This window comes from Pelomonas aquatica (genome assembly GCF_026712205.1).
In the GTDB taxonomy this organism is placed as follows: Bacteria; Pseudomonadota; Gammaproteobacteria; order Burkholderiales; family Burkholderiaceae_C; genus Pelomonas; species Pelomonas aquatica.
This window is the reverse complement of sequence record NZ_JAPPUW010000004.1, coordinates 166,466-221,205: the sequence shown is the minus strand read 5'-3', so window position 1 is coordinate 221,205 and position 54,740 is coordinate 166,466. Positions and strand designations below refer to the sequence as shown.

At 70.8% G+C, this 54,740-nt stretch carries 53 protein-coding genes (2 of these 53 running past the window's edge); 24 read left to right on the top strand and 29 right to left on the bottom strand.

The window, feature by feature from the left end; genetic code table 11:
- From NYP07_RS06070 to NYP07_RS06060, 3 genes are all read left to right on the top strand, one after another.
- Positions 1-97, top strand: the final stretch of a protein-coding gene (locus tag NYP07_RS06070; RefSeq protein WP_268148470.1) for a hypothetical protein. The gene continues 1,223 nt to the left of window position 1, outside the view; only the last 97 of its 1,320 coding nucleotides appear in the window; its start codon lies off the left edge, out of view; its stop codon occupies positions 95-97.
- A 178-nt stretch (positions 98-275) separates the two neighbouring features.
- Positions 276-920, top strand: coding sequence for a DUF1326 domain-containing protein (locus NYP07_RS06065; protein WP_268148468.1), 645 nt, complete (start codon positions 276-278; stop codon positions 918-920).
- Positions 917-1,696 (top strand): DUF2182 domain-containing protein, encoded by a 780-nt coding sequence (locus tag NYP07_RS06060; protein WP_268148554.1) that lies wholly within the window; start codon positions 917-919, stop codon positions 1,694-1,696. The genes NYP07_RS06065 and NYP07_RS06060 overlap by 4 nt, the downstream gene beginning before the upstream one ends.
- Here the strand turns inward: NYP07_RS06060 and NYP07_RS06055 are convergent.
- The 5 genes from NYP07_RS06055 to NYP07_RS06035 all read right to left on the bottom strand — a co-directional run bounded on the left by NYP07_RS06055 (position 1,693) and on the right by NYP07_RS06035 (position 8,370).
- Entirely contained in the window at positions 1,693-2,850 is a 1,158-nt protein-coding gene (locus tag NYP07_RS06055) for an alpha-hydroxy acid oxidase (protein WP_268148466.1), read from the bottom strand. The genes NYP07_RS06060 and NYP07_RS06055 overlap by 4 nt on opposite strands.
- A 67-nt stretch (positions 2,851-2,917) precedes the next feature.
- Positions 2,918-3,835 (bottom strand): LysR substrate-binding domain-containing protein, encoded by a 918-nt coding sequence (locus tag NYP07_RS06050; RefSeq protein WP_268148464.1) that lies wholly within the window; start codon positions 3,833-3,835, stop codon positions 2,918-2,920.
- 28 nt (positions 3,836-3,863) lie between these two features.
- Entirely contained in the window at positions 3,864-4,658 is a 795-nt protein-coding gene (locus NYP07_RS06045) for a tetratricopeptide repeat protein (protein ID WP_268148462.1), read from the bottom strand.
- Positions 4,659-4,852: 194 nt separating this feature from the next.
- Positions 4,853-7,162, bottom strand: a complete 2,310-nt coding sequence (locus tag NYP07_RS06040) for an ATP-dependent DNA helicase (protein WP_268148460.1) — start codon at positions 7,160-7,162, stop codon at positions 4,853-4,855.
- Positions 7,162-8,370, bottom strand: a complete 1,209-nt coding sequence (locus tag NYP07_RS06035) for a DNA polymerase Y family protein (protein ID WP_268148458.1) — start codon at positions 8,368-8,370, stop codon at positions 7,162-7,164. The genes NYP07_RS06040 and NYP07_RS06035 overlap by 1 nt, the downstream gene beginning before the upstream one ends.
- A gap of 85 nt (positions 8,371-8,455) precedes the next feature.
- On the opposite strand from NYP07_RS06035, the gene NYP07_RS06030 reads away from it, so the two are divergent.
- A complete protein-coding gene (locus NYP07_RS06030; RefSeq protein WP_268148456.1) occupies positions 8,456-9,841 on the top strand; it encodes a patatin-like phospholipase family protein in 1,386 nt (461 codons plus the stop codon).
- A 53-nt stretch (positions 9,842-9,894) separates the two neighbouring features.
- Complete coding sequence (locus tag NYP07_RS06025; RefSeq protein WP_268148454.1) at positions 9,895-10,323, top strand: YidB family protein; 429 nt, start codon at positions 9,895-9,897, stop codon at positions 10,321-10,323.
- Here NYP07_RS06025 and NYP07_RS06020 read toward each other — a convergent pair.
- The 4 genes from NYP07_RS06020 to NYP07_RS06005 form a co-directional block, all read right to left on the bottom strand.
- Positions 10,320-10,622 carry a high-potential iron-sulfur protein gene (locus tag NYP07_RS06020; RefSeq protein WP_268148452.1) on the bottom strand — a complete coding sequence of 101 codons (303 nt, stop codon included), beginning with the start codon at positions 10,620-10,622 and terminating at the stop codon, positions 10,320-10,322. The two genes, NYP07_RS06025 and NYP07_RS06020, sit on opposite strands and share 4 nt — an antisense overlap.
- A gap of 14 nt (positions 10,623-10,636) precedes the next feature.
- A complete protein-coding gene (locus tag NYP07_RS06015; protein ID WP_268148451.1) occupies positions 10,637-12,310 on the bottom strand; it encodes a PhoH family protein in 1,674 nt (557 codons plus the stop codon).
- Between the two features lie 166 nt (positions 12,311-12,476).
- Complete coding sequence (locus NYP07_RS06010) at positions 12,477-12,956, bottom strand: peroxiredoxin (RefSeq protein WP_268148450.1); 480 nt, start codon at positions 12,954-12,956, stop codon at positions 12,477-12,479.
- 130 nt (positions 12,957-13,086) lie between these two features.
- Positions 13,087-13,461, bottom strand: a complete 375-nt coding sequence (locus NYP07_RS06005; RefSeq protein ID WP_268148449.1) for an Mth938-like domain-containing protein — start codon at positions 13,459-13,461, stop codon at positions 13,087-13,089.
- A 122-nt stretch (positions 13,462-13,583) separates the two neighbouring features.
- On the opposite strand from NYP07_RS06005, the gene NYP07_RS06000 reads away from it, so the two are divergent.
- Genes NYP07_RS06000 through speD form a run of 6 tightly spaced genes read left to right on the top strand, consistent with a single transcriptional unit; the run spans position 13,584 to position 19,454 of the window.
- Entirely contained in the window at positions 13,584-14,810 is a 1,227-nt protein-coding gene (locus tag NYP07_RS06000; RefSeq protein ID WP_268148447.1) for a pyridoxal phosphate-dependent aminotransferase, read from the top strand.
- Between the two features lie 10 nt (positions 14,811-14,820).
- A complete protein-coding gene (locus NYP07_RS05995) occupies positions 14,821-16,224 on the top strand; it encodes a homoserine dehydrogenase (protein ID WP_268148445.1) in 1,404 nt (467 codons plus the stop codon).
- A 13-nt stretch (positions 16,225-16,237) separates the two neighbouring features.
- On the top strand, positions 16,238-17,629 hold the full coding sequence (gene thrC, locus NYP07_RS05990; RefSeq protein WP_268148443.1) for a threonine synthase: 1,392 nt from the start codon (positions 16,238-16,240) through the stop codon (positions 17,627-17,629).
- A complete protein-coding gene (locus NYP07_RS05985; protein ID WP_268148441.1) occupies positions 17,622-18,833 on the top strand; it encodes a molybdopterin molybdotransferase MoeA in 1,212 nt (403 codons plus the stop codon). The genes thrC and NYP07_RS05985 overlap by 8 nt, the downstream gene beginning before the upstream one ends.
- A gap of 5 nt (positions 18,834-18,838) precedes the next feature.
- Positions 18,839-19,087, top strand: coding sequence for a molybdopterin converting factor subunit 1 (moaD, locus tag NYP07_RS05980; protein ID WP_276596985.1), 249 nt, complete (start codon positions 18,839-18,841; stop codon positions 19,085-19,087).
- Between the two features lies 1 nt (position 19,088).
- A complete protein-coding gene (gene speD, locus NYP07_RS05975) occupies positions 19,089-19,454 on the top strand; it encodes an adenosylmethionine decarboxylase (protein WP_268148439.1) in 366 nt (121 codons plus the stop codon).
- Here speD and NYP07_RS05970 read toward each other — a convergent pair.
- From NYP07_RS05970 to NYP07_RS05940, 7 genes are all read right to left on the bottom strand, one after another.
- A complete protein-coding gene (locus NYP07_RS05970) occupies positions 19,444-21,003 on the bottom strand; it encodes an FAD-dependent oxidoreductase (protein WP_268148437.1) in 1,560 nt (519 codons plus the stop codon). The two genes, speD and NYP07_RS05970, sit on opposite strands and share 11 nt — an antisense overlap.
- Positions 20,985-22,547, bottom strand: a complete 1,563-nt coding sequence (locus NYP07_RS05965; protein WP_268148435.1) for a polyamine aminopropyltransferase — start codon at positions 22,545-22,547, stop codon at positions 20,985-20,987. Before NYP07_RS05965 ends, NYP07_RS05970 begins: the two co-directional genes overlap by 19 nt.
- Before the next feature lies 1 nt (position 22,548).
- Positions 22,549-22,893 carry a YciI family protein gene (locus NYP07_RS05960; protein WP_268148433.1) on the bottom strand — a complete coding sequence of 115 codons (345 nt, stop codon included), beginning with the start codon at positions 22,891-22,893 and terminating at the stop codon, positions 22,549-22,551.
- A gap of 6 nt (positions 22,894-22,899) precedes the next feature.
- On the bottom strand, positions 22,900-24,237 hold the full coding sequence (locus tag NYP07_RS05955; protein ID WP_268148431.1) for a M48 family metallopeptidase: 1,338 nt from the start codon (positions 24,235-24,237) through the stop codon (positions 22,900-22,902).
- Between the two features lie 116 nt (positions 24,238-24,353).
- Complete coding sequence (locus tag NYP07_RS05950; RefSeq protein ID WP_268148429.1) at positions 24,354-24,575, bottom strand: DUF350 domain-containing protein; 222 nt, start codon at positions 24,573-24,575, stop codon at positions 24,354-24,356.
- Between the two features lie 22 nt (positions 24,576-24,597).
- Positions 24,598-26,196 carry a DUF4178 domain-containing protein gene (locus NYP07_RS05945; protein ID WP_268148427.1) on the bottom strand — a complete coding sequence of 533 codons (1,599 nt, stop codon included), beginning with the start codon at positions 26,194-26,196 and terminating at the stop codon, positions 24,598-24,600.
- Positions 26,189-27,220 (bottom strand): SPFH domain-containing protein, encoded by a 1,032-nt coding sequence (locus NYP07_RS05940; protein ID WP_268148425.1) that lies wholly within the window; start codon positions 27,218-27,220, stop codon positions 26,189-26,191. Before NYP07_RS05940 ends, NYP07_RS05945 begins: the two co-directional genes overlap by 8 nt.
- 112 nt (positions 27,221-27,332) lie before the next feature.
- Between NYP07_RS05940 and NYP07_RS05935 the strand changes: the two genes are divergently transcribed.
- From NYP07_RS05935 to NYP07_RS05920, 4 genes are all read left to right on the top strand, one after another.
- Positions 27,333-27,806 carry a molybdenum cofactor biosynthesis protein MoaE gene (locus NYP07_RS05935; RefSeq protein WP_268148423.1) on the top strand — a complete coding sequence of 158 codons (474 nt, stop codon included), beginning with the start codon at positions 27,333-27,335 and terminating at the stop codon, positions 27,804-27,806.
- Positions 27,803-28,171 (top strand): fluoride efflux transporter CrcB, encoded by a 369-nt coding sequence (gene crcB, locus NYP07_RS05930; protein ID WP_268148421.1) that lies wholly within the window; start codon positions 27,803-27,805, stop codon positions 28,169-28,171. Before NYP07_RS05935 ends, crcB begins: the two co-directional genes overlap by 4 nt.
- Before the next feature lie 324 nt (positions 28,172-28,495).
- On the top strand, positions 28,496-31,087 hold the full coding sequence (gene clpB / locus NYP07_RS05925) for an ATP-dependent chaperone ClpB (protein WP_268148419.1): 2,592 nt from the start codon (positions 28,496-28,498) through the stop codon (positions 31,085-31,087).
- 25 nt (positions 31,088-31,112) lie between these two features.
- Entirely contained in the window at positions 31,113-31,853 is a 741-nt protein-coding gene (locus NYP07_RS05920) for a substrate-binding periplasmic protein (RefSeq protein ID WP_268148417.1), read from the top strand.
- A 19-nt stretch (positions 31,854-31,872) separates the two neighbouring features.
- Here NYP07_RS05920 and NYP07_RS05915 read toward each other — a convergent pair whose 3' ends face one another.
- Together NYP07_RS05915 and NYP07_RS05910 are read right to left on the bottom strand one after the other, a co-directional pair.
- Complete coding sequence (locus NYP07_RS05915) at positions 31,873-32,862, bottom strand: DUF2804 domain-containing protein (protein WP_268148415.1); 990 nt, start codon at positions 32,860-32,862, stop codon at positions 31,873-31,875.
- Positions 32,859-33,854: an AraC family transcriptional regulator gene (locus NYP07_RS05910; RefSeq protein WP_268148413.1), complete on the bottom strand. Its 996-nt coding sequence runs from the start codon at positions 33,852-33,854 to the stop codon at positions 32,859-32,861. The genes NYP07_RS05915 and NYP07_RS05910 overlap by 4 nt, the downstream gene beginning before the upstream one ends.
- 128 nt (positions 33,855-33,982) lie before the next feature.
- Between NYP07_RS05910 and NYP07_RS05905 the strand changes: the two genes are divergently transcribed.
- Positions 33,983-34,858: a sterol desaturase family protein gene (locus tag NYP07_RS05905; protein ID WP_268148411.1), complete on the top strand. Its 876-nt coding sequence runs from the start codon at positions 33,983-33,985 to the stop codon at positions 34,856-34,858.
- Between the two features lie 100 nt (positions 34,859-34,958).
- On the top strand, positions 34,959-36,575 hold the full coding sequence (gene nadB / locus NYP07_RS05900; protein ID WP_268148409.1) for an L-aspartate oxidase: 1,617 nt from the start codon (positions 34,959-34,961) through the stop codon (positions 36,573-36,575).
- Positions 36,576-36,578: 3 nt separating this feature from the next.
- Here the strand turns inward: nadB and NYP07_RS05895 are convergent, their stop codons facing one another.
- Genes NYP07_RS05895 through NYP07_RS05870 form a run of 6 tightly spaced genes read right to left on the bottom strand, consistent with a single transcriptional unit; the run spans position 36,579 to position 43,495 of the window.
- Positions 36,579-36,869 (bottom strand): late competence development ComFB family protein, encoded by a 291-nt coding sequence (locus NYP07_RS05895; RefSeq protein WP_268148407.1) that lies wholly within the window; start codon positions 36,867-36,869, stop codon positions 36,579-36,581.
- Positions 36,870-36,911: 42 nt separating this feature from the next.
- Positions 36,912-38,012 (bottom strand): quinolinate synthase NadA, encoded by a 1,101-nt coding sequence (gene nadA / locus NYP07_RS05890; RefSeq protein WP_268148405.1) that lies wholly within the window; start codon positions 38,010-38,012, stop codon positions 36,912-36,914.
- 39 nt (positions 38,013-38,051) lie between these two features.
- A complete protein-coding gene (locus NYP07_RS05885; RefSeq protein ID WP_268148403.1) occupies positions 38,052-39,323 on the bottom strand; it encodes an alanine racemase in 1,272 nt (423 codons plus the stop codon).
- Entirely contained in the window at positions 39,316-40,722 is a 1,407-nt protein-coding gene (locus NYP07_RS05880; protein WP_268148401.1) for a D-arabinono-1,4-lactone oxidase, read from the bottom strand. Before NYP07_RS05880 ends, NYP07_RS05885 begins: the two co-directional genes overlap by 8 nt.
- Positions 40,719-41,081 (bottom strand): c-type cytochrome, encoded by a 363-nt coding sequence (locus NYP07_RS05875; protein ID WP_268148399.1) that lies wholly within the window; start codon positions 41,079-41,081, stop codon positions 40,719-40,721. Before NYP07_RS05875 ends, NYP07_RS05880 begins: the two co-directional genes overlap by 4 nt.
- The gene (locus tag NYP07_RS05870; RefSeq protein WP_268148397.1) at positions 41,081-43,495 is read right to left on the bottom strand and encodes a TonB-dependent receptor; all 2,415 of its coding nucleotides are present in this window, start codon (positions 43,493-43,495) and stop codon (positions 41,081-41,083) included. Before NYP07_RS05870 ends, NYP07_RS05875 begins: the two co-directional genes overlap by 1 nt.
- A 99-nt stretch (positions 43,496-43,594) precedes the next feature.
- On the opposite strand from NYP07_RS05870, the gene NYP07_RS05865 reads away from it, so the two are divergent.
- The gene (locus NYP07_RS05865; protein WP_268148395.1) at positions 43,595-44,266 is read left to right on the top strand and encodes a TetR/AcrR family transcriptional regulator; all 672 of its coding nucleotides are present in this window, start codon (positions 43,595-43,597) and stop codon (positions 44,264-44,266) included.
- A gap of 46 nt (positions 44,267-44,312) precedes the next feature.
- On the opposite strand, the gene NYP07_RS05860 is transcribed toward NYP07_RS05865, so the two are convergent.
- The gene (locus NYP07_RS05860) at positions 44,313-45,122 is read right to left on the bottom strand and encodes an AraC family transcriptional regulator (protein WP_268148393.1); all 810 of its coding nucleotides are present in this window, start codon (positions 45,120-45,122) and stop codon (positions 44,313-44,315) included.
- A gap of 69 nt (positions 45,123-45,191) precedes the next feature.
- Between NYP07_RS05860 and NYP07_RS05855 the strand changes: the two genes are divergently transcribed.
- The 4 genes from NYP07_RS05855 (at position 45,192) to NYP07_RS05840 (ending at position 48,926) form a co-directional block, all read left to right on the top strand.
- Positions 45,192-46,442 (top strand): MFS transporter, encoded by a 1,251-nt coding sequence (locus NYP07_RS05855; RefSeq protein ID WP_268148391.1) that lies wholly within the window; start codon positions 45,192-45,194, stop codon positions 46,440-46,442.
- A gap of 116 nt (positions 46,443-46,558) precedes the next feature.
- Positions 46,559-46,978 carry a DoxX family protein gene (locus tag NYP07_RS05850; protein WP_268148389.1) on the top strand — a complete coding sequence of 140 codons (420 nt, stop codon included), beginning with the start codon at positions 46,559-46,561 and terminating at the stop codon, positions 46,976-46,978.
- A gap of 24 nt (positions 46,979-47,002) precedes the next feature.
- Positions 47,003-48,718 carry a thiamine pyrophosphate-binding protein gene (locus NYP07_RS05845; protein ID WP_268148387.1) on the top strand — a complete coding sequence of 572 codons (1,716 nt, stop codon included), beginning with the start codon at positions 47,003-47,005 and terminating at the stop codon, positions 48,716-48,718.
- Positions 48,711-48,926 carry an RNA-binding S4 domain-containing protein gene (locus tag NYP07_RS05840; RefSeq protein ID WP_268148385.1) on the top strand — a complete coding sequence of 72 codons (216 nt, stop codon included), beginning with the start codon at positions 48,711-48,713 and terminating at the stop codon, positions 48,924-48,926. The genes NYP07_RS05845 and NYP07_RS05840 overlap by 8 nt, the downstream gene beginning before the upstream one ends.
- On the opposite strand, the gene serB is transcribed toward NYP07_RS05840, so the two are convergent.
- The 3 genes from serB to NYP07_RS05825 form a co-directional block, all read right to left on the bottom strand.
- Positions 48,913-49,611: a phosphoserine phosphatase SerB gene (serB, locus tag NYP07_RS05835; RefSeq protein WP_268148383.1), complete on the bottom strand. Its 699-nt coding sequence runs from the start codon at positions 49,609-49,611 to the stop codon at positions 48,913-48,915. The genes NYP07_RS05840 and serB overlap by 14 nt on opposite strands.
- A gap of 76 nt (positions 49,612-49,687) precedes the next feature.
- Complete coding sequence (locus NYP07_RS05830) at positions 49,688-49,981, bottom strand: type II toxin-antitoxin system RelE/ParE family toxin (protein ID WP_268148381.1); 294 nt, start codon at positions 49,979-49,981, stop codon at positions 49,688-49,690.
- Positions 49,982-50,245: a type II toxin-antitoxin system ParD family antitoxin gene (locus NYP07_RS05825; protein ID WP_268148380.1), complete on the bottom strand. Its 264-nt coding sequence runs from the start codon at positions 50,243-50,245 to the stop codon at positions 49,982-49,984.
- Positions 50,246-50,393: 148 nt separating this feature from the next.
- On the opposite strand from NYP07_RS05825, the gene NYP07_RS05820 reads away from it, so the two are divergent.
- Together NYP07_RS05820 and NYP07_RS05815 are read left to right on the top strand one after the other, a co-directional pair.
- Positions 50,394-51,524 carry an IS630 family transposase gene (locus NYP07_RS05820; protein ID WP_268148379.1) on the top strand — a complete coding sequence of 377 codons (1,131 nt, stop codon included), beginning with the start codon at positions 50,394-50,396 and terminating at the stop codon, positions 51,522-51,524.
- Positions 51,490-51,783 (top strand): hypothetical protein, encoded by a 294-nt coding sequence (locus NYP07_RS05815; protein ID WP_268148377.1) that lies wholly within the window; start codon positions 51,490-51,492, stop codon positions 51,781-51,783. The genes NYP07_RS05820 and NYP07_RS05815 overlap by 35 nt, the downstream gene beginning before the upstream one ends.
- 27 nt (positions 51,784-51,810) lie before the next feature.
- Here NYP07_RS05815 and mfd read toward each other — a convergent pair whose 3' ends face one another.
- Positions 51,811-54,740, bottom strand: partial view of a transcription-repair coupling factor gene (gene mfd, locus NYP07_RS05810; protein WP_268148375.1) — the 3' portion only. The gene runs 532 nt beyond the window's last position; the window shows 2,930 of its 3,462 coding nt (coding positions 533-3,462); its start codon lies off the right edge, out of view; it ends in the stop codon at positions 51,811-51,813.

Below are 54,740 nucleotides of genomic sequence, written 5' to 3'. Positions count from 1 at the left end.
CGACCTGGCCGGCTATCTGATCGTCGTCGAGCTGCCCGGCGACGGGCCGGTCACGCCGGCCGAGGCCCAGGCCCTGGTGCTCGCGGCCGGCCGCTGAACGCTTGCCGCCAAGAGCTTGCTGCATCTGCTGCCTCCCAGCCTCGACAGCGCCGACGAGCGGCTGCACTTCGAGCGCCATGCCGACCAGGCGCGCCTGCTGTCCCCCGATCCGGGGATGTCGGCTTGACAGGGGCCGCAGTACATCTCAACGCCCGAGTCAACTGTGGAGACCCGCCATGACCTCATGGGAAATCCAGGGCAGCGAGCTGATCAACTGCAACTGTTCCTACGGCTGCCCCTGCCAGTTCAATGCGCTGCCCACCCAGGGGCATTGCGAGGCCATGGGGGCCATCGCCATCGACAGCGGCCATTTCGGCGACGTGCGGCTGGACGGGCTGAAGATCGCGGTCGTCTTCCAGTGGCCGGGCGCCATCCACCTCGGCAAGGGGCGCTGCCAGCCCATCGTCGACGTCAACGCCAGCCCCGAGCAGCGCGAGGCCCTGCTGAAGATCATGTCGGGCCAGGAGACCGAGCCCTTCGCGACGATGTTCGCCGTCTTCGCGACGACGCTGGAGCAGGTCTTCGAGCCCATCGTGACGACGATAGCCTACGAGGTCGACGTCGACGCGCGGCGCGGCCGGGTGAGCGCCGCGGGCGTGTTCGAGCTCGAGGGCCGGCCCATCCGCAATCCGGTCAGCGGGCAGGAGCATCGCGCCCGCATCGACCTGCCGCACGGCTTCGAGTACGAGCTGGCCGAGGTCGGCTCCGCCAGCAGCCGCTCGCAGGGCGCCATCGCGCTGGAGCTGAAGGACAGCTATGCGCAGTTCGCGCGCCTGCATCTGAACAACCGCGGGGTGGTGCGGCACCGCGCCGCGGCCTGATCTTGGTCGAGGCCCTGCTGCGGCGCGAGCGGCGGGTGGTGGCCGCCGCGCTGCTGGTGCTGGTGGTGCTGGCCTGGGCCTATGTCGTGCAGGGCGCCGGCATGGGCATGAGCGCCTGGCAGATGACGAGCCTGAGCCTGTTCCCGCACCGCCAGGCCGAGGTGCCGGGCGAGATGCCGGTGGCCTGGCCCATCCTCATCGCGATGTGGTGGGTCATGATGATCGGCATGATGACGCCGAGCGCGGCGCCGCTGGTGCTGCTCTATGTCCGCGTGCTGCGGGCGCATTCGCCGGGCGCCGGCGTCGGCCGGGCCGCGGCCCTGCTGCTGGCCGGCTATCTGGCGGCCTGGCTCGGCTTCTCTCTTGCGGCGGCGGGCCTGCAGCAGGCGCTGCAGTCGCTCGGCTGGCTGTCCGGCATGATGCTGTGGTCGCGCAGCGCCTGGCTGTCGGCGGCCGTGCTGGGCCTGGCCGGCCTCTACCAGCTGACCGCCGCCAAGCGCGCCTGCCTGACGCGCTGCCGCAGCCCCGTGGGCTTCCTGACCCGCCATGGGCGCGGCGCCAGCTTCATGTTGGGCTTGCGCCATGGTGCCTACTGCGTCGGTTGCTGCGGCCTGCTGATGGCGCTGCTGTTCGTCGGCGGCGTCATGAACCTGGTCTGGATCGCCGTGCTGACCGCCGTCGTGCTGGTCGAGAAGCTGCTGCCGGCCGGCACCGCCTTCGGCCGCGCGCTCGGCGGCCTGCTGCTGCTGTGGGCCGTGGCGACGCTGTTTGTCTAGGCGACGACCGGGTAGGTCCCCGGCACGAGGATGTCGCGCGTCACGTCCGTCAGCCGCCTGTGGCCGCAGAAGGCCATGGTCACGTCCAGTTCCTTGTGCAGGATCTGCAGCGCCTGGGTCACGCCGGCCTCGCCCATCGCGCCCAGGCCATAGGCCATCGCGCGGCCGATCATCGTGCCGCGGGCGCCCAGGGCCCAGGCCTTCAGCACGTCCTGGCCGGAGCGGATGCCGCCGTCCATCCAGACCTCGATCTGGCTGCCCACCTCGGCCACGATGGCCGGCAGTGCGTGGATGCTGCTGGGCGCGCCATCCAGCTGCCGGCCGCCGTGGTTGCTGACGACGAGGGCGTCGGCGCCGGCCTGCACGGCGAGCCTGGCGTCTTCGGCTTCCATGATGCCCTTCAGGATGAGCTTGCCGCCCCACTGCTCCTTGACCCAGGCGATGTCGGCCCAGGACAGGCGCGGGTCGAACTGCTCGTTGGTCCAGGCCGAGAGGGAGCGCATGTCGCTGACGCCCTTCACATGGCCGACGAGGTTGCGGAAGCTGTGGCGCCGCGTGCCGGCCATGCCGAGGCACCAGCGCGGCTTGGTCATCAGGTTGACGATGTTGGCCAGCGTCGGCCGCGGCGGTGCGGTGAGGCCGTTCTTCAGGTCCTTGTGGCGCTGGCCGATGACCTGCAGGTCCAGCGTCAGCACCAGGGCCGAGCATTGGGCGGCCTTGCAGCGGTCGATCATGCGCGCCATCGCGTCGCGGTCGCGCATCATGTAGAGCTGGAACCAGAACGGCGCCGAGGTGTGCTCGGCGATGTCCTCGATGGAGCAGATGCTCATCGTGCTCAGCGTGAACGGGATGCCGAACTTCTCGGCCGCGCGCGCGGCATGGATCTCGCCGTCGGCATGCTGCATGCCGGTCAGGCCCACGGGGGCGATGGCGACCGGCATCTTGGCGTCCTGGCCCACCATCTTCACCGCGGTGCTGCGGCCTTCCATGTTGACGGCCACGCGCTGGCGCAGCTTGATGGCCTGGAAGTCGCTCTCGTTGGCGCGGTAGGTCGTCTCCGTCCATGAGCCGGAGTCGGCGTAGTCGTAGAACATGCGCGGCACGCGCTTCTCGGCAAGCTGGCGCAGGTCTTCGATGCAGGTGATGACGGGCATGGCGGCGGCCTCTCTCGGGATGGCCGGCATGCTAGGCCCGCCGCGCCCGCGCGGCCCGGAAAAAACCTCAGCCGGCGGCGGAAGAGTTTTCCGCCTCCAGCGCCCGGCAGTGGCCGTGCAGCCAGCCCGCGAAGGCGTCCGAGGCATTGCCCGGCCGGTGCGTGACCAGGCCGTAATGCCGCTCGGCCGGCACGGTCAGCGCAAAGGGCTGCACGAGGCGGCCCTCGGCCAGTTCGTGTCGCGCCAGGCTCAGCCGGGCCAGCGCCACGCCCTGGCCGGCCAGCGCGGCGGCCAGCGTCAGGCCCAGGTCGACGAGGCGCGGGCCTTCGTCGGGCTCGGGCACGTCGGCCAGGCCGGCCGCGCGCAGCCAGGGCGCCCAGGGCTGCAGCGGCGTGCGCAGCAGCGGCAGGGCCGGCAGGTCGGCCGGCTCGCGCAGCGGCGCAAAGCGGGCCAGCAGGGCCGGCGCGGCCAGCGGCGTCAGGCGGTCGCGCAACAGCACCTGCTCCGGCGCGATCTCGTCCGGCACGGCGCCGTGGCGGATCTCGACGTCGGCGCCCGCGTCGCCCTCGGCCAGCAGCGGCACCGACAGCGTCAGCTCCAGCTCGACCTGCGGGTGGGCCGCCGTGAAGGCGGGCAGGGCGGGCACCAGCAGTTGGCGCGCGAAGGTGGGCGTGGAGCTGACGCGCAGGCGCTCGCGCAGCGGGCTGGCGCGCTGGTGCAGCGGCATGGCCTGCAGCAGTGCCAGGGCCTGGCGCACCTGGGGCAGGTATTCGTGGCCGGCCGGCGTGAGGCTCGGGCCGCGCGGCGGCTGGCGCAGGAACAGCGGCTGGTCCAGCCTCTCCTCCAGGCCGGCCACGCGCTTGGCCACGGCGCTGGCCGTCAGCGCCAGCTCGGCCGCGGCGGCCTCGAAGCTGCCGGCTCGGGCCACGGCCTCGAAGGCGAGGAGGGCGTCGAGCGAGGGCAGGCGGATGGGGCGCGCGGGCATGCGGCCATCGTACCCAGCAGCCCGGCCGTCAGAAGTTGATCGTCGTCGGCCCGGCGTCGCGCGACGCCGGCCGCAGGTACTGGCCCAGCGTGCCGGCCATGGCTGCCACGACGCCGGCGGCCAGGCGCCCGGCCTGCCGCAGCGGCTTCGGTCTCTTGGCCGCCGTACCCTGCGTCTGCCGGGCGCGCGGCTGCACGACGGCCTGCACGAGGGCCAGCTCCTGCTGGCGCTCCTGCACCAGATAGACCAGCCGGCTCGGGTCGGCGAAGCGCTGCGCCAGCGTGCGCACGGCCTTGAGCTCGCGCTTGTGCACCAGCACACCCTGGGCGCGCAGCGTGCAGCCCAGCGTGCGGCTGCGCAGGTAGAGGGCCTTGGCCGCCAGGCGGTCGGGCAGACAGCCCACGCCGGCATACAGGCAGTTGGCGAGGTTGAACATGGCTTCGGCATGGCCCAGGGCCGCGGCGGCCACATAGGCCGACAGGCCCGCCGCTTCGTCGGCCGGCCCGCCACGGCCGGTCATCAGCGCCCGCCCGAACTGGAAGCGCCCGATGGCGCTGCCCAGCGCGGCCGCGCGTTCCAGCAGCGTGCGCGCCGCCACCGCGTCGGCGGCCATCCCCAGGCCTTCGAGCTGGCACAGCCCGAGCATGGCCAGGCCGTCGCAGCTGCCGCTTTCGGCGGCGGCGCGGAACCAGCCCACGGCGCGGCGGTAGTCCGGCGGCGTGGCGTGGAACAGGTCGAGCGCCTGTTGCAGCGGGTCGATGGGCGGCGTCGTGATCGCCGCGGCGGGCGGGTTCGGGCCGGGGGCCGGGTCTCGGGAGTTCATCCAGCAATCAAGTCGTGACGGGCTCGGGCCGATGCGGTTGGCCGGGGGATGCGGGCCCCTGGATTCTCGGCCCTGGCCGGGCGCCGACGCGTACCGCGCGGTCCGCCGCCGGCCGGCGAGGAGGGCGGATGGTGACCGGTGCCGTGACAAATTACCGCGACTGGATGGCGGTCCGCAGACGCCCTGAGGCGTTCTCAAAGCCGCCACCAGGCCGGCAGCAGCGCGCGCACCTCGGGCCGCAGATAGCGCTGGTCCAGCAGCCAGACCCAGCCGCGGTCGTCCACGGAACGCAGCACGCGGCCGGCGGCCTGCACGACCTTCTGCAGGCCGGGCACGAGGTCGGCATAGCCGTGGTCGGCACCGAACATGGTGTCCAGCCGCTCGCGCAGCTGCTCCTGCACGGGCGACACCGGCGGTAGCGCGAGCGTCGCGATGAAGGCGCCGATCAGCCGCGTGCCGGGCAGGTCCACGCCCTCGGCGAAGGCGCCGCCCAGCACGGCGAAGCCGATGCCGTGGCCCTCGGGCACGAAACGGTCGAGAAAGGCGCGCCTTGCACCATCACCCATCGCGCGGGCCTGGCTCCACTGCGGCACGTCGGCGTGGCGCCGGGCCAGCCGCGCGGCGGCCTTGTCGAGGTAGTCGAAGCTGCTGAAGAAGGCGAGGTAGTTGCCCGGGTGTTCGCCGAACTGCGTGGCCAGCACGTCGACGAGGGCGTCCAGCGACGCGTCGCGGTGGGCGTAGCGGGTGGACAGCCGCGCCACGCGCACGCTCAGGTGCTCGGGCGGGAAGGGCGCGGGCACGTCGACCCAGGCGCTGTCCGGCGGCAGGCCGAGCATGTCGCGCTGGTAGTCGGCCGTGCCGAGCGTGGCGGAGAACAGCGTGACGCTGTGCAGGGCCTCGAAGCGGGCTTTGAGGAAGAAGCCGGGCACGATGTTGCGGATGGACAGCAGCACGTCGAGGTGGTCGGCGTCCTGGCTTTCGTCCAGCAGCGACAGGTTGGCCGGCTCGGGCTTGGCCACGGCCCGTGCGCTGCGCTGCAGGTCGCACAGCGAGTGCGGGCCGAACTTGTCGAGCCCGCGCAGCAGGGCCAGCACGTCGAAATAGAACTGCATCAACGGCCCGGTCTCGAGCGGATGGTTCTGGAAATGCTCGCCCAGCGTCAGGCCGACGAGCTGCAGTGCGTCCGCCAGCGGCGCGGGCGGCTCGGCGCCGAAGGCGCGGTAGTCGGCCGGCTGGGCGCGCGCGAGGTCGGCCAGCTCGCGCGCGAGGCGGCGCAGCGGTGCGCGCAGGGCCTTGGGCGCGTGGGGCTCGGCGGCGCGGATGCCCGCCAGGCTGAGCGTGGCGCTGTACATGGCCCGCGCGCGCTCGACGAGGTTGTGCGCCTCGTCCACCAGCAGAGCGAGCTTCCAGTCCTGGGCCTGGGCGAGGCCGAAGAGCTGGCCGTGGGGGTCGAAGGCATGGTGCACGTCGCCGACGACGACGTCGGCCCAGCGCAGCAGTTCCTGGCCGAGGTAGTAGGGGCAGATGCCGTGGGCCAGCGCGATGCGGCGCTGCGCGGCCGGGTCCAGCCAGGCCTGCTGCACGGCCTCGGCGCGGGCCGGGGCCAGCCGGTCGTAGAAGCCGCTGGCCAGCGGGCAGGCATCGCCGTGGCAGGCCAGGGTCGGGTGCTCGCAGGCCTGCTCCTTGGCCACCAGCGTCAGCACGCGCAGCGGCAGCTCGGGGCCGGCCTCGCGCAGGCTGTTCAGCGCGTCCAGCGCCATGATGCGGCCGGTGCCCTTGCAGGTCATGTAGCCGATCTTGTCGAGCGCCTGGGCCGGCATTGCGCGCAGCAGCGGGTAGAGCGTGCCCAGGGTCTTGCCGATGCCGGTGGGCGCCTGGGCCAGCAGGCAGCGGCCGCTAGCCGCCGCGCGGTAGACGGCCTCGGCCAGCAGGCGCTGGCCCGGCCGCAGCTCGCCCAGCGGGAAGGGCAGCCGGGCCAGCGCGGCATCGCGTGCGCTGCGGTGGGCCGCCTCCTGCGCGGCCCAGTCCTCGAAGGCGCGGCAGCGGGCCTCGAAGGCGGCCTGCAGGCCGGCGGCGGTGGCGGTCTCGCGCAGCACGGTCTCGTTCTGCGTGTCGGCGTCGACATAGACCAGGGCCAGCTCCAGCTCGGCCAGGCCGCGGTCGGCGGCGATCAGCGCGCCATAGGTCTGCAGCTGGGCCCAGTGCAGCGCGCGCCGGTTCTCCGGGATGGCCTCGACCGGGCCGCGGATGGTCTTGATCTCCTCCAGCCGGTTCACGTCGGCCTCGAAGCCGTCGGCCCGGCCGCGCACGCGCAGGCCGCCGTGCCGGCCTTCCAGCGCCAGCTCGGTCTCGTAGCCTGGCGAGCGGCGCGCGATGGCGGCCAGCTGGCCGGCCTGGCCTTCCAGCGCCGTGGCCGACGGCGTGAAGCGCCGGTCCAGGTCGCCGCGCTTGGCGGTGAACTCGCAGAGGCTGCGGACGGAGACGGTGTAGGTCCAGTCGGCCATCAAAAGAGCGACAGGTTCTCGCGCTCGGGCTCGTCGGCGCGCTCCCTCGCGGGGGCGGTGGCCTGCGCCTCGCCGGCATGCACGAGGTTGCCGATGCGCACGCCCATCAGGCGCAGCCGCTTGTCGAACTTGACGCGCTTGAGGCAGAGCCCGACGGCGTGGCGGATGTCGGCGGCGCTGGCGACGGCGGCCTTGAGCGTCTGGTCGCGCGTGACGGTGACAAAGCCCTCGAAGCGCAGCTTGATGCCCACGGTCTTGCCCGCATAGCGCTTGCGGGCGAGATCGCGTGCCAGGCTCTCGCACAACTCGTCCATGATCTGGCCGAGCAGGGCGCGGTCGTGCACGGCGTGCAGGTCGCGCTCGAAGGTGGTCTCGCGGCTGATGGACACGGGTTCGCTGTGCGTGACGACGGGCCGCGAGTCGCGGCCGTGCGCGGCGTTGTGCAGCCAGTGGCCGTAGCTGTCGCCGAACTGCTCGACGAGCCAGGCGGGCGAGGCCGCGGCGATGTCGCCCACGGTCTCGATGCCGAGCCTGACCAGCTTCTCGCCGGCCTTGGGCCCGATGCCGTTGATCTTGCGCACGGCCAGCGGCCAGATGCGGGGCGGGATGTCGTCCAGCGTCAGCACGCTGATGCCGTCGGGCTTGTCCAGCTCGCTGGCGATCTTGCTGAGCAGCTTGTTGGGCGTGATGCCGATGGAGCAGCTCAGGCCGGTGGCGCGCCCGACCGAGTTCTTGATCTCGCGCGCCACGGCCTTCACGCCGCCCAGCGGGTCGTGGCCGACGGCGTCGCGCACGCCGGGCACGTCGGTCAGGTCGATGTAGATCTCGTCGATGCCGCGGTCCTCGATGACGGGCGCGACCTCGGCCACGGCGGCCTTGAAGAGTCGCGAGTATTTGCGGTAGCTGTCGAAGTCGGCCGGCAGCAGGATGGCGTCGGGCGCACGCAGCGCGGCCTTCATCAGCCCCATCGCCGAGAACACGCCGAGGTCGCGCGCCGCATAGGTGGAGGTCGTGACGACGCCGCGGCCTGTGTAGTCGCGCAGCCTGGCGTAGCGCCAACTGCCGTCTTGCAGCTGCCGCGGCGCGTCCGCCCGCCGCCCGCCGATGACGACCGCCTCGCCCCTGAGCTGCGGATAGCGCAGCAACTCGACGGACGCGTAGAAGGCGTCCATGTCGAGGTGGGCGATCCAGCGGTCGGGCTGCTGCATGGCATGGGATTGTCCCGCGCAAGCTGCCAGCGGCTGGCAGCATCGGCAGAATGCGCCGGCCGCCACCCCGACCGAAAGACGACCGATGCGCGCCCTGCCGTTGTTGTGCTCCTGCCTGCTGCTGGCCGCCTGCGCCGGCGCACCTCTGAACCCGCCGCGCAACAAGCCGGCCGTGGCCGAGCCCGTCGCGCGGCAGCCCCAGAGCCTGGCCAGCGAGACCATCGTCGCGCTGAGCTTCTCGGGCGGCGGCCTGCGCGCGTCGGCCTTTGCCTACGGCGTGCTGGAAGGCCTGCGGGACCAGCCCTCGGCGGCCGGCCACACGCTGCTGGATGACGTGGGCTTCATCACCAGCGTGTCGGGCGGCTCGATCACGGCGGCCTGGTTCGGCCTGCACGGGGTCGACGGGCTGCAGGACTTCCGTGACAAGGTGCTGATGCGCGACGGCGAGGCTGGCCTGCGCTTCAGCCTGCTCAACCCCAACAACCTGATGCGGCTGTTCGCCGGCGGCTTGAACGACCGCAGCAACCTGAACGACTGGCTGGAGCGCGACGTGTTCAAGGGCGCGACCTTCGCCGACATGTTCCGCCGCCAGAAGCCGGTCATCTGGATCAATGCGAGCAACGCCCAGTACCGGCTGGCCTTCCCCTTCCACGAGCGCGCCTTCGACGCGATCTGCAGCGACCTGGCCAGCTTCCCGGTGTCCGAGGCGGTGGCCGCGTCCATGGCCGTGCCGCTGTTCTTCGCGCCGGTCGTGCTGGAGAAGTTCCCCGAGGCCTGCCGCGCGCCGCTGCCCAGCGGCCTGGCCGACCGCAGCAGCGTCGAGCGTGACGACCAGCACCGGCTGCGCCTGGCCCTGCTGCGCGCGCTGCGCGACTTCCGCGACCCCAAGACCGGCCGCTACCTGAAGCTCGTCGACGGCGGCGTGACGGACAACCTCGGCCTCGTCAGCATCCTGCAGAGCCGCGTGCTGCTGAACACGCCCTACGGCCCCATCAGCGAGCACGACGCGGCGACGATGCGGCGCATGCTCTTCGTCGTCGTCGATGCCGGCCAGGGCCCGAGCGGCGACTGGGGCCGCGAGGTGGCCGGGCCCTCGGGCGTGGACATCGCGACGGCGGCCGTCGACACGGCCATCGAGAGCACGATGCGCATGAGCTACGCCTACTTCGTGCCGATGATGCGCAACTGGGAGCGCGACATCGTCACCTACCGCTGCTCCCTGCCCGACGAGCGCAAGGCGGCGCTGCGGGCCTGGAACCCCGACTGGCGCTGCGAGGACATCAAGTTCGCCGTCACGCAGATCGGCTTCGCCGACCTGCCCGAGGCCGAGGAGACCGTGCTGAACGCGATCCCGACGCGGCTCAAGCTGCCGGCCGCGCAGATCGACCAGCTGATCGACGCCGGCCGCCGGGCCGTGGCCCAGGATGCGGGCGTGAAGCGCTTCTCGAGCAGCGTGCAGCGCGGCGATTGAGCCGTAGACTGGGCCGGAGCCGCCGGTGGTCGGTGGCGCTGAAGGAGATTCGGATGGGACTTCTGGACAGCGTACTGGGCGCGGCGACGCAGGCCCTGGGCGGACAGCAGGGCGGCAACCCGGATTGGGTGGGACTGGTTTCGGGCCTGCTGGCCAACGGCACGGCCCATGGCGGCCTGGCCGGCGTGCTGCAGCAACTGGAAGCCGGCGGCCTCGGCCAGCAGGTGCAGAGCTGGATCTCGACGGGCGGCAACCTGCCGGTGTCGGGCGAGCAGATCACCGCGGCCCTGGGCGGCGCCGGCGGGCTGCTGGGCCAGCTGGCGCAGCAGGCCGGCGTGTCGCACGCCGAGGCGGGCCAGCAGCTCAGCCAGCTGCTGCCGCAGATCGTCGACCACCTGACGCCGGGCGGCCAGCTGCCGGCCGGCGGTGCCGGCGGCCTGGGCGAGCTGACCAGCGTGCTGGGCGCCCTGTTGAATCGCTAGGCCTTCTTCTCCCAGGCGTTGCACCAGCCCTGGGCGAGCACGTCCTTGCCGTAGAACAAGGCGCAGCCGCCCGAGGGCTTGTCGCCGTCGGGCGCGTAGAGGCCGCAGTTGGCGCAGGTCTGGCCCACGGCGTACTTGGGGAATTTGGCCTTGTCGACCTGGGCCGCGTCGGCGTGATAGCCCGTGGCCTTGGCCTCGTCGTCGTCTTCCTGCAGCAGCGCCTGCGACTGCGCGCGGGCGAGGCCGGCGCCCAGCAGCGGGGCGATCTGGATCAGCCGGCGGCGCGAGATCAAGGCCATCGGAATCTCCTGCTTCAGAGCACCTCGGAGGCGAAGTCCGCCAGCCGCGAGCGCTCGCCGCGCGCCAGCGTCACGTGGCCGCTGTGGGCCCAGCCCTTGAAGCGGTCCACCGCGAAGGTCAGGCCCGAGCTGCCCTCGGTCAGATAGGGCGTGTCGATCTGCGCGAGGTTGCCCAGGCAGACGATCTTGGTGCCGGGGCCGGCGCGCGTGATCAGCGTCTTCATCTGCTTGGGCGTCAGGTTCTGCGCCTCGTCGATGATGACGAACTTGTTCAGGAAGGTGCGCCCGCGCATGAAATTCAGGCTCTTGACCTTGATCTTGCTTCGCACGAGATCGTTGGTGGCCGCGCGGCCCCATTCGCCGGCCGTCGAGTCGCCCTTGGCCAGCACCTCGAGGTTGTCGTCCAGCGCGCCCATCCACGGGCCCATCTTCTCTTCCTCGGTGCCGGGCAGGAAGCCGATGTCCTCGCCGACGGGCACGGTCACGCGGGTCACGATGATCTCGCTGTAGCGGCGGTCGTCCAGCACCTGCGACAGGCCGGCGGCCAGCGTCATCAGCGTCTTGCCGGTGCCGGCCGTGCCGGTCAGCGTGACGAAATCGCACTCCGGGTCCATCAGCAGGTTGAGCGCGAAGTTCTGCTCGCGGTTGCGCGCGGTCACGCCCCAGACGGCGTGCTTCTGGTGGCCGTAGTCCTTCAGCGTCTTCAGCACGGCGGTCTTGCCGGTGATCTCGGTGACCTTGGCGTAGAGCGGCGTCGCGCCGGGCGCCTCCAGATAGACCAGCTCGTTGACGAGCAGCGTCGGCACCAGCGGGCCGCTGATGCGGTAGAAGGTCGTGCCGCCCTGCTGCCAGCTCTCCATGGTCTTGCCGTGGCGGTCCCAGAAGTCCGCCGGCAGGGCCTGGACGCCGGTGTAGAGCAGGTCGGAGTCTTCCAGCGTCTTGTCGTTGCGGTAGTCCTCCGCGGGCAGGCCCAGCGCGCGGGCCTTGATGCGCATATTGATGTCCTTGGACACCAGCACGACCTCGCGGCCCGGGTGCAGGCCCTTGAGCGCCTGCACGACGCCGAGGATCTGGTTGTCCGCCTTGCCCTGGGGCAGGCCCTGGGGCAGCGGCGTGTCGATGAGCTTGGTCTGGAAGAACAGCTTGCCCTCGGCCTCGCGGTGGCCGGTGCCGGCCAGCGGCAGGCCCTTGGCCATCTCCTCGATGCCGCTGCTCTTCAGGCTGGCGGCGAGCTGGTCCAGCTCGCGGCTGACCTGGCGCACATTGCGGGCGACCTCGGTCATGCCCTTCTTGTGCCCGTCCAGCTCTTCGAGCGTGATCATGGGCAGGAAGACATCGTGCTCCTCGAAGCGGAACAGCGACATCGGATCGTGCATCAGCACATTGGTGTCCAGCACGAAGAGCTTGGGCGCCCCGGCCGGCTTGCGCGTGCGCTTGGGCGCGGCCGACCTGGCCGGCGCCTTGCTCGCGGCCTTGACGGGCAGGCCCGGTTTGGCGGCCGGATTCGAATTCGGGCTGGAGACGGGGGTGGGGAGGCGCAGCACTTCGGCTGTCGGGGCCGCGACGGGGGCAGCGGCAGGCGCGACGACGGGCGGCGTCGCGCGGGGTTTGCTGGGGATCAGAGTGGCCGAGTAAGCGGTGGCATCGAGGCGGCTGGCGCGTTGTGCAGGGGGCTTAGGCAGTGGCATTTACGGCGTGTCGACGGGAAGTGAACCCCATGCGCGCCTGGCGCCAGAAAGCAAAAAGCCGCACAGGATGAGTGCGGCTTTGCAGTCTGAGACGAGGATGCGACCCGGGGCATGGGCCGATTATGCACATCCCGCGGGGCCTCGAGATGTCAGCGGACAACGCGGCTCAGGCGGCTTCCTTCTTCAGGCCCTTCACGGCCTTCAGCACTTCGTCGACATGGCCGGCGACCTTGATGCCGCGCCATTCGCCGACCAGCACGCCGGCGGGGCTGATCAGGAAGGTCGAGCGCTCGATGCCCTTGACCTTCTTGCCGTACATGATCTTGTTCTTGACCACGCCGAACATGTGGCAGAGCTTCTCTTCGGTGTCGGCGATCAGCTCGAAGGGCAGTTCCAGCGCCTGCTTGAACTTCTCGTGCGAGGCCATGTTGTCGCGCGAAACACCCAGCACAACCGCGCCGGCCTTCACGAAGTCCTTGTGGCGGTCGCGGAATTGCATCGCCTCGGTGGTACAACCGGGCGTGTTGTCTTTCGGGTAGAAATACAGCACGACCGACTTGCCCAGGAAGGCGTTGGCGGTGAACTTCACGCCGCCGGTGGCTTGAGCCTCAATTTCCGGCAGGGGTTTGTTGAGCGCAGGCGTCATTGGGGGGTGCGGCAAGTTGGGCTCGCGGGGTCCCCGGGTCGTGAGTCGCTGAAGTGGAGCATTTCACGCGGGCGCCCGCAGGCAATAGCCGGTGATTATAAGGCTTCGCCCCGCGCCTGCCCGATCGCAGTCATCCCTCGATCAGCAGGGCCGCCAGCACGTTGCGGCCTTCGCTGGCCAGCACGTTGTAGGTGCGGCAGGCGGCGGCGAGGTCCATGACCTCGAAACCGATGCGCGCCTCGACCAGCCCGCGCCACAGCGCCGGGCCCGGAAAGCGCAGCTTCGCGCCGCTGCCGAAGACGACGAGCTCGGGGTTCAGCGCCTTGATTGCTTCGAAATGCGCGGGTTGAAGTTCCTCGAAGCGCGAAGGCGGCCAGGCGATGACTTCGCCGCTCCAGGGCACGAGAACGCTGGCCGTGTGCGGCCGGCCGTTGACCCAGACGCCCTGGGCGTCGTGGCGGGAAATGCTGTTGCCGCCTTGCGGCTCGTCGAGCTGGAACTTCATCGGGAAACGGGGCGAAAAGCCGGCCGCGAGTGTCGCGCAGAACGGCCCGCCGCGCCCCGGGCCTTGCTTAAACTCCAAGATCCCTCTTTTGCACTGCAGCAAACGCTGCGCCGGAGCCCGTTTTGAAGCCCATCGCCAAGTCCAGCAAGCTCGCCAGCGTCAGCTACGACATCCGCGGCCCCGTGCTCGACAAGGCCCGGCAGATGGAGGAAGAGGGCCAGAAGATCATCAAGCTGAACATCGGCAACACGGCCGTGTTCGGCCTGACGCCGCCGGACGAGATCGTGCAGGACATGATCCGCAACCTCGGCGACGCCGGTGGCTACACCGACAGCAAGGGCCTGTTCGCGCCGCGCAAGGCGGTCGTGCACTACACGCAGGAGAAGGGCGTCAGGGGCGTCACGGTGGACGACGTGTATCTGGGCAACGGCGCCTCCGAGCTGATCCAGATGGCCATCAACGCGCTGGTCAACGACGGCGACGAGATCCTGATCCCGGCGCCCGACTTCCCGCTCTACACGGCCGTCGTCGGCCTGTCCGGCGGCCGCCCGGTGCACTATCGCTGCGACGAGGGGGCGGGTTGGCTGCCCGATCTGGCCGACATCGAGGCCAAGATCACGCCGCGCACCCGCGGCATCATGGTCTGCAACCCCAACAACCCGACCGGCGCGCTGTATCCCACGGATCTGCTGCTGGGCATCATCGAGCTGGCCCGCCGTCACCAGCTCGTCGTCTTCGCCGACGAGATCTACGACAAGACGCTGTACGACGGCAATGTGCACACCAGCATGGCGTCGCTGGCCGACGACGTGCTGTTCATCACCTTCAACGGCCTGTCCAAGAACTACCGCAGCTGCGGCTACCGCGCCGGCTGGATGGTCGTCAGCGGCGAGAAGCGCCATGCCCGCGACTACATCGAGGGACTGAACATGCTGGCCTCGCTGCGCCTGTGTTCCAACACGCCGGGCCAGCTGGCCATCCAGACGGCGCTGGGCGGCTACCAGAGCATCAAGGACCTCGTCGCGCCGACCGGTCGGCTGTGCCACCAGCGCGACCTGGCCTATGAGCTGCTGTCGCAGATCCCGGGCGTCAGCGTCGTGAAGCCCAAGGCGGCGCTCTATATGTTCCCGCGCCTGGACCCCAAGCTCTACCCCATCGCCGACGACCAGCAGTTCGCCTACGAGCTGCTGGCCGAGGAGAAGGTGCTGATCGTCCAGGGCACCGGCTTCAACTGGCCCGAGCACGACCACTTCCGCCTCGTCTTCCTGCCCAATGTGGACGACCTGCGCGAAGCCGTCGGCCGCATCGAACGTTTCCTGGCCGGCTACCGCCGCCGCCAATCATCCTGAAAGCACTGCAATGACAACACGAAGTGTTGCGGCGCAAACTCATGTCGCGCAGCGACGTGATGTTGAAGCCAAAGCGATCCAAGTCGGCCTGATCGGCCTCGGCACCGTCGGTGCCGGCACCTTCCACGTCTTGCAGCGCAACCAGGCCGAGATTCGCGGCCGCGCGGGCCGGGGCATCGAGATCGCGATGGTGGCGGCCCGCAATGCCGAGCGCGCCAAGGCCTACCAGGCCATCGTCGGCGACGGCCTGCCCTGCGTCGGCGACGCGCAGCAGCTCGTCGACAACCCGGACATCGACATCGTCGTCGAGCTGATCGGCGGCATCGAGCCGGCGCGCACGCTGGTGCTGAAGGCGATTGCCAACGGCAAGCATGTCGTCACCGCCAACAAGGCCCTGCTGGCCCTGCACGGCGGCGAGATCTTCGCGCTAGCGCGCGAGAAGGGCGTCACGGTGGCCTTCGAGGCGGCCGTGGCCGGCGGCATCCCCATCATCAAGGCGCTGCGCGAGGGCCTGACGGCCAATCGCATCGAGTGGATCGCCGGCATCATCAACGGCACGACCAATTTCATCCTGTCCGAGATGCGCGGCAAGGGCCTGGACTTCGCCACCGTGCTGAAGGAAGCCCAGCGCCTCGGCTATGCCGAGAGCGACCCGACCTTCGACATCGAGGGCGTCGACGCGGCCCACAAGCTCACGCTGATGAGCGCCATCGCCTTCGGCGTGCCGGTGCAGTTCGGCAAGGCCCATGTCGAGGGCATCAGCAGCCTGCAGGCCACCGACATCAAATACGCCGAGCAGCTCGGCTACCGCATCAAGCTGCTCGGCATCACGCGTCGGAGGGAGAACGGCATCGAGCTGCGCGTGCACCCGACGCTGATCCCGGCCAGCCGCCTGATCGCCAATGTCGAGGGCGCGATGAACGCCGTCGTCGTGCAGGCCGACGCCGTCGGCACGACGCTCTACTACGGCAAGGGCGCCGGCGCCGAGCCCACGGCCTCGGCCGTCGTGGCCGACCTCGTCGACGTGACCCGCCTGGCCACGGCCGACCCCGACCACCGCGTGCCCCACCTGGCCTTCCAGCCCGATGCGATGAGCGACACGCCCGTGCTGGAGATGGCCGAGGTGCACACGGCCTTCTACCTGCGCCTCGTCGTGGCCGACCAGCCCGGCGTGCTGTCGCGCATCACGACCATCCTGGCCGAGCACGACATCTCCATCGACGCGGTGCTGCAGCGCCCGGGTGCCGGAGGCACCCCTTCCGGGGGGCGCGCCGAGGGCGAGGGGCCGACCGACCTCATCATCCTGACCCACGACACCGTCGAGGGTCGCATGAACGACGCGCTGGCCAAGATGCAGGGCCTGCCGACCGTGCTGGCGCCCATCGTCAAGCTGCGCAAGGAAGAACTGGCCTGATCCGGACGTCGACATGAAGTACATCTCCACCCGCGGCGACAAGACGGAGCGCGGCTTCTCCGACATCCTGCTCGAAGGCCTGGCGCCGGACGGCGGCCTCTACCTGCCCAAGAGCTACCCCCAGGTCAGCGACGCGACGCTGACGCGCTGGCGCGCGCTGCCCTACGCCGACCTCGCCTTCGAGATCCTGTCGCTCTACATCGACGACATCCCGGCCGACGACCTGCGCGACATCACGCGCAAGGTCTACACCGAGGAGGTCTTCGGCACGAAGGAAATCACGCCGCTGACCTGGCTGGGCGAGCGCATCGCGCTGCAAGGCCTGTCCAACGGTCCGACGCTGGCCTTCAAGGACATGGCCATGCAGCTGCTCGGCGCGCTGTTCGAGTACGAGCTCGGCCGCCGCGGCCAGACGCTGAACATCCTCGGCGCGACCTCGGGCGACACCGGCAGCGCGGCCGAGTACGCGATGCGCGGCAGATCAGGCGTCAAGGTCTTCATGCTCAGCCCCAACGGCCGCATGAGCCCCTTCCAGCAGGCGCAGATGTTCAGCCTGCAGGACGCCAACATCCACAACATCGCCGTCGAAGGCGTGTTCGACGACTGCCAGGACATCGTCAAGGCCGTGTCCAACGACCTGGCCTTCAAGCGCGAACACCGCATCGGCACGGTCAACTCCATCAACTGGGCGCGGCTGCTGGCCCAGGTCGTCTACTACTTCGCCGGCTACTTCCAGGCGACGAAGAGCAACGACGAGAAGGTCAGCTTCACGGTGCCGTCAGGCAATTTCGGCAACGTCTGCGCGGGCCATGTCGCACGCCAGATGGGCCTGCCGATCGCGAAGCTGGTGGTGGCGACCAACGAGAACGACGTGCTCGACGAGTTCTTCCGCACCGGCGCCTACCGCCCGCGCGGCACGGCCGACACGCACGAGACCTCCAGCCCGTCGATGGACATCTCCAAGGCCAGCAACTTCGAGCGCTTCGTGTTCGACCTGCTGGGCCGCGACGGCTCGCGCGTGAAGCAGTATTTCAGCGCCAGCCGCTTCGTGCTGGGCGCCGAGGAGCAGGCGGCCATCGCCGGCTTCGGCTTCGTGTCCGGCCGCAGCACGCACGCCGACCGCGTCGCGATGATCCGCCGCCGCCACGCCGAGCACGGCGTCGTCATCGACCCGCACACGGCCGACGGCCTCAAGGTGGCGCTGGAGCAGCGCGACCCGAGCGTGACCATGCTGGTGCTGGAGACGGCGCTGCCGGCCAAGTTCGCGGCGACCATCGTCGAGGCGCTCGGCAGCGAGCCGCCGCGGCCCGCCGGCCTCGAAGGCATCGAGCAACTCCCCAAGCGCGTGAAGGTCATGCCGGCCGATGTGGCCCAGGTGAAGGCCTACATTCACGCCCATGTCTGAAGCTGCGAAGAAACCTGCCCTGACCCCGCTGGACGACGCGCTGGCCACGCTGCTGGCGCAGATCCAGCCCCTCGCCGAGCGCGAGACCCTGCCCACCTCGGCCGCACGCGGCCGGGTGCTGGCGGCGGACCTGATCTCGCCGGTGGACGTGCCGCCGGCCGACAACTCGGCCATGGACGGCTACGCCCTGCGCGCGGCCGACGCCGCCGCAGCGCTGCCGGTGACGCAGCGCATCCCGGCCGGCAGCCTGCCGCAGCCGCTGGCGGCCGGCGAGGCGGCGCGCATCTTCACCGGTGCCCAGGTCCCGGCGGGTGCGGACACCGTCGTCATGCAGGAGCACGCCGAGTTCGCGGACGGCCGCGTGCGCCTTACCCAGCCGGTTGTGCCGGGCCAGCATGTGCGCCTGCGCGGCGAGGACGTGCGCGCAGGTGCCGTCGTGCTGGCCGCCGGCACGCGGCTGGACGCCATCGCCCTGGGCCTGGCCGCCACGGCCGGCGCGGCCGAGCTGACGGTGACGCGCCGCCCGCGCGTCGCGCTGTTCTCGACCGGCGACGAACTCGTCATGCCCGGCGAGCCGCTGCCGCCCGGCGCCATCTACAACTCCAACCGCTTCACGCTGCGCGCGCTCGTCGAAGGCCTGGGCTGCGAGGTGATCGACCTCGGCATCGTGCCCGACAAGCTCGACGCGACCCGCGCCGCGCTGCGCGAGGCGGCCGCCAGGGCCGACCTCATCCTGACCTCCGGCGGCGTCTCCGTCGGCGAGGAAGACCATCTGCGCCCGGCCGTGCAGACCGAAGGGCGGCTGGACCTGTGGGCCATCGCGATCAAGCCCGGCAAGCCCTTCGCGCATGGCCGCGTCGGCGCGGCGCATTTCATCGGCCTGCCCGGCAACCCGGTGTCCAGCCTCGTGACCTTCCTGCTGCTGGTGCGGCCGGTGCTGCTGAAGCTGCAGGGCGCCACGCGCCTGGCGCCGCGCGCCTGCCGCATCGCGGCCGGCTTCGACTGGCCCAGGCCCGACAAGCGCCGCGAGTTCCTGCGCGTGCGCCTGGACGAGGACGGCGGCCTGGCCCTGTTCGGCAACCAGAGCAGCGGCGTGCTGACCTCTGCCTTCTGGGCCGACGGCCTGCTGGACAACCCGGCCGGCCAGGCCTTTGCCAAGGGCGATGCGGTGCGCTTCCTGCCCTTCTCGGAACTGCTGTCGTGACGATCATGGTGAAGCTGCGCTTCTTCGCATCGCTGCGCGAGAAGCTGGGTGAGGGCGAGGCCCTGGCCCTGCCGGCCGGCAGCACGGTCGCCGCCGCACGCGAGGCGCTGCTGGCGCGCGGCGGCATCCATGCCGAAGCGCTGGCGCGCAACCGCGCCGTGCGTTCGGCGCTGAACCAGAAGATGTGCGCCGAGTCGGCCGTGCTGGCGGACGGCGACGAGCTGGCCTTCTTCCCTCCCGTGACCGGCGGCTGAGTTGCAGGGCCTGCACCTGACCGCCGACCTGCAAGGGGTCGACGCCGCGCTGGCGATCATGACCGACCCGGTCGCGCTGGGTGCGCTGTGCCGCGAGGCCGTCGCTGTCGCGGGCCTGCAGGGCGTGGCCGAACTGATGCACCGCTTCGGCCCGGCCGACGGGCAGGGCGGCATCACCGGTGTCGTGCTGCTGGCGGAGTCCCACCTGGCCGTGCACACCTGGCCGGAGCTGGGTGCGGTCACGCTGGACGTCTATGTCTGCAATTACGGCGGCGACAACAGCGACAAGGCCAGGGCCTTGCTCGATGCGTTGATCCGCCATTTCGAGCCCGGCGAAGTCGGCCGCCAGCAGTTGCTCAGAGGCTGAGCCGCGCCGCCGCCTCGACGCCGGCCGTGTAGGCCTCCTCGAACACCGAATATCCGCCCAAGTCGCCGTGCGCGAACACGACGCGGCCGCGCTGCGCGTTCAGCGCGGCCAGCTCGGCCGAGCTGCGCAGGCCCGGCGTCGGGATGCTCATCGCATGGCCGAAGCGGCAGAGCTCGATGCGCTCCAGCTTGCCCGGCAGGTCGGGGTGGATGCGGGCCAGCTCGCTGACGGCGCGGCGGGCCCAGGTCGTCCACGGTGCGCCGAGCAGCGTGGCGCGCTCGGCCTGGGGCAGGGCCAGGTAGGCGGTCAGCAGCGGCGGGCGGGGCGTCGGGTCCAGGTCCTGGTGGCGGGCATCCACATAGCCCAGGGCCTCGGAGCCGTAGCGCACGTTGTCCCAGGACGGCGGCGCGCCGGGGCGGTCCAGCAGGCGTTCGCGCAGGCTCAGGTTGGCGGTCAGCCAGGGCGCGTGGGCCTGCTTCAGCGTGCGCAGCGCATCGGGCGGCGAGGCCAGCAGCCGGGCCGAGACGAACAGCGGCGTGGCCATGACGACGGCGCGGGCGGCCCAGCGCTCGGGCGCGCCGGCGGCCTCGTTCCAGGCCAGCAGCTCGATGCCGTCGCGCGTCTCGCCCACGCGCAGCACGGTGCGGCCGAGGTGGATGCGTTCGCGCAGCGGCGCGGCAAGCCGGGCGGACAGCCAGCCATTGCCTTCGGGCCAGGTCAGCACGGGCTCGCGCTCGGCGGTCTCATCGCCCGGCGCGTGGAAGCCGTGGCGGCTCGCGAAGTAGTGGATGCCGGCCCAGGCGGACACGGTGGCGGCCGGGGCGCCGAAGTCGTCGCGGCAGCAGTAGTCGAGATACCAGCGCAGTCGGGCGTCGGTCAGCCCGTTCGCGTCCAGCCAGGCGGCGAAGGTCTGGGCGTCCAGCGCCGCATGGGCGGCCGTCCAGTGCGCGCGGTGGCTGGGCATCGCGAAGCCGACCTCGCGCTGGGCCTGGGCGACGAGGGCGGCGAAGCGCCGGTACTGGGCCAGCGAGGCCGCGCCGTCGGGCGGCGGCAGCAGGCCGTCGATCCAGGCGCCGTCGATGAAGAGGCGTTCCTGCGGGCTGTGGCAGAGGTGGCGCTCGTCCCAGACCGTGCGGCCGAACTGTTCGCGGGCCAGGCCGAGATCGTGCAGCAGCTCGCCAACCTCGCGGGCCTCGGGGCCGGGCAGCGGCAGATAGTGGGCGCCGAGGGGGCAGGGCGAGCCGGCAAGGCTGTGGCCGCGGCTGTTGCCACCGGCCTGGTCCTCGAGGTCGAGCAGCGCGAGGTCGTCGATGCCCTGGCTGGCGAGGGCGCGTGTGCAGGCCAGGCCGGCGATGCCGCTGCCGACGATGAGGATGCCGGCTGTCTTCGGCGGCCCATCGGGGCGCGGCAGTTCGCTACCGCGCAGCCGGTGGCCGCGCTCGGGATGGGTGCCGACCCAGCCGCCCTGCAGCGGCGGCGCTTCGGGCGTGCAGCCCGCCAGCGCGGCGAGCCCGATCAGCTCGCGGCGCCTCAATGCACGGCCCCCCATTCTTCCTCGAAGGTCTGCACCAGCACCTGGTTGGAAAGCCGGTTCACGTCGGTCGGCACGCGCGCCATGTCGGGCGGGAAGTCCAGCAGCGCCGGCAGGCTCGGCACGCTGACGAAGCGCAGGCCGGGCGGGAACTGGGTCGGCCGCCGGAACGGCCGGCGCGAGGCCAGCACGAAGCCCCATTCGCCGAAGCTGGGCACATGGGCATGGTAGGGCGTCGTCGTCAGGCCGACGGCCTCCAGCGTCGTCACGACGGTCCAGAAGCTGCGCCGCGCGATCAGCGGCGACGTGGTCTGCACGACGGCATAGCCGGCAGCAGCAAGGTGCTGGTCGACGAGCTCGTAGAAGCTGGCCGTGTAGAGCTTGCCCAGCGCGAAGTTGGACGGGTCGGGGAAGTCGATGACGATGACGTCGAAGCTGTCCTTCTGCTGCTCCAGCCAGCCGAAGGCGTCCGCGTTGACGATGCGCAGCTTGGGCGATGACAGCGAGTGGTCGTTCAGTGCGGCGAGCTTGGGCGTGTCGCGGAACAGCGTCGTCATCAGCGGGTCCAGCTCGACTAGGGTGACGTGCTCGACGCTGGCGTACTTCAGGATCTCGCGCACCGCCATGCCGTCGCCGCCGCCCAGCACCAGCACGCGCTTTGGCGCGCCGTGCGCGGCCATGGCCGGCTGGACAAGCGCTTCGTGGTAACGGTATTCATCCTTGGAATGGAACTGCAGATTGCCGTTCAGGAACAGCCGCGTGCCGGCGCGGCCGTCGGTGACGACGATGCGCTGGTAGGGGCTGCTCTGCTTGAAGACGATGTGCTCGCCGTAGAAGCGCTCCTCGGCCCAGCTCGTCAGATGCTCGGCGCCCAGCAGCGCGGCGAGCAGCAGCAGGCCCGACAGCAGGCAGGCCGCCGCATGCGCCTGGTGCAAGCGCAGCTCGGCGCGGAACAGCCACAGCGCCCAGACGGCAACGACCACGTTGAGCAGGCCGAAGGCGATGCCGGTGCGCACCAGGCCGAGCTGGGGCACCAGCACGAGGGGGAAGGCCAGGGCCACGAGCAGGGCGCCGAGGTAGTCGAAGGTCAGCACCTGCGAGACCAGGTCCTTCAGGCCGTAGCGGGCGCTGAAGTGGTGCTTCAGGATGCGCATGACGAGGGGGATCTCCAGCCCCACCAGCGTGCCGACGAGCAGCACCAGCCCATAGAGCAGCACGCGGAAGGCCGTGCCCTCGCCGGGCGGCAGCAGGCTGTGCACTGCGAACAGCGCCGCCGGCATCAGCCCGCCGACGACGCCGACGAGCAGCTCGACCTGCAGGAAGACGCCGACGAGCTGGCGCTCGACGAAGCGCGACAGCCAGGAGCCCAGGCCCATCGCGAACAGGTAGACGCCGATGACGGTGGAGAACTGCAGCACCGAGTCGCCGAGCAGATAGCTTGCGAGCGCGCCCGCGGCCAACTCGTAGACCAGGCCGCAGGCGGCGATGACGAAGACGCTGGCAAGCAGCAGCACCTCCGCCAGGCTGGGGCGGCGGTGCTCGGCGTGCGGGGGCGTGCTCACCTTAGAAACTCACCGGCTGGGGCAAAGCCTTGCTCCAGTGATAGATGTCCCAGCCGGCGCGCAGGCCGCCGGTGGTGAAGGGATCGGTGGCGATCAGCGCCTCGACGGCGGCCTTGTCCGCCGCGCGCACGACCCAGAGCGCGCCGATCGGTGTCGCCTCGGGCGACTCGCGCAGCGAGCCCGCCACGCGCAGTTGCTCGCCCTGCGCGGCCACCCATTCGAGATGGGCCTGCAGCAGCGCGCGGCGCAGTTCGCCGGCACCGGGCTTGTCGTGCAGGCGCACGGCGAACAGCGTCCAGTCCTCGTGGGCGTTGGTGGTCAGGGCGGCGAAATCGTGTTGGCTCACAGCTTCTTAGGGTGTGCCCATCGCCTCGCGCCAGCGCATCGCGTCGTGGATGCGGTGGCGGGTGCTCGGGTGGTGGAAGAAGACGAATTCCTCGATGGGGCCGGGGTCGGCCTTGCGGTATTCCACCAGACGCAGCTGGCCCTCGGCGAAGCCGTGCGGCTCGCGCGACAGGTTCAGGCCGAACTTGTCCGCCTCGGCCTCCAGCACGCGGGTGATGCTGTTGTTGACCGGCGTCGCCAGCGCGAGGAAGACCGAGAACACGGCGGCCAGCATCGGCAGGCCGGCCACGTCGTCGATGCGGCTGACGCCGGTCGCGCCGGCAAAGCGCCGCAGCAGCCGGGTCATGGCCCATTGCACGAGGGCGAAGCCGACGAAGAGCAGCGGCGTCAGCAGGGCCAGGGTCTTGCCGATGTGGTTCATCACGTAGTGGCCGAGCTCGTGGCCCATGACGGCGCGGATCTCGGGCTCCGACGTGCGGCGCAGCAGGTTGTCGTTCAGGCGCACGGCGGCCGTGCCGAACAGGCCGGCCACGTTGGCGCTGATGCGCGTCGTCTGGCGCGAGGCGTCGAAGACGTAGACGTTGTCCACCGGCACGCCGTCGGCATGGGCCATCTGCAGCACGGCCGACTTGATCGGGCCGTCCTCGACGGGCTTGTAGGTGTTGAAGAGGGGCTCGATCAGCACCGGCGAAATCGCGACGATGACGGCGAGCATGGCCATGCCGGCGGCCGTGCCCCAGATCCACCAGCGCGCACCGGCGCGGCGGATGACGGCATACAGGCCGGCGACGACCAGGGCGAGCAGCACCATGTTGACGGCCTGCATCAGCAGCGCCTCGCCCAGCCAGGCGACGAAGGTCTGCGTCGACATGCCGTAGGCCTGCTCGCGCCACCAGTCCGCGTAGATGGACAGCGGCAGCGTCAGCAGCGCCGACACGCCGCCATAGGCGGCGCCGAACAGCATGTCGCGCCGCACCGGGCCGCGGCCGAAGCGCTGGGCCCAGTCGCGCAGCCGCGCCGCACGCCGGCCGGCCATCAGCACGGCCGCGACGGCCAGGCCGGCCAGCAGATTCCACAGCTGCAGCCAGTAGCCGCCGGTGTAGTAGGCGTCGGACTTGGCGACCACGTCGGTCGGCAGCCGGTCCATATAGGCCTGGGTCGCGGCGTCGGCGTCGCGGGGCAGGGCGGCCCGCCAGGCGTCGTCGACGGGGCGGATCTTGAAGCCCGAGGCCTGGGCCGTCGCGTCGGCCTTCTGAGCCTGGGTCTGCGTGGGCTCCGCGGCGCGGGCCAGTGTCAGGCCGAGGCCGAGCGTCAGTGCGGCGACCATGGTCAGCCATCTCTTCATGGGGGTCTCCTGGTGTTGAAGCGGCGCGATTGTGGTGACGCCGCTCACCGCCGGAGACCCGGTGCGACGGGCTGCATGCCGCAAGGGATGGGCGGCGTCAACGCCCGATGGCCGGCTCAACCATGGATGGCCGCTGCGACGATATTGCCGATGGACAGGCACATCGCGCCGACGACGATGGCCAGGGCCACGTTCTTGCGCTCGACCAGCTCCTCCCACAGCTTGTAGGGCGTGATCAGGTCGACGATGAGGAAGGCGACCCAGAAGATGACGACGCCGATGACGGCATACATCGTCGAGCCGAGGACGATTTCGGGCTTGAGCCAGTCGAGGGTCATGGTGTTCTCCTGGGAGGTCGCGTCACTTGTGGCCGCCGCCACCGCTGCTGTAGCCGCCGTAGCTGCCGCCGCCGGTGCCGACATAGACGCCGCTGCCGCGCGAGCTGGCGCGGCACTGGCGGTATTCGTTGCTGTTCTCGCCGAAGCTGTCCTTGTACTGCTGGCAGTCGTCGCCGGAGCAGGCGCGCAGCAGCGCGAACAGCAGCACGATGAGGAAGAGGCCGACGACGATGTTGCGCAGCAGGTTGCCGCCGCCGCTCCTGAAGGCCGACGCGTCGCGCGAGAACTGCGCGGCCGGCGCGCTCAGCCCGAAGGCCCTCTGCACCGTCTCCGCCGGCAGTGGGCGGCCGCCGCTCCAGGTGATCTCGGGGCCCTGCTGCTCGCGGCTCAGCAGGTACTGGCCGTCGGGCGTGATGAAGTCGGCGACCTGGACGCGGTCGTCCAGCCGCACGGGCCAGTAGAACTCGCCCAGCACATGCGTCGTCTTGGCGCCATAGACCCAGCGCTGGCCATAGCTGCGGCCCTGCCAGGCCACGCCGCCGCGCGCCGGCGCGGGGGCGCCCGTCAGCGTGCGCACCAGGCTCCAGCCTTCGCGGGTGTCGACGAGGAAGGCGAAGCCCGCCAGGCGGTTGTAGAGCAGGTATTCGCGCCAGAAGCTCTGCTCGTCCTCGGCGCTCTCGGGGATGTCGCAGCGCTCCTGGTAGCCGACGACGGTCCAGGGCAGGGGCTTGTCGCCGTCGAAGGCCAGCGTGCCGGTGTGGCCGAGCGGGATCAGCGGCGGCAGGACGGGGCTCTGCGCGATGAAGCCGAGGGCCTTGGCATCGCCCGAACTTTCAAATCCAGGCAGGTCGACGACGGCATGGCACTGCGCGCAGACCATGCTCTTGGTCTGCGCCAGCTTGGGCGTCAGCGGCGCGCCGCAGTTCGGGCAGGCGATGCTGCGGCCGGTGAACTTCGCCTCGGCGACGGACTCGCCCTCGGCCGTCGTGCGCAGGCCCTGCAGCGCCAGTTCGGCCAGCTGCACGGCGCGGCCGACGGACCAGACTGGCGGTCCGGCCTCGGCGTACTCCAGCGTGCCGACTTCGCCCTGCGCATTGCGGACCTCGACGACGCGGCCGGCGCGCGGCGGCCGTGGCAGCTCACCCTCGGCCGCGCGCAGGGCTGCGTCGACGACGGCGGCCACCTGCCAGCGCTGGCCGGCCACGGTCAGCGGCAGGCCGACGCCGGGGGCCTCGGGCGGCCGCTCGGCCAGCGGCGCTTCCAGGCTGATGACGAACTGGCCGTTGTCCTCGCTGAGCCAGGCGATGCGCGTCGCGTCGCCGCCGGTGTCGAACAGCAGATGCCATTCGTTCCAGTTGCCCAGCTCGGAGCCACGCTGCATGCGGCCGACGACGCTGAAGCCGGCGCCCATCCAGCGCCCGGTGCTGCCTAGCTGCAGCGGCGAATAGTCTTCGAAGATCTCGGCGCTCTGGCCGATGCGGCTCAGCGTGTCGCCGCTGCGCAGCAGCGTGCTGCGGCAGAAGCCGCAGACGGCGCTGGCAGAGGCCGCACTGGCGAACTCGACCGGCGCGCCGCAGTTGGGGCAGGCGGCGCGCCAGCGGCGCTGGGCTTGTTCAGCCAAGTTTCTTGAGGAGGTCGGCCTTCTTGGCGGCGAATTCCTCGTCGGTCAGGATGCCCTTGGCCTTGAGGTCGCCGAGCTTTTCCAGCAGGGCCACGATGTCGTCGGGCCGGCTGGCGGTCGGGGCGGGTGCCGCGGCGCCGACACCGGCCAGGCCCTGGCCCAGCGTCTGCGCCAGCGTCTGGCCCAGGGCCACGCCGGCACCCAGGCCCACGGCCTCGCCGGCAATGCCGCTGCCACCTGCCCCAACGCCCTTGGCCATCTCGGGCAGGGCTTGGGCGGCCTGGTACTGCATGAACTGGCCCATGTTCTGGCCGATGATGCCCATGCCGATGCGCTGGTCGAGGATCTTCTGCAGCTCCTCGGGCAGCGACACGTTCTGCATCGTCACCGACAGCAGCTCCAGGCCCAGGGCCTGGAAGGCCGGCGCGGTGGCGTTCTTCAGCGCGGCGGCGAACTCGACCTGGTTGGCGGCCAGGTCCAGGAAGGGCGTGCCGCTGCTGGCGACGGCGTCGCTGATGTGCTGCAGCATCAGGCCGCGCAGCTGGCCGTCCAGGTCGGCCACCGTGTAGCGCTCGCGCGTGCCGGAGATCTGGCTGTGGAAGGCCTTGGCGTCCTGGATGCGGTAGGCGTAGTTGCCGAAGGCGCGCAGGCGCACGGCGCCGAAGTCCTTGTCGCGGATGGCGACCGGCTGGCTGGTGCCCCAGCGCTGGTCGATCTGCTGGCGCGTGCTGAAGAAGTAGACGTCGCTCTTGAAGGGCGACTCGAACAGCTTGTCCCAGTTTTTCAGATAGGTCAGCACCGGCAGCGTCTGCGTCGTCAGCCGGTGCGTGCCGGGGCCGAAGACGTCGGCGACCTGGCCTTCGTTGACGAAGACGGCGACCTGGGACTCGCGCACGACGAGCTGGCCGCCGTTCTGGATTTCCATGTCGGCCATCGGGAAGCGCCAGGCCAGCGTGCCGTCGCCATCCTCCGTCCACTGGATGATGTCGATGAATTGTTTCTTGATGAAATCCATCAGAGCCATGTCGTGTCCTGCGTGCGGTCGGGAGAAACAGCGGCAAGTATCCGGCGGCGGCCGGCCGTTGCTCCCCCCAAACAGGTGAATCTCACCGCGCGCCGAGGCGAGAATCTGTGCCATGCCCAGAGTTTTCATCCAGGCCGGGGACTTTGACCTCGGCGCCGAAACCCATGCCCTGCGCGCCGAGGACGGCGGCGTGGGCGCCGTCGTCGCCTTCGTCGGCACCGTGCGCGAGCACGACAGCGGCGCGGCCGTGTCGGCGATGGAGCTGGAGCACTACCCTGGCATGACCGAGGCCGCCATCGAGGCCATGGTGGACGCGGCCTTCGCCCGCTTCGACATCCGCGCCGCCCGCGTCATCCACCGCGTCGGCCTGCTGCAGGCGCGCGACCAGATCGTGCTCGTGCTGGTGACCAGCGCCCACCGTGGACAGGCCTTCCAGGCCTGCGAATTCCTGATGGACTACTTGAAGACCCAGGCGCCGTTCTGGAAGAAGGAGCACACGCCGGACGGCGCCCACTGGGTGGACGCCCGCGTGGCCGACGACGAGGCGCTGGCGCGCTGGGGCGTTGCCGGCGGGAACGCGGCATGAACGCGCTGGCCGTTTCGATCGGCGCCGCGCTGGGCGCGCTGGCGCGCTGGCAGGCCGGCGTGATGTTCAACGCCCGTTGGGTGGCCGGTTTTCCGCTCGGCACGCTGCTGGTCAATCTCGTCGGCGGCCTGCTGATCGGCGTGGCGCTGGAATGGTTTGGCCGCCAGCCCAATGAGGTGATGAAGCTGCTGGCCGTGACCGGTTTCCTCGGCGGGCTGACGACCTTCTCGGCCTTTTCAGGCGAATCGCTGACCCTGCTGCGCCATGGCAACTTCGGCATGGCGCTGGCCCACACGATGGCCCATGTGCTGGGCTCCTTGTTCGCCGCTTGGCTGGGGATGAGGGTGGTTCAGGCCTTGATCTAGGGCCTGCTGACGCCATGGCAATGGGGCGCGAAGGCCCGCCGCCAGGAGCCAATCAAGGCGCGGCGCGCCGCCCGCACTAACGTGCGGGCCAGCGGCGCAACGCCGAGTGGCCCCTGGCGGCGGGCCTTCCCTTCGGGTTGTGACCAGAAAGGCCGCAGGCCGCGTTGCAAATCCTCGCCGGGCGAGAGCCCGGCTTGCGGTTTGCGCCTTGCCTGCGGCCTTTCTGGTCACAACGCGCCCCATTGCCATGGCGTCAGCAGGCCCACAACTTGAAAAGCGCTGAAAGGCGCCCACTTGGCTTCGCAACCGGAGGAATCACCGATCATGCGTGCCGACAAGTTCACCACCCGCTTCCAGGAGGCCCTGGGCGAGGCCCAGGGCCTGGCGCTGGGCCGCGACAACCCCTACATCGAGCCCGCCCACGTGCTGGCGGCCATGCTGGCCCAGGACGACGGGCCGCGCGCGCTGCTGGAGCGCGCCGGCGTCAAGGTGCCGGCGCTGAAGGCGGCGCTGGACGGCCTGATCGCCGGTCTGCCCCAGGTCAGCGGCGACGGCCAGCAGGTGCAGGCCGGGCGCGACCTGGTGGCGCTGCTGCAGGCCGCCGAGAAGGAAGCCAACAGGCAGGGCGACCAGTTCATCGCCAGCGAGATGTTCCTGCTCGCGCTGGCCGATGCGAAGACCGACCTGGCGGGCGTGGCCCGCGGCCACGGCCTGAACCGCAAGGCGCTTGAAGCCGCCATCCAGGCGGTGCGCGGCGGCCAGAAGGTCGACTCGGCCGAGGCCGAGGGCCAGCGCGAGGCGCTGAAGAAGTACACGCTGGACCTGACCGAGCGCGCCCGCCTCGGCAAGCTCGACCCCGTCATCGGCCGCGACGAGGAAATCCGCCGCGCCATCCAGGTGCTGCAGCGCCGCAGCAAGAACAACCCCGTGCTGATCGGCGAGCCCGGCGTCGGCAAGACGGCCATCGTCGAGGGCCTGGCCCAGCGCATCGTCAACGGCGAGGTGCCCGACTCCCTGCGCAACAAGCGCGTGCTGGTGCTGGACATGGCCCTGCTGCTGGCCGGCGCCAAATACCGCGGCGATTTCGAGGAGCGCCTCAAGGGCGTGCTGAAGGAAGTGGCCCAGGATGAGGGTCAGACCATCCTCTTCATCGACGAGATCCACACGATGGTCGGCGCCGGCAAGGCCGAGGGCGCCATCGACGCCGGCAACATGCTCAAGCCGGCGCTGGCGCGCGGTGAGTTGCACTGCATCGGCGCGACGACGCTGGACGAATACCGCAAATACGTCGAGAAGGACGCGGCGCTGGAGCGGCGCTTCCAGAAGGTGCTGGTCGACGAGCCCAGCGTGGAGGCGACCATCGCCATCCTGCGCGGCCTGCAGGAGAAGTACGAGGTCCACCATGGCGTCGAGATCACCGACCCGGCCATCGTCGCCGCGGCCGAGCTGAGCCACCGCTACATCACCGACCGCTTCCTGCCCGACAAGGCCATCGACCTCATCGACGAGGCCGCCGCCAAGATCAAGATCGAGATCGACTCCAAGCCCGAGGCGATGGACCGCCTCGACCGCCGCATGATCCAGCTCAAGATCGAGCGCGAGGCGGTGCGCAAGGAGAAGGACGAGGGCTCGCTCAAGCGCTTCGCGCTGATCGAGGACGAGTTGCTGAAGCTGCAGCGCGAGTACGACGACCTGGAGGAAATCTGGACCGCCGAGAAGGCGCAGGCCCAGGGCTCGGCCCACGTCAAGGAAGAGATCGACCGCATCCGCCAGCAGATCGAGGAACTCAAGCGCAAGGGCGATTTCAACAAGGTCGCCGAGTTGCAGTACGGCCGCCTGCCCGAGCTGGAGAAGCAGCTCAAGGAAGCCCAGGCCAAGGAGGCCGGCAAGGCCGGCACCAACAAGCCGCAGCTGCTGCGCACGCTGGTCGGCGCCGAGGAGATCGCCGAGGTCGTGGCGCGCGCCACCGGCATCCCGGTGGCCAAGCTGATGCAGGGCGAGCGCGAGAAGCTGCTGCAGATGGAAGCCAGGCTGCACGAGCGCGTCGTCGGCCAGGACGAGGCCATCCAGGCCGTGTCCGACGCGATCCGCCGCTCGCGTGCGGGCTTGAGCGACCCGAACCGGCCGCTCGGCTCATTCCTGTTCCTCGGCCCCACCGGCGTCGGCAAGACCGAGCTGTGCAAGGCGCTGGCCGGCTTCCTGTTCGACAGCGAAGACCATATGGTGCGCATCGACATGAGCGAGTTCATGGAGAAGCACTCGGTCAGCCGGCTGATCGGCGCGCCTCCGGGCTATGTCGGCTACGAGGAGGGCGGCACGCTGACCGAAGCCGTGCGCCGCAAGCCCTACTCGGTGCTGCTGCTCGACGAGGTCGAGAAGGCGCATCCGGACGTGTTCAACGTGCTCTTGCAGGTGCTGGACGATGGCCGCCTGACCGACGGCCAGGGCCGCACCGTGGACTTCAAGAACACCGTCATCGTGATGACGTCCAACCTCGGCTCGCAGCACATCATGGCGCTGTCCGGCGAGAGCGACGAGGTCATCCGCCAGGCCGTGTGGGGCGAGGTCAAGAGCCACTTCCGGCCCGAGTTCCTGAACCGCATCGACGAGACCGTCATCTTCCACGCGCTGGGTGCCGATCACATCAAGTCCATCGCGAAGATCCAGCTGCGCCAGCTGGAGGCGCGCCTGGACAAGCTGGAGATGAAGCTGGATGTGTCCGACGCGGCGCTGGACGAACTCGCCAAGGTCGGCTTCGACCCGGTGTTCGGCGCGCGGCCGTTGAAGCGGGCCATCCAGCAGCGTGTCGAGAACCCGCTGTCCAGGCTGATCCTGGAAGGCAGGTTCGGCCCGAAGGACGTGATCCCGGTCAACGTCGAAGGCGGCGAGTTCTCGTTCGGCCGGGTCGTGCACTGAAGCCGCGCGACGGTAGAGTTCGGGAATGGCGAGCCCGCTCCTGACTCGACGGCAGTGTTGCATCGCGGGCGCCCTGGGCTTGGCCTCGGGCGCCCGCGCTTCTGATGTCGGTGGTGCCGACGCGAACATCCGCATCTCCACGCTGGCTCTCGAATCCGACCCCACCAGCCAGCTCGCGGCCAAGGTGATGCTGGAGGCCTACCGGCGGCTGGGCATGGAGATGGATATCGTGTCCATGCCGGGCGAGCGCACGCTGGTCAGCGCCAACGCGGGCGAGACCGATGGCGAGCTGTATCGCAAGGCCGGCCTCGAGAAGACCTACCCCAACCTCGTCATGGTCCCCGTGCCGGTGGCGAGCTACGAGGTGGTCGCCTTCGTGCCCCGGCATTCGGTGGTCACCGTCAGCGGCTGGGCCTCGCTGCGGGTGCTGCGGATCGGGTTCGTCAAGGGCATCAAGGTCGTCGAGGAGAACACCGTGGGCATGCAGGTGCTGCCGGTGGCCAGCCTCCAGCAGGCCTTCGCGATGCTGGACAAGGGCCGTGTCGACGTGGTGCTGGCCAACCGCATTTCGGGCCTGGCGGCGCTGCGCTCGATGAAGCTGGGCGGCATCGAGCCGCGACCGCAGCCGCTTGCATTTTTTTCGGTCTACCACTACCTCCACGTCAGCCGCCAGGCCCTGGTGCCGAGGCTGGGCCAGGTGCTGCAGGACATGACGCGGGAGCGCTGGATACAGCACGCCCAGGACGAGATCCTGAGCCAATACTGAACGCCCCGGGGAGGGCGGGCTACCACCTGGAATGGTGGTCCTCCGTCACGCCGAGCAGGTCGCGCACCTCGCGCAGCGGCGCACCCGACGCCGCGCGCACCGTGCCCGCAAAGCTGCCGACGGGCTGCACATAGCGGCTGGCCGCGAAGCCGAGGTTGCGGTTCTCGGCGCGTGCGCCTTCGGGCGTGAAGACGAGGTCGAGCAGCCCGTCCTCGGTGCGGACATGCCAGGGCTTCATCGGCTGCGCGGCGTCGAAATCGAAATGCGCCGGGCCCAGGCTGATGGGCCGGCCGTCCAGCCACAGCACGTTCTCCTGTCCGCCGAAATAGCCCTGCTGCAGGTTGAAGCCCAGGTCCGGCCGGTGCGCGCTGGCCCAGCGCCAGGCGGTGTCGCGGGCCAGCAGGCCGTTGGACGCGTCGACGGCCGCCCAGGCCTCGTCCAGCTCGAAGCGCCGGCCCTCGGCCTCGGCCCAGCCGCGCACGGCGAGGGCGCTGGTCTTCTGCGTCGCGTGGGCGATGCCGCCGGCTATCGCGCCGATGGCCAGCAGCGGCGGTGCCATCGCCGCCAGGTCCAGCCGGGCCTCGATGCGCAGCGGGCGCGTGCGCACCTGCAGCAGCAGGCTGTCGTCGGCCAGGTGGCGCAGATCCAGCCGTGCGCCGGGGCCGCGGAACCAGGCATGGGCCTGGGCCAGCGGCGCGTCGGACACGCGGGCCTGCAGGCCAGGCAGGCCGTCCTGGCTCCAGTCGGCCAGCAGGTGGCGGCGCTGGCGGTCGAAGAGGTAGGCGAAGGCCGTGCAGGTCCAGCCGACGTCGACGATGGCGAGGCCGATGAAGACGCGCTCGTCGCCCAGGCCAACGTAGTGCCAGCGCTTGTGGTGCAGGCGCCGCCACAGCCAGGAGCGGTGCTCGGTGAGGCCGCTCCAATCGAAGCGGGCGATGCGGCCGGCGTAGCGGCCGTGGGCGGGCTGGCCGTCGTGGCGGACGATGGAGTCTGGAAACACGAGGTTCATGGGGTCGGGCGCTGCTGCTGCCTGCGCCATTGAAGGGGCGCCTGCCCGGTCCACTGCCGGAAGGCGCGCGTGAAGGCGCTCTGTTCGGAATAGCCGAGCAGCAGGGCCACCTCGGCCAGCTCGACCTTGGGGTCGCGCAAATAGGCTTCGGCCAGCTGCTGGCGGGTCTGCGACAGCAGGACCTGGAAGCCGTGGCCCTGCTCGGTCACGCGCCGCTGCAGGCTGCGCGGGCTCATCTGCAGGCTGTGCGCCAGGTCGGGCAGCGAGGTGCGGCCGGAGCGGATCAGGCCGACCAGCGCCTGGCGCCAGACGCCCACCGGCCCGCTCACGGCGGCCACCTGCTGCAGCAGCCGCTCGGCCTGCTCGTCGAGCAGCGCGAGCAGGGCGGCGTCGGCGCCGCGCAGCGGCAGGGCCAGGTCGCGCGCGGCCAGCACGACGCGCGTGGCCGGCTGGTCGAAGCGCACCCGGCCGCCGAAGAAGTCCTCGTAGGGCCGCAGGTCGGCCGGGCGGCGGTTGACGAAGTCCACGGCCAGCGCGCGCAGCGGCTTGGCCGTCAGCTCGCGCGTCAGCTGCACCAAGGCCGCGATGGCGGTTTCGTCCACCAGCGCGCCAGGCCGGCCGCGCTCCACGCCCCACTCGATGCACAGGCCCTCGGCGCAGGGCCGCAGCTGGGCGACGTTGGCGTCATAGACCGAGCGGTGGTGGCGCTCCAGCCGCATCAGCGCTTCGGCCAGCGTGCCGCAGGCCAGCGCCGCGAAGCCGACGACGCCGAAATGCCGCGGCGCGATGCCGCGCGCCAGCCGCAGCGCGAACGTGGCCCTGGGGCCGGGGTCCAGCGCGCGGGCCTGCTCCAGCAGGGCCTGCCAGCGCCGCATCGCGACGAAGCCCTCGCTGGGCGCGGGCGGCGCGCCCAGCGCGTCGGCACGGCCCAGCGCGGCCATGTGCTCGAAGAGCAGCTGGACATAGCTGGCGACGACGCGGGTCTCATCCATCGGACGCGCATGATGCGGCAGCGCCTCGCGCGTCCTCCTGCGGGATCACCCCAGCGCTGGCGCGATTTGTCAAAAACCCGGGTTGCGCCGTCAAGATGCGGCGGCGGTTTGGGGTCAAGATGGCGTCCATGGACTGGCTGCTCGACCTCTACCAACGCCACTTCGACTGGCGCGACCTGACGCTCGTCATGCTGTCGCCCGTCTTCGGCATCTTCATCGCGATGGAGGCCTGGCGCTTCCGCAAGACCGGCGTGTTCGACCTCTGGGACAGCTTCGACAGCATGAACAGCGGCGGCAGCTACCTCGTCACCGATTTGATCCTGCTCGTCGTCCTCGTGCTGCCGGCGATGGGCTGGGTCTACGACCACCGGCTGTTCACGGTCGAGGTCACGCCGCTGCGCTTCGTCGGCCTGTTCCTGTTCGTGGAGTTCCTGTACTACGGGTTTCATCGCGGCAGCCACCGCATCCGCTGGTTCTGGTGTGCCCACGTCGTGCACCACGGCTCGGAGAAGATGAACTTCGGCACGGCGCTGCGCCAGAGCTGGTTCTATCCGATCGCCGGCAACTGGCTGTTCTATCTGCCGGCCGTGTGGCTGGGCTTCGAGCCGCGCTGGGTGCTGTTCGCGCTGTCGCTGAACCTGGGCTACCAGTTCTTCGTCCACACGACCTGGGTGGACCGTATGCCGGCCTGGTTCGAGTTCGTCTTCAACACGCCCTCGCACCACCGCGCCCATCACGGCCGCAACCCTCAGTACATCGACAGGAACTTCGGCGGCACGCTGATCGTCTTCGACCGGCTGTTCGGCAGCTTCGTGCCCGAGCAGGAGCCGGTGGACTACGGCCTGGAGCATCCCTTCCCGACCCACAACCTGTTCTGGCTCAACGCCCACGAGTGGCGCGCGATGTTCCGCGACATGGCCCGGGAGAAGACCTGGGGCCTGCGCCTGGCCCATCTGTGGAGGCCGCCGGAGTGGCGGCGCCACGGGAACGGGTTTCAGGGCTGAGCCGTCCCCACCGCCGGCGGACGGCGCGTAGCCTGGGTCGCCCGCTTGGCAATCCTCGTGCCGCGGCGCCCGGCCCGGCGCTGCGGGACAATGCCCCGCCATGACTGCTGCCCCCCAGGACGACGCACCCGTCGTCATCATCGGCGCCGGCCTTGCCGGACTCACCGTGGCCCTGCACCTGGCCGACACCGTGCCCGTTGTCGTGCTCGCCAAGCGCGAACTGACCGAGGCCGCCACCGCCTGGGCCCAGGGCGGCATCGTCGGCGTGCTCGGCAGCGACGACTCCATCGACAGCCATGTGCGCGACACCCAGGACGCCGGTGCCGGCCTCGTCGACGAAGCCACGGCCCGCTTCATCGCCGAGCGCAGCGCGGCGGCCGTGGGCTGGCTGGTCGGCCAGGGCGTGCCCTTCACGCCCGATGACGACGGCCCGCTGGGCCTGCACCTGACGCGCGAGGGCGGCCACGCGGTGCGCCGCATCGCCCACGCGGCCGACGCGACCGGCAAGGCCATCCACGACCAGCTGCTGGCCGCGGCCCGACAACATCCGAACATCGTTTTACGCGAGCGCTGGATGGCGCTGGACCTCATCACGTCGCGGCACGTGCAGCGCGACGAGCCGCCGCGGGTCTATGGCGTCTATGCGCTGGACATCGACGCCCAGCGCGTCGAGACGCTGGCCGCGCGCGCCGTCGTGCTGGCCACCGGCGGCGCCGGCAAGGTCTACCGCTACACGACCAACCCCGACACCTCCACCGGCGACGGCATCGCGATGGCCTGGCGGGCCGGCTGCCGGGTCGCGAACATGGAGTTCATCCAGTTCCACCCGACCTGCCTTTATGTGCCCAATGCCCACCCGCAGGACCGCGGCTTCCTGATCACCGAAGCGCTGCGCGGCGAGGGCGGCCACCTGAAGCTGCCGGACGGCACGCGCTTCATGGCCGCGCACGACGAGCGCATGGAGCTGGCGCCGCGCGACATCGTGGCCCGCGCGATCGACTTCGAGATGAAGAAGCACGGCCTGGACTACGTGCTGCTGGACGCGACCCACCTGGGCGAGGCCTTCCTCGTCGAGCATTTCCCGACCATCCACGCGCGCTGCCTGAAGCTCGGCATCGACATCGCCAGGCAGCCCATCCCTGTCGTGCCGGCCGTGCACTTCACCTGCGGCGGCGCGGTGACCGACCTCAGCGGCCGCTGCGACCTGCCGGGCCTCTACGCGGTCGGCGAGACCGGCTACACCGGCCTGCACGGCGCCAACCGGCTGGCCAGCAACTCGCTGCTGGAGTGCGTCGTGCTCGGCCAGACCTGCGCGGCCGACATCCTCGGCCAGCCCGTGCAGGAGGCCGCGCCGCTGCCGGCCTGGGACGAGAGCCAGGTCGAGAACGCCGACGAGCAGGTCGTCATCGCCCACAACTGGGACGAGCTGCGTCTGCTGATGTGGAACTACGTCGGCATCGTGCGCACGACCAAGCGCCTGGAGCGGGCCCTGCACCGCATCAAGCTGCTGCGTGGCGAGATCGACGACTACTACGGCAGCTTCCGCGTCACGCGCGACCTGCTGGAGCTGCGCAACCTCGTCGACTGCGCGGAGCTGATCGTCCGCTCGGCGCTGATGCGCCACGAGAGCCGCGGCCTGCACTACAGCCGCGACTACCCGCAGACGTTGCCGGTGAGCTTCCCGACGGTGCTGATCAGCAAGAGAAGGCGCCGCTGACGCTTACTTGCGCGCCCTCAGCGCCGTGCGGGCCTGCACGAAGTTGAACGCATAGCTGACCGCCTCGCCGATGGCGTTGTCGATCTCCAGGCGCTCGTGCTCGGTCAGGTAGAAGCTGAAGTCCACCTCGTGGCGGATGTAGCGCGGCGGCAGGCGGTTCAGCGCCACGCAGGCGACGTCGCAGAGTAGGTCGTTGCTGGCCGCGATCTCGGGGAAGTCCTTGGACGCGTCCAGCACCGCCGCGAAGACTTCGCGCTCGTGGTGGTTGTAGAGGGAGCTGAAGTCGGCATTCATGGCGGCAGGCCTCGCGGATGTGGATGCCGAGTTATAGCGCGATCAGGCAGCGCCGATGCCCGGGGTCATGCCGGTTGCGGCAGTCTTTCTCGCGGCGACGAAATCCAGCATCCGCGTGATGCAGCCCTCGGCCTTCACGCGGATGGGCTCGTCGACGTGGATCTCGGGCTGGCCGCTCTCCAGGCAATCGACGAGGTTGGCCAGGCCGTTCATCGCCATCCAGGGGCAGTGGGCGCAGCTCTTGCACGTCGCGCTGTTGCCGGCCGTGGGCGCCTCGATCAGCGTCTTGTGCGGCGCCAGCTGGCGCATGCGGTGCAGGATGCCGTTGTCGGTGGCGACGATGTACTCCTGCGCCTTGCCCTCGACGACGGCCTTGATCAGCGCCGAGGTCGAGCCGACGACATCGGCCTGCTCGACGACGCTCTTGGGCGACTCCGGGTGCACGAGAATCAGTGCGCCGGGGTGCTGCTCGCGCAGCAGCTGCAGCTCCAGGCCCTTGAACTCGTCGTGCACGATGCAGGCGCCGTTCCACACAGCCAAGTCGGCGCCGGTCTGCTCCTGGATGTAGCGGCCCAGGTGGCGGTCGGGCGCCCACAGGATCTTCTGGCCGCGGGCGTGCAGGTCGGCCACGATCTCCAGCGCGCAGGAACTGGTCACCATCCAGTCGGCGCGGGCCTTCACGGCGGCGCTGGTGTTGGCGTAGACGACGACCTGGCGGTCCGGGTGAGCGTCGCAGAAAGCGGCGAAGTCGTCGGCCGGGCAGCCCAGGTCCAGCGAGCAGGTGGCGTCCAGGTCGGGCATCAGCACGCGCTTCTCGGGGCTGAGGATCTTGGCCGTCTCGCCCATGAAGCGCACGCCGGCCACGACCAGGGTCTGCGCGGCGTGGTCGCGGCCGAAGCGGGCCATCTCCAGCGAGTCGGCGACGCAGCCGCCGGTGGCCAGGGCCAGGTCCTGCAGCGCGCCGTCGACGTAGTAGTGGGCGACGAGGACGGCGTTGTGGGCCTTGAGCAGCGCCGCGGCGCGCTCGGCCAGGGCCTGGCGCTGCGGCGGCGTGAGCGGCGCCGGGGCCTTGGCCCAGGCGTGCGCGGTGGAGCAGGTGCCGGCGGCGTCCTGGCGGGTGTAGTCGAACAGGGTCTGATCCATGGCCGGCATTGTCGGGCTTCCGCCAATGCCCGACAGTGTCTAGGCCGAAGCCGGCAGCACCGGCCAGCTGCCGCTGATGTGCTCGCCGTCGAACAGCAGCAGCTCGCCGAACTGCAGCAGCACGGCCTCGCTCTGCCGGGGGCGGAAGAACACGGGGTCGTCGGGCTTCAGCTCGACGCGCTCCGAGGCCACCATCACCTGCTGGTTGCTGGATGGCCCGTAGAGGCCGCTGGGCTGGATGCCGGGCGGCGAGACCGGGTCGGCCAGCCAGTGCCCGCCGTGGATGGCGAAGCCGCGCGCCTGGTTGCGGTCCCAGGCCTGGGCGGCGCGCGACAGCCAGGTCGCGCCCTCGGGCAGCCGAAAGCGCGGCCAGCTCTTCAGCACCGGCGTGGCGATGAAGGCGGCGGGCTGCAGGTCGGCCAGCAGCGGCTTCTCGAAGTCCAGCGGCAGCAGCACGGCCGAGCCGACCGAGACCTCGTTGGCCAGGCCCTTGCCGTCGTGCAGGCGGAAGGTGGGCGAGCCCGCGGTGTTCAGCGTCAGGGCCTCGCGCTGCTGCGGGCCGAGCGCGGCCTCGGCGGCGGCCCAGGCGGCGCGCCAGCGGCGCTGCGATTCGTCCCAGGCGGTGGCGCGCATGCCCGGCAGGTCGGGCAGGGCGGCGACGTGGGCGTCGTAGCCCATGAAGCCGCGCCATTGCAGCGGCTGCCCGCCCCGCAGGCTGGCCAGCGCCCGGCCCAGCGCGTCGACGTCCTCGAAGCCGCCGCGGTGCAGGCCCACGTCGATCTCGAAGTTGATGCGCAGCGGCTGGCCGCGGTGCTCGGCGAGCTGGCGGTACTGGGCCAGGCGCTCGGGCGTGTCGACCAGCCATTCGATGCCGCGGCCCAGCTCGGGCGGCAGCGCATCCAGCACCTGGGCCGCGGCGGCCACGGGCAGCGGCTTGCCGAGCAGCGCCTGGGCCGCCGGGCGCGCGGCGAGCAGCTGCTGCAGCTGCGCGGCGTTGAAGGCCATCACGCGCGGGCTGTTCCAGGCGCGGGCCAGCTCGTCCATCAGCGGCAGGCTGGGCAGGCTCTTCAGCACGGCGCGCAACGGCATGCCGGTGCGGGCCGTGTGCCGGCCGATGGCCGCGAGGTTGGCGCGCAGCCGCGGCAGGTCGACGACCATGCGCGCCTGCGCGATGCCGGCTTCGCGCAGCGCGCGGCCAAGGCGTTCGAAATAGGCCGGGTGCGGCCCGCCCTGTTCGGCCGGCCGGGCCAGCAGGGCGGCAACGGGTGCGGCGATGGCGGCGCCGAGCAGCAGGCGACGTCGGCTAGGCATGCTGGCCTCCGAAGAGTTTGGCGAGATGGGGGTTGAGCAGGCGGCCGTCGGGGTCCAGCCGGCGGCGCAGGGCCTGGAAGTCGGCAAAGCGCGGGTAGAGGGCCTGCAGCTGCGGCGCGGCCAGGTCGTGCAGCTTGCCCCAGTGCGGCCGGCCGCCGTGGCGGCGGAACACCGGGCCGAGGTCGTTGACAAGGTAGTCGTAGGCCTCGCCCTGCAGCGCATGGCAGGCCACCGAGCAGCTGTCGCGTCCGTGGAAGGGGCTGAGCCAGGCGGAGTCGCCCTTGACGAAGCGGAACTCGATGGGGAAGAACACCTCGTTGCGCTTCTCCAGCGTCTGCACGATCTCGCGCAGGCAGGGCAGCCCCGCCTCGCGCGGCAGGTGGTATTCGCTTTCGTTGAAGCGCGTCGGGCGCACGCTGCTGAGCAGCCGCCACGACCAGTCGAGTGCCTGCTCGGGCTGGGAGCGGCCGACGAGCCTGGCGGCCGTCCAGCGCCGCAGCTCGGGCCAGCGGCCCAGCCAGTCGCGCAGCTTGCGCAGGTCGGCCAGCACGTTCTCGTCGGCCGACGCCGGGTGCTCGGGCGCGCCGGGCGCCACCTCCGTGTGCGTGATGGCGGCGCCGTGGCCGGTGAAGGGCAGCACATACATCTCGAAGTGCCGGTGCCTGCGCGCCAGTTCGGGCGCCTGCTCCAGCAGTTCGTCGGTGGGCGCGATCCACACATGGCGGCGCAGCATGTAGCGCGGGCGGATGGCCAGCGTGTACTCGGTGACGACGCCCAACGCGCCGAGCGAGACCTGGGCGGCGGCGAGCAGCTCGGGGTTGCGGTCGGGCCCGATCTCCAGCACCTCGCCGGCCGGCGTGACCAGGCGCAGCCCCAGCACATGGGCGTGCAGCGCGGGCAGCTCGGCGCCGGTGCCGTGGGTGCCGGTGGCCAGCGCGCCGGCCAGGCTCTGTACGTCGATGTCGGGCTGGTTGTGCAGGGCCAGGCCCTCGGCGTCGAGCAGCCGGGCGAGCTGGCCCAGCCGGGTGCCGGCGCGCACCCTGATCTGGTTCCTGGCCTTGTCCACCGACACCAGGCCGCTGAGCTTGTCGAGCGCCACGAGGCTGCCGGGCGTCGGCACCAGGGCCGTGAAGGAGTGGCCGGCGCCGACGCAGCGCAGCGGCCCGGGGCTTTGCGGCAGCAGGCGGGCCAGCTCGGCCTCGTCGGCCGGCAGCAGCCACTGGCGTGGCGTGCAGCCGGCGCTGCCCGACCAGTTCTGCCAACTGCGGGCGGGCGCGTTGGCGGCCGGGGGCGCGGTGGTGGCGGCGCGGCCCTGGGCTTGGGTCTGGGCCTGGCCGGGCAGGTGGGCCGCCAGGCCCAGCGCCGCGGCGCCCTTGAGCAGATCCCTGCGTGGTGTCATGGTGTTGGTGGCGCCGGGGCGGCGCTCATGAAGAGGATGAGTTGGCGCAGGTCGGCGTCGCTGCAGTCGGCGCACAGGCCCATGGCCGGCATGCCGCCGATGCCGGTGCGGGCATTGCCGACCAGCGCGTCCAGGCCCTTGGCCAGGCGCGGCGCCCAGGCGGCCGGGTCGCCGGTGGCGGGCGCGCCGCTGTCGAGGCGGCCATGGCAGAGCAGGCAAGAGTGCTCGTAGGCGGCGGCCAGGCGGGCGTCGGCCGGCCGCAGGGCTTCGACGCTGGCGGCGGTGGGCGGTGCGGGCCGGTCGCCGCAGCCGGCCAGCAGGGCCAGCAGCGCCAGCAATGCCAGGCAGCAGGCCCGCATCAGTAGCTCGCCCGCAGTTCGAGCGAGGCGCTGCGGCCCGGGCTCAGCGTGGCATAGCCGCTGCCCATCGGGGCGGCCTCGTACCAGAGCTTCTCGACGTAGTGGCGGTTCTGCAGATTGGTCACCAGCAGGGCCAGGCCCCAGTTGCGCTCGGGGCTGTCCCAGCCCAGGCGGGCGTCGAGGCGGCTGCGCGGGCCGCCGACGCGGAAGTTCGGCGTGCTCAGGCATTGGCCCTGCACATAGGACTCGGGATTGCAGCGCTGGGCGCTCTGGTAGGCCGCCTGCAGGCTGGCGCCGGCGCGGCCGCCGAAGGCCGCGAAGCCGTAGTCCACGCCGACGCTGGCGCGGGCGCGCGGCGTGCCGACGGGCAGGCCGGCCAGGTCCTCGCCGCTGCTGGCGCGGCCGTGGCGATAGGTCTGGTCCAGCAGCTCCACGGTGCCGTTCAGGCGCAGCGCGGCGCTGGCCTGCCAGCGGGCCTCCAGGTCCAGGCCGCTGCCCTTCTGGTCGCTGATCGTGACCTGGTAGGACGGGATACCGCCCGGCGTGGAGGCCGGCACCAGCTGCAGCGTCTGCAGGTTGTCGAAGCGGTATTGGAACAGCGCGCCGGACCAGCTCAGGCCCTGGGCCGGCCACTGGCCCTTGAGGCCCAGCTCGACGTTGCCGACATGCTCGGGCTGGTAGCCGGAGGCGACCTGCAGGGTGTTGAAGCCGCCGGCCTGGTAGCCACGGGTCAGCGAGGCGTAGACCATCAGGTCGGGGCCGTAGCGATGGTCCAGCACGAGGCGGGGGCTGGTGTCGGTCCAGCGCTTGCGCACTTGCAGCGGCGCTCCGGACGCGCCCTGCGTGGCAATGAGGGCGTTCTGTCCCATGGCGCCGCGCAGCTGGTCGGCCTGGGCCTGGCTGATCGCGCCGGCGGCGACCAGGCCCGGGAACAGGCCGGCCGCGTCCAGGGCCTGGAGCTGGGCATCCAGCGCGCCGGCCGCGCGCAGCGGGTTGAACCAGCTGAAGGTCTTGTCGTCGCGGGTCAGGCGCAGGCCGGTGGTCAGGTTCGTGGACGGGGTCAGGTGCCAGATCACGTCGCCGAAGATGGCCTGGGCGCGGTTGTGCGCGACATTGCTCATGCGCTCCTGCCAGGGCAGGCCCAGCAGTTCGATACCGGGCACGCCGGCCGCCGCGACGAGCTGGTCCACCGCCGTGAACAGCGGCGCGCCGAGCAGGTTGCCGCTCAGCGTGTCGAGGCTGGTGGTGGTGGCGTCGACCAGGGCCGACTGCGCGGCGTGCTCGTCGTAGAAGCTGACGCCGGCCAGCCAGTTGGCCGCCGCCTGCTTAGCCGAAAGGCGGAACTCCTGCTGCAGGCTGTGGTTGCCCTCGACGTTGGTCGTCGCGAGGTAGAGGGCCGGGTTGTTGCTGCCGTCGTTGTCCTGGCGGTTGAGGCTGCTGAAGTGGCGGTAGGCCGTCGTCGACGTGAACTCGGCCCAGGGCAGGCTGTGTTCGATGCGCAGCGTGAGGCCGTCGTAGTCGCGCTTCTCGCGGTCCCCGGCCACGTCGTTGAGCAGCGGCGCGTGCCGCGGGTCGAGGTAGCTGCTGGGGTCGGCCGGGAAGGGCGGCGGCGTGCCCGCCGGCGTGGCCCTGACGAGGCCGAAGGCCGGCCGCGCGCGCTGGTCCAGCTTTTCGTGCTCGTAGCTCAGCAGGGCCTGGGTGGCCTCGCCCACCTGCAGGCGTAGCGCGAGGCGGGTGCCCCAGCTGTTGTCGCCGCCGGCACGCTGGCCGGTGGCGGCGTCGCGGAACTCGCCGTCGGTGCGCCGCGCGACGACGCTGGCGCGCAGGGCCAGGTTCTCGCCCAGCGGCTGGTTGACGATGGCCTCGGCCTGGCGCAGGCCGTGCTCGCCCAGGCGCAGCAGGCCGCTGGCGCTGGTGCGGAACTCCGGCTCCTGCGTCACGACGGCGATGGCGCCGCCCGCGCTGTTGCGGCCGAACAGCGTGCCCTGCGGGCCCTTCAGCACCTCGACGCGCTTGACGTCGTTGAAGTTCAGCAGCGCGCCGCCGGTCTTGCCGGTGTAGACGCCGTCGACGTAGATGCCCACCGGCGAGTCGGTGCCGATGCCGAAGTCCGAGGTGCCGATGCCGCGCAGCGACATGCGCGGCTGCGTGGGCTGGTTGGCGTCCACGTCCAGGCCCGGGATGTGGGCGTTGAGGTCGCCGAGGTTGGACGCGCCGAGCTTGCGCACCTGGTCCGCGCCCAGCACCTGGATGGCGATGGGAACCGACTGCAGCTGCTGGGTGCGCCCCTGGCCGGTGACGATCACCGCATCCAGCTGCTGGGGCGCGTCGCCCGCCGAGGTCTGGGCCTGGGCGCACAGGGCCAGCGCGGACAAGGCGATCGCGCTGCGGCGCGGACTGCAGGGTCGGTTCATGGGAGTCTCCTGGGTTGTCGATTTAATATAGCTATGACTATATTTTTGCTGGCGCGCCTCTCCACTAGGAGAATCCCGGGCCAGCCTCTCGACCTGCCCATGACCCGAACCGCATCGCGAAAGCCCCGCCGGCCCGCCGCCGACCTGCCCGACGTGGCGCCCAAGAAGCTGCCGACGCAGTCGCGCGCCGTGGAGACCTACGAGCGCATCCTGGCGACGGCGGCCGAGCTGCTGGGGGAGGTCGGCATCGAGCGGCTGTCGACCAACCTGGTCTGCCGGCGCCTGGGGCTTTCTCCGCCGGCGCTCTACCAGTACTTCCCCAACAAGTACGCCATCCTTCACGAGCTGGGCCAGCGGCTGATGCAGCGCCAGAACGAGCTGCTCGGCCCCTGGGCCACGCCGGCCACGATGGCCCTGCCCGAGGCCGAGTTCGCCGCCAGCGTGGCCGAGGTCTTCCTGCAGACGCTGCGCGTGACGCAGGAGATGCCGGGCGGTGCCTGGATCACGCGGGCGCTGCGCGCCGTGCCTTCATTGCAGGAGGTCCGCAACCAGTCGCACGACCAGATGACCGAGCTGCTGATGCAGGTCTTCCACGCGGCCCATCCGGCGGCCGAGCCGGTGCGTGCGCGCCTCAGCGTGCGGCTCTACATCGACGCGCTCTACACCGCGCTGGAACTGCTGTTCGACGACCCCAGCCAGCCCGCCGAGGCGGTGGCGGCCACGATGGCCGACATGGTGGCGGGGCATTTCGTGCGTGTCCGAGCCACGTAGGGCCTGTTCACCCTACGGCCTGCTGCCGTAGGGTGAACAGGCCCTATCAAGCCTCCGCGAAGAAGCGGCTCGGCGGCATGCCCACGGTGCGCGTGACCATGGCCGTGAACGCGCTGGCGCTGGCATAGCCCAGTTCGGTGGCGATGTGGCTCATGGGCCGGCCGCGGGCCGCCAGCGTCAGCGCGTGGGCCAGCAGCAGCTGCGAGCGCCACTGCGCGAAGCTGGTGCCCAGCTGCTCGCGGAACAGCCGGCTCAGCGTGCGCGGGCTGGCGCCGGCCTCGGCGGCCCATTCGTCCAGGCCGGCATGGCGGCCGGGTTCGCGCAGCATGGCCTCGCAGAGCCGGCGCAGGCGGGCGTCCTGGGGCAGGGCGACGCCAAGGGCCAGCGGCCGCGCGCGCCTGAGCTCGACGAGGACCAGCCCCTCGATGCCGCGGCGGCGCTCGGTGTCGGCACTGTCTTCCGCGGGCGGCGGGTCGGGCACGGCGGGCAGGGCCAGCACCAGCTCGCGCAGCAGCGGCGACACCTCCAGCACGCGGCCGGCCTGCCAGGCCGCGCCGGTCAGCAGGCCCGGGCCAGCGTAGAGGGTGCGCAGGTCGCACCGCTCGATGGCCGTGACCGCGTGGACGACGCCGGGCGGGATCCACACCGCGCGCGACGGCGGCACGATATAGGTCGAAGCCTCGGTGCTGACCCGCACCGCCCCCGTCATCGAGAACACGAGCTGGCCCCAGTCGTGGCGGTGCGGCTGGATGTCCGTCTGGTGCTCCAGCATGCGCGACTTGGCGCGCAGCGGGCGCTCGGGCGTGGGCGCGAAACGCTCCGGGGAAAACGCGGGAACACTGCTGCGGCGGACCATGGCTGGATTTCGACAGAACTTGACGAACCATCGTAACCGCGCCTGTTCAGCCCTGCCTACATTGCGGGCATGAGTACCGCCACCGCCTTCCCCCTCGATGCCGGCCCGCAGCGCCGGCGCGACATCGCGACGATCTCGACCATCGGCGTCGCCCATGGCAGCTCGCACTTCTTCCACATGCTGCTGCCGCCGCTGTTCCCGGCCTTCATCCAGGCCTTCGGGCTGAGCTATTCGGAGCTGGGCCTGCTGGTGACGACCTTCTTCGTCGTCTCGGGCGCCGGCCAGGCGGCGTCTGGCTTCATCGTCGACCGCATCGGCGCGCGGCCGGTGCTGTTCGCGGCGATGGCGAGCTTCTTCCTCGCCTCCGTCGCGGCCGGCCTGGCCCAGGGCTTCGGCGGGCTGATGCTGGCGGCGGCGCTGGCCGGCGTCGGCAACGCGCCCGTCCACCCGGCCGACTTCACCATCCTGAACAAGCGCGTGTCGCAGCCGCGCCTGGGCCATGCCTTCTCGGTGCACGGCATCAGCGGCAACCTCGGCTGGGCCGTCGCGCCGGTGTTCTCCATCGGCATCGCCGAGGCGACGGGCAACTGGCGCTTCGCCTACGTCGGCACGGCGCTGGTCGCGCTGGCGGTGATGGGCCTGCTGTTCTGGCAGCGCTCGGCCATCGACGACCGCCAGGGCTCCTGGGGCCATGCCAAGCCCGCTGCCGGCGTGAAGGAAGAGCACCCCATGGCCTTCCTGAAGCTGCCGTCGGTGTGGCTGTGCTTCTCGTTCTTCTTCTGGAGCACGGCGGCGCTGTCGGCCATCCAGAGCTTCGCGAGCCCGGCCCTGCACCAGATCTACGGCCTGCCGCTGGCGCAGACGGCCTATGTCGTCACCGGCTACATGCTGGCCGGCGCGGCGGGCATGGTCTGCGGCGGCTTCCTCGTCGCAAGGGCCGAGAAGCTGGAGCGCAGCATCGCCTTCGCGATGGCCTTCGCCGCGGCCCTGCTGCTGCTGACGGCGACCGGCTGGCTGCCGGGCGGCCTGGCCGCCGTCGTCGCGGCGCTGGCCGGCTTCGGCACCGGCCTGGCCGGCCCCTCGCGCGACATGCTCATCAAGCGCGCCGCGCCGCCGGGGGCCACGGGGCGCGTCTACGGCACCGTCTACTCGGGGCTGGACATCGGCTTCGCGCTCGCGGCGCCGGTCTTCGGCGCCATCCTGGACCACGGCATGCCGCGCGGCGTGTTCGCCGGCTCGGCCGTGGCGCTGACGCTGGGCATCGTGTCGGCGGGCCTGGTGGGCCTGGGCCTGGGTCGGCGCGCGGCCGTGCCGGCCTGACGCCGGGCCTGTCGGCCGCGATCCGCTGGAAAACCCCCTTGGCCGGGGCCGCGGCCGCGGTCGTAGCATGCGCGCGCGCCCCTCGCGGGGCCGGAACCGATCGAAAGGAGTCCCGCATGGCATCGTCCCTCCCCGGCATCAGCGTCGCCCCGTTGATCGGCCGCATCCTCGTCGCGCTTCTCTTCATCCCGGCAGGCCTCGGCAAAATCGCCGGCTTCAGCGGCACGGTGGCCTATGTCGCATCGTCCGGGCTGCCGCTGCCGGCCCTGGGCGCGGTCATCGCCATCGTCGTGGAGGTCGGGCTGGCGACTGCGCTGCTGGTTGGCTGGCAGGCGCGCTGGGCCGCCCTCCTCATCGCGCTGTTCACGCTCGCGGCGGCCTTCTTCTTCCACCGGTTCTGGGCCGCGCCGCCGGACCAGCAGATGATGCAGAACATCAACTTCTTCAAGAACGTGGCCATCGCTGGCGGCCTGCTCTTCGTCTATGCCTTCGGGCCTGGCGCGTATTCCCTGGACGCCCGCAGCGGGCGGGCCTGAGCGCCCGCCGGCTACAGTGCCGGCATGACCACACACAACACCCCCCGCCTGGCCGGCCACAAGCTGGTCGAGGCGCTGATTGCCCAGGGCGTCGACACCGCATTCGGCGTTCCCGGTGAAAGCTATCTGGCCGTCCTCGACGGCTTCCACGAGTACCGCGAGCAGATCCGCTTCGTGGCCTGCCGGCAGGAGGGCGGCGCGGCCTTCATGGCCGAGGCACAGGGCAAGCTGACCGGCAGGCCGGGCATCTGCTTCGTGACCCGCGGCCCGGGGGCGACGAACGCGAGCATCGGCCTGCACACGGCCTTCCAGGACTCGACGCCGATGATCCTCTTCATCGGCCAGGTCGCCAGCGACCAGCGCGACCGCGAGGCCTTCCAGGAGGTGGACTACCGCCAGATGTTCGGCCCCGGCACGCTGGGCATGGCCAAGTGGGTCGGCGAGGTGCACGACGCCGAGCGCCTGCCCGAGTACGTGGCGCGCGCCTTCCACACGGCCATGCAGGGCCGGCCCGGCCCGGTCGTGCTGGTGCTGCCCGAGGACATGCTGACGCAGCCCATCGCGGCGCCGGTGCTGCCGCCCGTGCGGCCCGCCGAGGCCGCGCCGACGCCGGCCGCGCTGGCCGAGTTGCGCACGCGCCTGGCCGCGGCGAAGAGGCCCTTCGTCATCGCCGGCGGTGGCGGCTGGACGCCCGAGTCCACGGCCGCGCTGCAGCGCTTTGCCGAGAGCTGGAACCTGCCCGTCGGCTGCGCCTTCCGCTTCCAGGACCTGTTCGACAACGCCCACCCGAACTACGCGGGCGATGTCGGCATCGGCATCAATCCGAAGCTGGCCGCCCGCGTGAAGGAGGCCGACCTCATCCTCGCCATCGGCCCGCGCCTGGGCGAGATGACGACCGGCGGCTACACGCTGCTGCAGGCGCCGCGGCCGGCGCAGCAGCTCATCCACATCCACGCCGGCGCCGAGGAGCTGGGTCGCGTCTACACGGCCGAGCTGCTGATCAACGCGAGCATGAGCACGGCCGCGCCCGCGCTGGCCAAGTTGGCGCCGCCCGTCGACATCCCGTGGCGCGCCTGGGCCGAAGCCGCCCATGCTGACTACGAGGCCAACCTCGTGTCGACGCCGGTGGCGCCGCTGGACATGGCCGAGGTCATCCGGCTGATCGACGCCAAGCTGCCCGAGGGCACGATCTTCACGAACGGCGCCGGCAACTACAGCGGCTGGCTGCACCGCTTCCACCGCTACACCGGCCTGCACCGCTTCGGCAAGACCCAGCTCGCGCCGACCTCCGGCGCGATGGGCTATGGCGTGCCGGCCGCCGTCGCCGCGGCCTTGCTGCAGCAGGAGCGCTGGGTCGTCAACATCGCCGGCGACGGCGACTTCCTGATGACCGGCCAGGAGCTGGCCACGGCCACCGGCTACGGTGCGAAGAAGCTGCTCGTCGTCGTCGTCGACAACGGCACCTACGGCACCATCCGCATGCACCAGGAGCGCGAGTACCCGGGCCGCGTGTCGGGCAGCGACCTCTTCAACCCCGACTTCGCCAAGCTGGCCGAGGCCTTCGGCTTCGCGGCCTTCCATGCCGAGAGCACGGCCCAGGTCGGCCCGGCGCTGGGTGCGGCGATCGCTGGGGCCAAGCCGGCGCTGCTGCATCTGCGCCTGTCCAGCGACGTGAGCACGTCGCGCGCGACGCTGACGGCGATCCGCGAGGCCGCGCAGAAGAAGGCCGGCCATGCTTGAGCTCCAGCTGCGTGGCGACTACATCGAGCTCGACAAGCTGCTCAAGGCCGTGGGCCTCGTCGAGAGCGGCGGCCGGGCGCGCATGCTGATCGCGGCCGGCGAGGTCAAGGTCGATGGCCAGGTCGAGCTGCGCAAGACGGCCAAGATCCGCGCCGGCCAGGTGGTGGATTTCGCCGGCCAGCAGGTGCGGGTCGTCAGCCCGGCCTGACGACCTCCAGCAGCCGCTCCAGCCCGCCCGCGTTGATCGCGACCATCGCCTGCTCACGCACCCTGGGCTTGGCGTGGTAGGCCACGGACAGGCCGGCCACGCCCATCATCGGCAGGTCGTTGGCGCCGTCGCCCACCGCCATGGCCTGCGCGGGCGTGCAGCCGATGCGCTCGCAGCATTCGAGCAGCATGCGGCGCTTCTCGGCACCGTCGCAGATGTCGCCCCAGTCCTGCATCGCAACGCGGCCGGTGAGGGCGCCGTTTTCGATCTCCAGCTCGTTGCTGCGCACGAAGTCCATGCCCAGCTCGGCGGCCACGAAGCGCGTGAAGAAGGTGAAGCCGCCCGACACGAGCACCAGCTTCAGGCCGGCGGCCTTCAGCGCCGCGCACAGCTCGCGCGCGCCGGGGTTGAAGCGCAGGCGCTCGGCCAGCACGCGGTCCAGCACGGCGGCGGGCACGCCGGCCAGGATGGCCAGGCGCCGCTGCAGGCTGTCGCGGAAATCGGTGATCTCGCCGCGCATCGCGGCCTCGGTGATGGCGGCCACCTGCTGGCCCTTGTCGGCCAGCGCCGCGATCTCGTCGATGCACTCGATGCCGATCAGCGTCGAGTCCATGTCGAAGGCGGCGAGCTTGAAGTCGGCGAGGCGCAGCGGCGGCGTGAAGCCTTGGGTGGCGAGAGATGTCATGGGGCGTGTCTGATCGGACTGATGGCCTTGAGCACCGGCCGTATTTGAGGGATTTCGAGTTGTGTTGCCAGCAGGCTCACCGGTTGAAGGCCTGATCGACATCGCGAGACCCGTGCAGCACGCGGATGACGTCGATGCCGTCCGCCAATGTTTCGTAGAACACGACGTAGCGGCCAAACGCCAGGCTTCTCAGCCCCGCGTCGACCTCGTCGCGGGGCCGACCCAGCGCCGGCTGCGTGGCCCACAGCGCAAAACTGTCGTTCAGTGCATCCACCCAGCGGTCTGCTGCGGCAAAGTTGTCTTCGGCGATGTAGGTCCAGATTTCCAGGATGTCGAGCTCCGCCTGGGGGCGCAGCCTCACACGCGACATCTAGGCAGCCTCCGTGGCGCGTTTGCGAGCCCGTGCCTTGCGCTTGATGGCCGTGGCGTCCCACGCCGTGCTGGGGCCGCTGTTCTTGCCGGCCTGGATCTCCCGCCGCAGTTCCTCGCGTTTCACTTCCTTGAGGCGGTCCTGCTCTTCCATGAGCCGCAGGGCCTCGCGCACCACCTCGCTGGCCGATGTGTATAGGCCGGAGCTGACCTTGGCGCGGACCAAGGCTTCCAGCTGAGGGGTCAGATTGACGTTCATTCCCATGGCATGCCCGGCTTCGTCCAGGAAGATTCGAGTTTATCGAAGATTGTCAAAGATTGACATCTTCGGCAGGCGGCAGCGCCCGTCAGCCTAGTACAATATCCCCGAAATAAGCTTCTTATAAAAGAGCTTTGATGTAGGCTCGCCCTCCATGGGGAGAGGCCGTCAAGCGCAAGTCGTCAAGCTGTCGAGGAAGGACCGTAGCGCGCTCCAAGCGCTGCTGCGCCAGAGCACGGCGGCGCAGCGTGATGTCGTGAGAGCCCGGATCGCGCTGATGGCTGATGAGGGGCAGACGACGGCGGCGATCGCGCAGTCGCTGGGCCTGTCGCTGCCCAGCGTGTCGAAGCGGCGCGGTCGTGTGGCCAGCCGCGGGGCGGCCGGGCTACAGGAGGTGCCGCGGCCCGGACGGCCCCGGCGCATCGGCGACGCCCAGCGGCTGCAACTGCTGGCCCTGGCGTGCGAGCCGGCCGAGGCTCAAGGCCGGACCACGCCGACGCTGGACGAGCTGTGCGAGCGCGCCGTGGAGCAAGGCGTGGTCGAGCACATCAGCCGCAGCCACCTGCAGCGCATCCTGCAAGCCGGCGATGTGCGCCCGCACCGCGTGCGGCAGTGGCTGCACAGCCCCGACCCGCAATTCCGCGAGAAGGTCAACGCCATCTGCGAGCTCTACCGCGCCGCGCCCAAGGGCTCGGTCGTGCTGAGCATCGACGAGAAGACCGGCATCCAGGCCATTGAACGCAAGCATGCCGACCGGGCGCCCCGGCCCGGGCACACCCGCCGGCGCGAGTTCGAGTACATCCGCCACGGCACGCAGGCGCTGATCGCGGCGCTGGATGTGCATTCGGGGCGGGTGCTGGGCCGCTGCAGCGATCGGCGCACCCAGGACGACCTGTTGGCCTTCATGGAGGAGGTCGCGCGTGCGTATCCCCAAGGGCCCGTGCATGTCATCTGGGACAACCTGAACACCCACCGCGCGCAAGCGGTGTGGGCGGACTTCAACGCCCGCCACGACCAGCGCTTCACATTTCACTTCACCCCGCTGCACGCCAGTTGGGTCAACCAGATCGAGTTGCTGTTCGGCATCTACACGCGCCGCGTCCTGCGCCACGCCAGCCATACCTCCAAGCAGCACCTGCGCCAGCGCACCGAGGCCTTCCTCGCTCAGCGCAACACGCACCCCAAGCCGTTCAAGTGGACGTTCGCCGGCTTCGAGCTGCAAACTGGCGAACCCAAGAAGCTCGCCCACCATGCCCAACGTCTTCGCCCAAGCACACGCCGCTGAGCTGCAGCGCCACCTCGCCGCGCTTACCGGCCACGAGCACGCCCATGTGCGCCCCTACGGCAAGCACCTGCTGATCCAACTGCACCGCGACGACGATGTCGACGCCGTGGCGCGCTTGACCGAAGTCGCCCGCAATAAGTACACGGTCGCGTTCCGCAGTCACACCGGCCGCTGGGAGCCGCTGCCCGCCGCCGCCGCCGAGCTCAAGCAGGCCGCCCAACTCGTCACCACCCTCCTGGCTCCCTATCTGGAACCTTAATAGGAAAGATATTTAGGGGATGTTGTACTAGTTCACCGGTTTCGGCTGGCCCAGCAGCCTCAGCACCTCGCGCACCGCCTGGGCGCGGTCCTGCGGGTTGGTGAGTGCCTTGTCGACGCGCAGCTTCTCGTTGCCGACCAGCTTGATGTTGCGGTTCTTCTGCACGAGCTCGATGACGCGCATCGGATCGATGGGTGGATTGGGGCGGAAGCCGATGTTGATGACGGCCGGAGAGGCGTCCACCTTGATGACGCCATAGGGCCTGGCCAGCACGCGCAGGCGGTGCAGGTCGAACAGCGTCTGGCCCTGCGCGGGCAGCTTGCCGAAGCGGTCGGTGATCTCCTCCAGCATCGCGTCGATCTGCTCGGGCTTGTCGGCCGTGGCCAGGCGCTTGTAGAGGCTCAGGCGAACCTGCACGTCGCCGCAGTAGGCGTCGGGCAGCAGGGCCGGGGCGTGCAGGTTGATCTCGGTGCTGGTCGAGAACGCGCCAGTGGGCGACAGCAGGTCGGGCTCGCGGCCGGACTTCAAGGCCCGCACGGCCTCGCTGAGCATGTCGTTGTAGAGCTGGAAGCCCACCTCCATCATGTTGCCGCTCTGGTTGTCGCCCAGCACCTCGCCGGCGCCGCGGATCTCGAGGTCGTGCATGGCGAGGTAGAAGCCCGAGCCCAGTTCCTCCATGGCCTGGATGGCGTCCAGGCGCTGCGTGGCCTGCTTGGTCAGGCCCTGCAGGTCGGGCACCATCAGGTAGGCATAGGCCTGGTGGTGGCTGCGGCCGACGCGGCCGCGCAGCTGGTGCAGCTGGGCCAGGCCGAACTTGTCGGCGCGGCTGATGACGATGGTGTTGGCGCTCGGCACGTCGATGCCGGTCTCGATGATGGTCGAGCACAGCAGCAGGTTGTGCTTGCCCTGCACGAACTCGCGCATGACGCGTTCCAGCTCGCGCTCGGGCATCTGGCCGTGGGCGACGACGATGCGGGCTTCGGGCAGCAGCTCTTCCAGCTTCTGGCGCCGGTTCTCGATGGTCTCGACCTCGTTGTGCAGGAAGTAGACCTGGCCGCCGCGCTTCAGTTCGCGCAGCACCGCCTCGCGGACGGTGCCGCTGCTTTCGGCGCGAACAAAGGTCTTGATCGCCAGGCGGCGCTGCGGCGCGGTGGCGATGACGCTCAGGTCGCGCAGGCCTTCGAGCGCCATGCCCAGCGTGCGGGGGATGGGCGTGGCGGTCAGCGTCAGCACGTCGACCTCGGCGCGCAGCGCCTTCATCGCCTCCTTGTGGCGCACGCCGAAGCGGTGTTCCTCGTCGATAACCAGCAGGCCCAGGCGGTTGAACCTGACCTCGGGCGACAGCAGCTTGTGCGTGCCGACGACGATGTCGATGCTGCCGTCGGCAATGCCTTTCATCGCCGCCTTGATCTCCTTGGCCGAGCGGAAGCGGCTCATCTCCGCCACCTTGACCGGCCAGGCGCCGAAGCGGTCGGCGATGTTCTGGTAGTGCTGCTCGGCCAGCAGCGTCGTCGGCGCAAGGATGGCGACCTGCTTGCCGCCCATGACCGCGACGAAGGCCGCGCGCAGCGCCACCTCGGTCTTGCCGAAGCCCACGTCGCCGCAGACGAGGCGGTCCATCGGCTTGGGGCTGATCATGTCCTGGATGACCGCGTGGATGGCGGCGCGCTGGTCGGGCGTTTCCTCGAAGCCGAAGCTCGCGGCGAAGGCCTCGTAGTCGTGGCCCGAGTAGCGGAAGGCATGGCCCTCGCGGGCAGCGCGGCGGGCGTAGAGGTTGAGCAGCTCGGCCGCCGTGTCGCGCACCTGCTCGGCGGCCTTGCGCTTGGCCTTCTCCCACTGGCCGGAGCCCAGCTTGTGCAGCGGCGCTTCTTCCGGTGAAACGCCGGTGTAGCGGCCGATCAGGTGCAGCTGGGCCACGGGCACGTAGAGCGTGGCCTTGTCGGCGTATTCCAGGTGCAGGAACTCGCTCTTCTGGCCGTCGCCGAGGTCGATGTTGACCAGGCCCTGGTAGCGCCCGATGCCGTGGTTGATGTGCACGACCGGGTCGCCCACCTTCAGCTCGGACAGGTCCTTGATCAGCGCGTTGACGTCGCTGACCTGCTCCTGCTTGCGGCGGCGCCGCGTGGTGGGCGTCGTCGCGAACAGCTCGGTCTCGGTGATGAGCTGCAGCGGGCGTTGCGCATCGTTCCAGAAGAAGCCCGCGGCCAGCGGCGCGGCCGTGATGGCGTATTTCTCGTCGCCTTCGCAGAACTCGGCCAGGCTGGCCACGGAGGGCGGGTCGATCTTGTGGTCCCGCAGTTGCTCCAGCAGGCTTTCGCGCCGGCCTTCGCTTTCGGCCAGCAGCAGCACGCGGTGGGGCGTCTTGTCGAGGTGGGCTTCCAGGCGCGCCAGCGGCTCCTGCGCGCCGCGCTCCACGCTGACGTCGGGCAGCGGGCGGGCGAAGTCCACGGGCTCAGAACCGCGCACCGACAGCACGGCATGCGGCTTGGTCAGGCCGAAGAAGTCCTCGGCCGTCAGGAAGATCTCGGCCGGCGGCAGGATGGGCCGCTCGGGGTCGTGCTGCAGGAAGCGGTGGCGCTCCCTGGTGTCGGCCCAGAAGCGCTGGATGGCTTCGTCGACCTCGCCGTGCAGGGCCAGGCCCGCCTCGGCGCCGAGATAGTCGAAGACCGAGGCCGGCTGCTCGAAGAAGATGGGCAGGTAGAACTCGATGCCGCCGCTGGCCAGGCCCTCGCCGATGTCGCGGTAGATGCGCGACTTGCTCGGGTCGCCGTCCATCTTCTCGCGCCAGCGGTTGCGGAAGGCCTTGCGCGCCGCCTCGTCCATCGGGAACTCGCGGCCGGGCAGCAGGCGCACCTCGGGCACGGGGTAGAGGCTGCGCTGGCTGTCGGGGTCGAAGGTGCGGATGGAGTCCACCTCGTCGCCGAACAGGTCCACGCGGTAGGGCACGTTGGAGCCCA

What these genes read in the sequence shown, in the direction of transcription:
- NYP07_RS06065 (WP_268148468.1), top strand. Translation starts at nt 276, where the DNA reads ATGACCTCATGGGAAATCCAGGGCAGCGAGCTGATCAACTGCAACTGT.
- NYP07_RS06055 (WP_268148466.1), bottom strand. Translation starts at nt 2,850, where the DNA reads ATGCCCGTCATCACCTGCATCGAAGACCTGCGCCAGCTTGCCGAGAAG.
- NYP07_RS06050 (WP_268148464.1), bottom strand. Translation starts at nt 3,835, where the DNA reads ATGCCCGCGCGCCCCATCCGCCTGCCCTCGCTCGACGCCCTCCTCGCC.
- NYP07_RS06045 (WP_268148462.1), bottom strand. Translation starts at nt 4,658, where the DNA reads ATGAACTCCCGAGACCCGGCCCCCGGCCCGAACCCGCCCGCCGCGGCG.
- NYP07_RS06040 (WP_268148460.1), bottom strand. Translation starts at nt 7,162, where the DNA reads ATGGCCGACTGGACCTACACCGTCTCCGTCCGCAGCCTCTGCGAGTTC.
- NYP07_RS06035 (WP_268148458.1), bottom strand. Translation starts at nt 8,370, where the DNA reads ATGCAGCAGCCCGACCGCTGGATCGCCCACCTCGACATGGACGCCTTC.
- NYP07_RS06030 (WP_268148456.1), top strand. Translation starts at nt 8,456, where the DNA reads ATGCGCGCCCTGCCGTTGTTGTGCTCCTGCCTGCTGCTGGCCGCCTGC.
- NYP07_RS06025 (WP_268148454.1), top strand. Translation starts at nt 9,895, where the DNA reads ATGGGACTTCTGGACAGCGTACTGGGCGCGGCGACGCAGGCCCTGGGC.
- NYP07_RS06020 (WP_268148452.1), bottom strand. Translation starts at nt 10,622, where the DNA reads ATGGCCTTGATCTCGCGCCGCCGGCTGATCCAGATCGCCCCGCTGCTG.
- NYP07_RS06015 (WP_268148451.1), bottom strand. Translation starts at nt 12,310, where the DNA reads ATGCCACTGCCTAAGCCCCCTGCACAACGCGCCAGCCGCCTCGATGCC.
- NYP07_RS06010 (WP_268148450.1), bottom strand. Translation starts at nt 12,956, where the DNA reads ATGACGCCTGCGCTCAACAAACCCCTGCCGGAAATTGAGGCTCAAGCC.
- NYP07_RS06005 (WP_268148449.1), bottom strand. Translation starts at nt 13,461, where the DNA reads ATGAAGTTCCAGCTCGACGAGCCGCAAGGCGGCAACAGCATTTCCCGC.
- NYP07_RS05995 (WP_268148445.1), top strand. Translation starts at nt 14,821, where the DNA reads ATGACAACACGAAGTGTTGCGGCGCAAACTCATGTCGCGCAGCGACGT.
- thrC (WP_268148443.1), top strand. Translation starts at nt 16,238, where the DNA reads ATGAAGTACATCTCCACCCGCGGCGACAAGACGGAGCGCGGCTTCTCC.
- NYP07_RS05985 (WP_268148441.1), top strand. Translation starts at nt 17,622, where the DNA reads ATGTCTGAAGCTGCGAAGAAACCTGCCCTGACCCCGCTGGACGACGCG.
- moaD (WP_276596985.1), top strand. Translation starts at nt 18,839, where the DNA reads ATGGTGAAGCTGCGCTTCTTCGCATCGCTGCGCGAGAAGCTGGGTGAG.
- NYP07_RS05970 (WP_268148437.1), bottom strand. Translation starts at nt 21,003, where the DNA reads ATGGGGGGCCGTGCATTGAGGCGCCGCGAGCTGATCGGGCTCGCCGCG.
- NYP07_RS05955 (WP_268148431.1), bottom strand. Translation starts at nt 24,237, where the DNA reads ATGAAGAGATGGCTGACCATGGTCGCCGCACTGACGCTCGGCCTCGGC.
- NYP07_RS05950 (WP_268148429.1), bottom strand. Translation starts at nt 24,575, where the DNA reads ATGACCCTCGACTGGCTCAAGCCCGAAATCGTCCTCGGCTCGACGATG.
- NYP07_RS05940 (WP_268148425.1), bottom strand. Translation starts at nt 27,220, where the DNA reads ATGGCTCTGATGGATTTCATCAAGAAACAATTCATCGACATCATCCAG.
- NYP07_RS05935 (WP_268148423.1), top strand. Translation starts at nt 27,333, where the DNA reads ATGCCCAGAGTTTTCATCCAGGCCGGGGACTTTGACCTCGGCGCCGAA.
- crcB (WP_268148421.1), top strand. Translation starts at nt 27,803, where the DNA reads ATGAACGCGCTGGCCGTTTCGATCGGCGCCGCGCTGGGCGCGCTGGCG.
- clpB (WP_268148419.1), top strand. Translation starts at nt 28,496, where the DNA reads ATGCGTGCCGACAAGTTCACCACCCGCTTCCAGGAGGCCCTGGGCGAG.
- NYP07_RS05920 (WP_268148417.1), top strand. Translation starts at nt 31,113, where the DNA reads ATGGCGAGCCCGCTCCTGACTCGACGGCAGTGTTGCATCGCGGGCGCC.
- NYP07_RS05915 (WP_268148415.1), bottom strand. Translation starts at nt 32,862, where the DNA reads ATGAACCTCGTGTTTCCAGACTCCATCGTCCGCCACGACGGCCAGCCC.
- NYP07_RS05910 (WP_268148413.1), bottom strand. Translation starts at nt 33,854, where the DNA reads ATGGATGAGACCCGCGTCGTCGCCAGCTATGTCCAGCTGCTCTTCGAG.
- NYP07_RS05905 (WP_268148411.1), top strand. Translation starts at nt 33,983, where the DNA reads ATGGACTGGCTGCTCGACCTCTACCAACGCCACTTCGACTGGCGCGAC.
- nadB (WP_268148409.1), top strand. Translation starts at nt 34,959, where the DNA reads ATGACTGCTGCCCCCCAGGACGACGCACCCGTCGTCATCATCGGCGCC.
- NYP07_RS05895 (WP_268148407.1), bottom strand. Translation starts at nt 36,869, where the DNA reads ATGAATGCCGACTTCAGCTCCCTCTACAACCACCACGAGCGCGAAGTC.
- nadA (WP_268148405.1), bottom strand. Translation starts at nt 38,012, where the DNA reads ATGGATCAGACCCTGTTCGACTACACCCGCCAGGACGCCGCCGGCACC.
- NYP07_RS05885 (WP_268148403.1), bottom strand. Translation starts at nt 39,323, where the DNA reads ATGCCTAGCCGACGTCGCCTGCTGCTCGGCGCCGCCATCGCCGCACCC.
- NYP07_RS05880 (WP_268148401.1), bottom strand. Translation starts at nt 40,722, where the DNA reads ATGACACCACGCAGGGATCTGCTCAAGGGCGCCGCGGCGCTGGGCCTG.
- NYP07_RS05875 (WP_268148399.1), bottom strand. Translation starts at nt 41,081, where the DNA reads ATGCGGGCCTGCTGCCTGGCATTGCTGGCGCTGCTGGCCCTGCTGGCC.
- NYP07_RS05870 (WP_268148397.1), bottom strand. Translation starts at nt 43,495, where the DNA reads ATGAACCGACCCTGCAGTCCGCGCCGCAGCGCGATCGCCTTGTCCGCG.
- NYP07_RS05865 (WP_268148395.1), top strand. Translation starts at nt 43,595, where the DNA reads ATGACCCGAACCGCATCGCGAAAGCCCCGCCGGCCCGCCGCCGACCTG.
- NYP07_RS05860 (WP_268148393.1), bottom strand. Translation starts at nt 45,122, where the DNA reads ATGGTCCGCCGCAGCAGTGTTCCCGCGTTTTCCCCGGAGCGTTTCGCG.
- NYP07_RS05855 (WP_268148391.1), top strand. Translation starts at nt 45,192, where the DNA reads ATGAGTACCGCCACCGCCTTCCCCCTCGATGCCGGCCCGCAGCGCCGG.
- NYP07_RS05850 (WP_268148389.1), top strand. Translation starts at nt 46,559, where the DNA reads ATGGCATCGTCCCTCCCCGGCATCAGCGTCGCCCCGTTGATCGGCCGC.
- NYP07_RS05845 (WP_268148387.1), top strand. Translation starts at nt 47,003, where the DNA reads ATGACCACACACAACACCCCCCGCCTGGCCGGCCACAAGCTGGTCGAG.
- NYP07_RS05840 (WP_268148385.1), top strand. Translation starts at nt 48,711, where the DNA reads ATGCTTGAGCTCCAGCTGCGTGGCGACTACATCGAGCTCGACAAGCTG.
- serB (WP_268148383.1), bottom strand. Translation starts at nt 49,611, where the DNA reads ATGACATCTCTCGCCACCCAAGGCTTCACGCCGCCGCTGCGCCTCGCC.
- NYP07_RS05830 (WP_268148381.1), bottom strand. Translation starts at nt 49,981, where the DNA reads ATGTCGCGTGTGAGGCTGCGCCCCCAGGCGGAGCTCGACATCCTGGAA.
- NYP07_RS05825 (WP_268148380.1), bottom strand. Translation starts at nt 50,245, where the DNA reads ATGGGAATGAACGTCAATCTGACCCCTCAGCTGGAAGCCTTGGTCCGC.
- NYP07_RS05820 (WP_268148379.1), top strand. Translation starts at nt 50,394, where the DNA reads ATGGGGAGAGGCCGTCAAGCGCAAGTCGTCAAGCTGTCGAGGAAGGAC.
- NYP07_RS05815 (WP_268148377.1), top strand. Translation starts at nt 51,490, where the DNA reads ATGCCCAACGTCTTCGCCCAAGCACACGCCGCTGAGCTGCAGCGCCAC.